57 protein-coding genes and 2 pseudogenes (2 of these 59 only partly in view) are annotated in these 57,671 nt (G+C 34.2%); 35 read left to right on the forward strand and 24 right to left on the reverse strand.

Features of this window, described 5'->3' with window-relative positions:
- Positions 1–15, forward strand: partial view of a VOC family protein gene (locus K5I29_RS03105; RefSeq protein ID WP_264434394.1) — the 3' portion only. The gene continues 408 nt to the left of window position 1, outside the view; 15 of the gene's 423 nt are visible here — the last part of the coding sequence; the start codon falls outside the window, past its left edge; its stop codon occupies positions 13–15.
- A gap of 14 nt (positions 16–29) precedes the next feature.
- Here the strand turns inward: K5I29_RS03105 and K5I29_RS03110 are convergent, their stop codons facing one another.
- The gene (locus K5I29_RS03110; protein WP_264434395.1) at positions 30–380 is read right to left on the reverse strand and encodes a winged helix-turn-helix transcriptional regulator; all 351 of its coding nucleotides are present in this window, start codon (positions 378–380) and stop codon (positions 30–32) included.
- A gap of 129 nt (positions 381–509) precedes the next feature.
- Here K5I29_RS03110 and K5I29_RS03115 point away from each other — a divergent pair, with 129 nt between their 5' ends.
- The 9 genes from K5I29_RS03115 (at position 510) to K5I29_RS03155 (ending at position 14,659) form a co-directional block, all read left to right on the forward strand.
- The gene (locus K5I29_RS03115; protein WP_264434396.1) at positions 510–1,157 is read left to right on the forward strand and encodes an NAD(P)-dependent oxidoreductase; all 648 of its coding nucleotides are present in this window, start codon (positions 510–512) and stop codon (positions 1,155–1,157) included.
- 101 nt (positions 1,158–1,258) lie between these two features.
- Positions 1,259–1,825 (forward strand): thioredoxin family protein, encoded by a 567-nt coding sequence (locus K5I29_RS03120; RefSeq protein WP_264434397.1) that lies wholly within the window; start codon positions 1,259–1,261, stop codon positions 1,823–1,825.
- A 41-nt stretch (positions 1,826–1,866) separates the two neighbouring features.
- Positions 1,867–2,616: an alpha/beta fold hydrolase gene (locus tag K5I29_RS03125; RefSeq protein WP_394358581.1), complete on the forward strand. Its 750-nt coding sequence runs from the start codon at positions 1,867–1,869 to the stop codon at positions 2,614–2,616.
- 322 nt (positions 2,617–2,938) lie between these two features.
- Positions 2,939–9,709 carry a CshA/CshB family fibrillar adhesin-related protein gene (locus K5I29_RS03130; RefSeq protein WP_264434399.1) on the forward strand — a complete coding sequence of 2,257 codons (6,771 nt, stop codon included), beginning with the start codon at positions 2,939–2,941 and terminating at the stop codon, positions 9,707–9,709.
- A gap of 11 nt (positions 9,710–9,720) precedes the next feature.
- Positions 9,721–10,632, forward strand: coding sequence for a PorP/SprF family type IX secretion system membrane protein (locus K5I29_RS03135; RefSeq protein ID WP_264434400.1), 912 nt, complete (start codon positions 9,721–9,723; stop codon positions 10,630–10,632).
- Positions 10,633–10,650: 18 nt separating this feature from the next.
- Complete coding sequence (locus tag K5I29_RS03140) at positions 10,651–12,594, forward strand: OmpA family protein (RefSeq protein ID WP_264434401.1); 1,944 nt, start codon at positions 10,651–10,653, stop codon at positions 12,592–12,594.
- Positions 12,595–12,737: 143 nt separating this feature from the next.
- Positions 12,738–13,160, forward strand: a complete 423-nt coding sequence (locus K5I29_RS03145) for a PEGA domain-containing protein (RefSeq protein ID WP_264434402.1) — start codon at positions 12,738–12,740, stop codon at positions 13,158–13,160.
- A gap of 70 nt (positions 13,161–13,230) precedes the next feature.
- Positions 13,231–13,893 carry a peptide deformylase gene (gene def / locus K5I29_RS03150; protein ID WP_264434403.1) on the forward strand — a complete coding sequence of 221 codons (663 nt, stop codon included), beginning with the start codon at positions 13,231–13,233 and terminating at the stop codon, positions 13,891–13,893.
- A 169-nt stretch (positions 13,894–14,062) separates the two neighbouring features.
- A complete protein-coding gene (locus tag K5I29_RS03155; protein WP_264434404.1) occupies positions 14,063–14,659 on the forward strand; it encodes a hypothetical protein in 597 nt (198 codons plus the stop codon).
- Positions 14,660–14,684: 25 nt separating this feature from the next.
- On the opposite strand, the gene K5I29_RS03160 is transcribed toward K5I29_RS03155, so the two are convergent.
- From K5I29_RS03160 to K5I29_RS03175, 4 genes are all read right to left on the reverse strand, one after another.
- Positions 14,685–16,076, reverse strand: a complete 1,392-nt coding sequence (locus K5I29_RS03160; RefSeq protein ID WP_264434405.1) for a hemolysin family protein — start codon at positions 16,074–16,076, stop codon at positions 14,685–14,687.
- 153 nt (positions 16,077–16,229) lie between these two features.
- Positions 16,230–19,667, reverse strand: a complete 3,438-nt coding sequence (locus K5I29_RS03165; RefSeq protein WP_264434406.1) for an SbcC/MukB-like Walker B domain-containing protein — start codon at positions 19,665–19,667, stop codon at positions 16,230–16,232.
- Between the two features lie 100 nt (positions 19,668–19,767).
- Positions 19,768–19,953 carry an AAA family ATPase gene (locus K5I29_RS03170; RefSeq protein ID WP_264434407.1) on the reverse strand — a complete coding sequence of 62 codons (186 nt, stop codon included), beginning with the start codon at positions 19,951–19,953 and terminating at the stop codon, positions 19,768–19,770.
- A complete protein-coding gene (locus tag K5I29_RS03175) occupies positions 19,953–21,197 on the reverse strand; it encodes an exonuclease SbcCD subunit D (protein ID WP_264434408.1) in 1,245 nt (414 codons plus the stop codon). Before K5I29_RS03175 ends, K5I29_RS03170 begins: the two co-directional genes overlap by 1 nt.
- A gap of 116 nt (positions 21,198–21,313) precedes the next feature.
- On the opposite strand from K5I29_RS03175, the gene K5I29_RS03180 reads away from it, so the two are divergent.
- The gene (locus tag K5I29_RS03180) at positions 21,314–21,733 is read left to right on the forward strand and encodes a hypothetical protein (RefSeq protein ID WP_264434409.1); all 420 of its coding nucleotides are present in this window, start codon (positions 21,314–21,316) and stop codon (positions 21,731–21,733) included.
- Between the two features lie 33 nt (positions 21,734–21,766).
- On the opposite strand, the pseudogene prfB reads toward K5I29_RS03180, so the two are convergent.
- A pseudogene (gene prfB, locus K5I29_RS03185) lies at positions 21,767–22,869 on the reverse strand (peptide chain release factor 2).
- 52 nt (positions 22,870–22,921) lie between these two features.
- Here prfB and K5I29_RS03190 point away from each other — a divergent pair.
- Positions 22,922–23,944: a threonine aldolase family protein gene (locus K5I29_RS03190; protein ID WP_264434410.1), complete on the forward strand. Its 1,023-nt coding sequence runs from the start codon at positions 22,922–22,924 to the stop codon at positions 23,942–23,944.
- 82 nt (positions 23,945–24,026) lie between these two features.
- Here the strand turns inward: K5I29_RS03190 and K5I29_RS03195 are convergent, their stop codons facing one another.
- The gene (locus tag K5I29_RS03195; RefSeq protein ID WP_264434411.1) at positions 24,027–26,492 is read right to left on the reverse strand and encodes a TonB-dependent receptor domain-containing protein; all 2,466 of its coding nucleotides are present in this window, start codon (positions 26,490–26,492) and stop codon (positions 24,027–24,029) included.
- A gap of 83 nt (positions 26,493–26,575) precedes the next feature.
- The gene (arsC, locus tag K5I29_RS03200; RefSeq protein ID WP_264434412.1) at positions 26,576–26,917 is read right to left on the reverse strand and encodes an arsenate reductase (glutaredoxin); all 342 of its coding nucleotides are present in this window, start codon (positions 26,915–26,917) and stop codon (positions 26,576–26,578) included.
- 73 nt (positions 26,918–26,990) lie between these two features.
- Between arsC and K5I29_RS03205 the strand changes: the two genes are divergently transcribed.
- Positions 26,991–27,884: a CPBP family intramembrane glutamic endopeptidase gene (locus K5I29_RS03205; RefSeq protein WP_264434413.1), complete on the forward strand. Its 894-nt coding sequence runs from the start codon at positions 26,991–26,993 to the stop codon at positions 27,882–27,884.
- A gap of 11 nt (positions 27,885–27,895) precedes the next feature.
- Positions 27,896–28,948, forward strand: coding sequence for an AMP-binding protein (locus K5I29_RS03210; RefSeq protein ID WP_264434414.1), 1,053 nt, complete (start codon positions 27,896–27,898; stop codon positions 28,946–28,948).
- Here the strand turns inward: K5I29_RS03210 and K5I29_RS03215 are convergent.
- On the reverse strand, positions 28,938–29,339 hold the full coding sequence (locus K5I29_RS03215) for a hypothetical protein (protein WP_264434415.1): 402 nt from the start codon (positions 29,337–29,339) through the stop codon (positions 28,938–28,940). The genes K5I29_RS03210 and K5I29_RS03215 overlap by 11 nt on opposite strands.
- Positions 29,340–29,607: 268 nt before the next feature.
- Between K5I29_RS03215 and K5I29_RS03220 the strand changes: the two genes are divergently transcribed.
- The 5 genes and pseudogenes from K5I29_RS03220 to K5I29_RS03240 all read left to right on the forward strand — a co-directional run bounded on the left by K5I29_RS03220 (position 29,608) and on the right by K5I29_RS03240 (position 34,067).
- Positions 29,608–30,477, forward strand: coding sequence for a mechanosensitive ion channel family protein (locus K5I29_RS03220; RefSeq protein ID WP_264434416.1), 870 nt, complete (start codon positions 29,608–29,610; stop codon positions 30,475–30,477).
- A gap of 18 nt (positions 30,478–30,495) precedes the next feature.
- A complete protein-coding gene (locus K5I29_RS03225; protein WP_264434417.1) occupies positions 30,496–30,858 on the forward strand; it encodes a DUF4260 domain-containing protein in 363 nt (120 codons plus the stop codon).
- A gap of 331 nt (positions 30,859–31,189) precedes the next feature.
- Complete coding sequence (locus K5I29_RS03230) at positions 31,190–31,945, forward strand: NYN domain-containing protein (RefSeq protein ID WP_264434418.1); 756 nt, start codon at positions 31,190–31,192, stop codon at positions 31,943–31,945.
- A 66-nt stretch (positions 31,946–32,011) separates the two neighbouring features.
- Positions 32,012–32,635: a hypothetical protein gene (locus tag K5I29_RS03235; RefSeq protein WP_264434419.1), complete on the forward strand. Its 624-nt coding sequence runs from the start codon at positions 32,012–32,014 to the stop codon at positions 32,633–32,635.
- Positions 32,636–32,709: 74 nt separating this feature from the next.
- Positions 32,710–34,067 (forward strand): annotated as a pseudogene (locus K5I29_RS03240) (IS3 family transposase).
- 392 nt (positions 34,068–34,459) lie between these two features.
- Here K5I29_RS03240 and K5I29_RS03245 read toward each other — a convergent pair.
- On the reverse strand, positions 34,460–34,954 hold the full coding sequence (locus K5I29_RS03245) for a GbsR/MarR family transcriptional regulator (protein ID WP_264434420.1): 495 nt from the start codon (positions 34,952–34,954) through the stop codon (positions 34,460–34,462).
- A gap of 75 nt (positions 34,955–35,029) precedes the next feature.
- Positions 35,030–35,386: a winged helix-turn-helix transcriptional regulator gene (locus K5I29_RS03250; RefSeq protein WP_264434421.1), complete on the reverse strand. Its 357-nt coding sequence runs from the start codon at positions 35,384–35,386 to the stop codon at positions 35,030–35,032.
- A 105-nt stretch (positions 35,387–35,491) separates the two neighbouring features.
- Here K5I29_RS03250 and K5I29_RS03255 point away from each other — a divergent pair, with 105 nt between their 5' ends.
- A complete protein-coding gene (locus K5I29_RS03255; protein WP_264434422.1) occupies positions 35,492–36,235 on the forward strand; it encodes an SDR family oxidoreductase in 744 nt (247 codons plus the stop codon).
- Positions 36,236–36,346: 111 nt separating this feature from the next.
- On the opposite strand, the gene K5I29_RS03260 is transcribed toward K5I29_RS03255, so the two are convergent.
- The gene (locus K5I29_RS03260; RefSeq protein ID WP_264434423.1) at positions 36,347–36,730 is read right to left on the reverse strand and encodes a winged helix-turn-helix transcriptional regulator; all 384 of its coding nucleotides are present in this window, start codon (positions 36,728–36,730) and stop codon (positions 36,347–36,349) included.
- A gap of 118 nt (positions 36,731–36,848) precedes the next feature.
- On the opposite strand from K5I29_RS03260, the gene K5I29_RS03265 reads away from it, so the two are divergent.
- Complete coding sequence (locus tag K5I29_RS03265) at positions 36,849–37,199, forward strand: nuclear transport factor 2 family protein (RefSeq protein WP_264434424.1); 351 nt, start codon at positions 36,849–36,851, stop codon at positions 37,197–37,199.
- Positions 37,200–37,225: 26 nt separating this feature from the next.
- Positions 37,226–37,921, forward strand: a complete 696-nt coding sequence (locus K5I29_RS03270; RefSeq protein ID WP_264434425.1) for an NAD(P)H-dependent oxidoreductase — start codon at positions 37,226–37,228, stop codon at positions 37,919–37,921.
- A gap of 184 nt (positions 37,922–38,105) precedes the next feature.
- Here the strand turns inward: K5I29_RS03270 and K5I29_RS03275 are convergent, their stop codons facing one another.
- Together K5I29_RS03275 and K5I29_RS03280 are read right to left on the reverse strand one after the other, a co-directional pair.
- Positions 38,106–38,495: a VOC family protein gene (locus K5I29_RS03275; RefSeq protein WP_264434426.1), complete on the reverse strand. Its 390-nt coding sequence runs from the start codon at positions 38,493–38,495 to the stop codon at positions 38,106–38,108.
- 38 nt (positions 38,496–38,533) lie between these two features.
- Positions 38,534–39,055 (reverse strand): hypothetical protein, encoded by a 522-nt coding sequence (locus K5I29_RS03280; protein WP_264434427.1) that lies wholly within the window; start codon positions 39,053–39,055, stop codon positions 38,534–38,536.
- A gap of 322 nt (positions 39,056–39,377) precedes the next feature.
- Between K5I29_RS03280 and K5I29_RS03285 the strand changes: the two genes are divergently transcribed.
- Together K5I29_RS03285 and K5I29_RS03290 are read left to right on the forward strand one after the other, a co-directional pair.
- Positions 39,378–39,935 (forward strand): Crp/Fnr family transcriptional regulator, encoded by a 558-nt coding sequence (locus K5I29_RS03285; protein WP_133712786.1) that lies wholly within the window; start codon positions 39,378–39,380, stop codon positions 39,933–39,935.
- A 76-nt stretch (positions 39,936–40,011) separates the two neighbouring features.
- Entirely contained in the window at positions 40,012–40,812 is an 801-nt protein-coding gene (locus K5I29_RS03290) for an SDR family oxidoreductase (protein WP_133712787.1), read from the forward strand.
- A 246-nt stretch (positions 40,813–41,058) separates the two neighbouring features.
- Here K5I29_RS03290 and K5I29_RS03295 read toward each other — a convergent pair whose 3' ends face one another.
- Entirely contained in the window at positions 41,059–41,406 is a 348-nt protein-coding gene (locus K5I29_RS03295; protein ID WP_264434428.1) for a winged helix-turn-helix transcriptional regulator, read from the reverse strand.
- Between the two features lie 99 nt (positions 41,407–41,505).
- Here K5I29_RS03295 and K5I29_RS03300 point away from each other — a divergent pair, with 99 nt between their 5' ends.
- Both K5I29_RS03300 and K5I29_RS03305 read left to right on the forward strand, forming a co-directional pair.
- Complete coding sequence (locus K5I29_RS03300) at positions 41,506–41,892, forward strand: DoxX family protein (protein WP_264434429.1); 387 nt, start codon at positions 41,506–41,508, stop codon at positions 41,890–41,892.
- Entirely contained in the window at positions 41,889–42,761 is an 873-nt protein-coding gene (locus K5I29_RS03305) for a pirin family protein (RefSeq protein ID WP_264434430.1), read from the forward strand. Before K5I29_RS03300 ends, K5I29_RS03305 begins: the two co-directional genes overlap by 4 nt.
- 185 nt (positions 42,762–42,946) lie before the next feature.
- On the opposite strand, the gene blaOXA is transcribed toward K5I29_RS03305, so the two are convergent.
- Both blaOXA and K5I29_RS03315 read right to left on the reverse strand, forming a co-directional pair.
- Positions 42,947–43,765 (reverse strand): class D beta-lactamase, encoded by an 819-nt coding sequence (gene blaOXA / locus K5I29_RS03310; RefSeq protein WP_264434431.1) that lies wholly within the window; start codon positions 43,763–43,765, stop codon positions 42,947–42,949.
- Positions 43,766–43,926: 161 nt separating this feature from the next.
- Entirely contained in the window at positions 43,927–44,835 is a 909-nt protein-coding gene (locus K5I29_RS03315; RefSeq protein WP_264434432.1) for an alpha/beta fold hydrolase, read from the reverse strand.
- 149 nt (positions 44,836–44,984) lie between these two features.
- Here K5I29_RS03315 and K5I29_RS03320 point away from each other — a divergent pair, with 149 nt between their 5' ends.
- The 6 genes from K5I29_RS03320 (at position 44,985) to K5I29_RS03345 (ending at position 48,678) form a co-directional block, all read left to right on the forward strand.
- The gene (locus K5I29_RS03320) at positions 44,985–45,446 is read left to right on the forward strand and encodes a LysR family transcriptional regulator (protein WP_264434433.1); all 462 of its coding nucleotides are present in this window, start codon (positions 44,985–44,987) and stop codon (positions 45,444–45,446) included.
- 26 nt (positions 45,447–45,472) lie between these two features.
- Entirely contained in the window at positions 45,473–45,841 is a 369-nt protein-coding gene (locus tag K5I29_RS03325) for a LysR substrate-binding domain-containing protein (RefSeq protein ID WP_264435157.1), read from the forward strand.
- 14 nt (positions 45,842–45,855) lie between these two features.
- Complete coding sequence (locus K5I29_RS03330) at positions 45,856–46,419, forward strand: Crp/Fnr family transcriptional regulator (RefSeq protein ID WP_264434434.1); 564 nt, start codon at positions 45,856–45,858, stop codon at positions 46,417–46,419.
- A 301-nt stretch (positions 46,420–46,720) separates the two neighbouring features.
- Positions 46,721–47,359 carry an NAD(P)H-dependent oxidoreductase gene (locus K5I29_RS03335; RefSeq protein WP_264434435.1) on the forward strand — a complete coding sequence of 213 codons (639 nt, stop codon included), beginning with the start codon at positions 46,721–46,723 and terminating at the stop codon, positions 47,357–47,359.
- Between the two features lie 142 nt (positions 47,360–47,501).
- The gene (locus K5I29_RS03340; protein ID WP_264434436.1) at positions 47,502–48,131 is read left to right on the forward strand and encodes an NAD(P)H-dependent oxidoreductase; all 630 of its coding nucleotides are present in this window, start codon (positions 47,502–47,504) and stop codon (positions 48,129–48,131) included.
- A gap of 157 nt (positions 48,132–48,288) precedes the next feature.
- The gene (locus tag K5I29_RS03345) at positions 48,289–48,678 is read left to right on the forward strand and encodes a RidA family protein (protein ID WP_264434437.1); all 390 of its coding nucleotides are present in this window, start codon (positions 48,289–48,291) and stop codon (positions 48,676–48,678) included.
- Positions 48,679–49,085: 407 nt separating this feature from the next.
- On the opposite strand, the gene K5I29_RS03350 is transcribed toward K5I29_RS03345, so the two are convergent.
- Positions 49,086–49,430 carry a winged helix-turn-helix transcriptional regulator gene (locus K5I29_RS03350; protein ID WP_264434438.1) on the reverse strand — a complete coding sequence of 115 codons (345 nt, stop codon included), beginning with the start codon at positions 49,428–49,430 and terminating at the stop codon, positions 49,086–49,088.
- 100 nt (positions 49,431–49,530) lie between these two features.
- Here K5I29_RS03350 and K5I29_RS03355 point away from each other — a divergent pair, with 100 nt between their 5' ends.
- Complete coding sequence (locus K5I29_RS03355; protein ID WP_264434439.1) at positions 49,531–50,472, forward strand: ketopantoate reductase family protein; 942 nt, start codon at positions 49,531–49,533, stop codon at positions 50,470–50,472.
- A gap of 228 nt (positions 50,473–50,700) precedes the next feature.
- On the opposite strand, the gene K5I29_RS03360 is transcribed toward K5I29_RS03355, so the two are convergent.
- The 6 genes from K5I29_RS03360 to K5I29_RS03385 form a co-directional block, all read right to left on the reverse strand.
- The gene (locus tag K5I29_RS03360) at positions 50,701–51,531 is read right to left on the reverse strand and encodes an RteC domain-containing protein (RefSeq protein WP_264434440.1); all 831 of its coding nucleotides are present in this window, start codon (positions 51,529–51,531) and stop codon (positions 50,701–50,703) included.
- Between the two features lie 133 nt (positions 51,532–51,664).
- Positions 51,665–53,554: an endonuclease MutS2 gene (locus K5I29_RS03365; protein WP_264434441.1), complete on the reverse strand. Its 1,890-nt coding sequence runs from the start codon at positions 53,552–53,554 to the stop codon at positions 51,665–51,667.
- 278 nt (positions 53,555–53,832) lie between these two features.
- Positions 53,833–54,324 (reverse strand): GNAT family N-acetyltransferase, encoded by a 492-nt coding sequence (locus K5I29_RS03370; protein ID WP_264434442.1) that lies wholly within the window; start codon positions 54,322–54,324, stop codon positions 53,833–53,835.
- Between the two features lie 50 nt (positions 54,325–54,374).
- Positions 54,375–54,716 (reverse strand): cupin domain-containing protein, encoded by a 342-nt coding sequence (locus K5I29_RS03375; protein WP_264434443.1) that lies wholly within the window; start codon positions 54,714–54,716, stop codon positions 54,375–54,377.
- Between the two features lie 39 nt (positions 54,717–54,755).
- Positions 54,756–55,205, reverse strand: coding sequence for a CPBP family intramembrane glutamic endopeptidase (locus tag K5I29_RS03380; protein ID WP_264434444.1), 450 nt, complete (start codon positions 55,203–55,205; stop codon positions 54,756–54,758).
- Positions 55,206–55,495: 290 nt separating this feature from the next.
- Complete coding sequence (locus K5I29_RS03385; RefSeq protein WP_264434446.1) at positions 55,496–56,110, reverse strand: porin family protein; 615 nt, start codon at positions 56,108–56,110, stop codon at positions 55,496–55,498.
- A gap of 219 nt (positions 56,111–56,329) precedes the next feature.
- Between K5I29_RS03385 and K5I29_RS03390 the strand changes: the two genes are divergently transcribed.
- Both K5I29_RS03390 and K5I29_RS03395 read left to right on the forward strand, forming a co-directional pair.
- Positions 56,330–57,349, forward strand: coding sequence for a sensor histidine kinase (locus K5I29_RS03390; RefSeq protein ID WP_264434447.1), 1,020 nt, complete (start codon positions 56,330–56,332; stop codon positions 57,347–57,349).
- Positions 57,350–57,371: 22 nt separating this feature from the next.
- Positions 57,372–57,671: the 5' portion of a LytR/AlgR family response regulator transcription factor gene (locus K5I29_RS03395; protein WP_264434448.1), read on the forward strand. 387 nt of this gene lie beyond the right edge of the window; the window shows 300 of its 687 coding nt (coding positions 1–300); it begins with the start codon at positions 57,372–57,374; its stop codon lies off the right edge, out of view.

Below are 57,671 nucleotides of genomic sequence, written 5' to 3' on the forward strand. Positions count from 1 at the left end.
AATTTTGATGAATAAAATAAAAGTCCGTTTTATAAAACGGACTTTCTGTATTTTATACCCCATTCGCCCATTGCTTCTATAATTTTATTTAAGCTTTTTCCGTGCGGAGTAAGTTCGTATTCAACCGTTACGGGCATGGTATCTAAAACCGTACGTTTAACCAGTTGATTCAATTCTAAATCCTTCAATTCTTTCGAAAGCATTTTAGGTGAAATGCCTTCTATATGTCGGCATAAATCCATAAATCTAAACTTATCATTGTTGTACAAAGCAGCAATAATAACCGTTTTCCATTTACCACAAAGCAAATCTTGCGTATCCTTAACGCCTTGCACTAAAATTCTACAAGAACCCGATAATTCAACTTTTTCTTTTTTCATATTACAAAACTACAAAATAAAATATAAGTAACTTGGTTACTTATAGGTAACTGGTTACCAAGAGGAAACAACTGCCGTTTACGTAACCTAATTTCGTAAATTTGTATTAGTAATTTAAATATAAAAATAATGAAAATAGCAATAATTGGCGCAACCGGATTTGTAGGCGCAAACTTAGTAAACGAATTTGTAGCACGTAATCATGAAGTTACTGCCATTTCTAGAAAAGAAAAAACATCAGAAAAACCGAACTTAAAATACGTAGCTGTTGATGTTTTAAATGTTGATGCATTAGCTAACGTTTTAAAAGGAAACGATGTTGTGGTTAGTGCGTACAATGCAGGTTGGCAAAACCCAAATATTTATAACGAATTTTTAGCAGGTTCTAAAGCCATTCAACAAGCGGTTAAACAAGCAGAAGTGCCACGTTATGTTGTAATTGGTGGAGCTGGAAGTTTGTTTGTAGCCGAAGGTATTCAGGCTGTTGATACACCCGATTTTCCGAAAGAAATTTACGCTGGGGCCAGTGCAGCACGCGATTATTTTAACGAACTAAAAAACGAAACCGAATTGGATTGGGTATTTTTTAGTCCAGCTTTTGAGATGCACCCTGGTATTACTGTTGGCCGCACCGGGAATTATCGTTTAGGATTAGATACACCGGTTTTTGATGCAGATAACCGCAGTGTTTTATCGGTTGAAGATGTAGCTGTTGTTATTGCTGATGAAGTTGAAAAACCGAAACATCACAAAATCCGTTTTACAGCAGCTTACTAAAAATAAAAAGTTCGGTTTTTTACCGAACTTTTTGTTTTGTGCTTTTTCCTGAAAAGGCTATATTTAGCTTTAATACCGAATCAATTTTAAAAAAAAGAAACATGACCGAAAACGAATATATAGCCTATTTTAAAACCATTGTTGATACACCGGATACCGATCAAAAAGCACCTTACGATAATCCGGAATATTTAAATTATACCAAGCTGAATAATAGCCGTATGAATAGATGGCTTAAAACAGCTGAGCTTTTACCTGAATTAAAAGCAACCGTTCAAAAAATTACGCAACCCCAACATTGGATTTTAATTACCGAACCTTGGTGCGGAGATGCAGCGCATAATGTGCCTTTTATTATATTGGCCGCGCGCGAAAATCCTTTAATTCAATTGTCTTTTGAAATGCGTGATGCAGCGCCGCATCGTATTGAGCAGTATTTAACAAATGGCGGCAAATCAATTCCAAAATTAATTATAAAAGATGCTGCTGGTACAGATTTAGCAGTTTGGGGGCCACGTCCTGCAGCTTGCCAAGCGGTTTACAGCGAATTAAAAGCCGCAAACGCATCGTTTGATGAAACGGTTACAGCAATTCAAAACTGGTACAATGCTGACAAAGGTTTAGCTACGCAAACCGAATTACTTGCTACATTAAAACAAACCTTATAAACCCAAAGCAAAGTTTTTACTTTGCTTTTTTATATTTTAAGATGGATTATTTGAATGATTTATATATTGAATATGCAAAACCTTACCCAAATAAACCTACCTTGGTTTTTTTGCACGATAGCTTAGGGTGCGTTGAACTTTGGCGTGATTTTCCTAATCAAATCGCTGAAGCATTACAATATAATGTTTTGGTTTACGATAGGTTGGGTTACGGCAAATCGAAACCTATTAAAAATCATATTCGTCCTAACAACTACATGGAATTAGAAGCCGAAATTTTAGGTGATTTACTACTTGCTTTAGAAGTTAATGAACCTATTTTATTTGGTCATAGCGATGGTGGAACCATTGCATTGCTGACTGCAAGCAAATTTCCAGAACGTATTAAAGCAGTTATTGCAGAAGCTGCTCATATTTTTGTTGAATCGCAAACTTTACAAGGCGTACAAGATGCGGTTGATGCGTATAAAACAACCAATTTACCCCAACGTTTAGCCAAATATCACGGTGCTAAAGAAGCTGCTATTTTTAAAGCTTGGACCGAAACTTGGTTGCGACCCGATTATAAAACTTGGAATATTGAATATTTGTTACCAGCTATTACTTGCCCGTTATTATTTATTCAGGGAGATTTAGATGAATATGGTACCTTACTTCAGGTAGAAAAAACAATAGCGCAAGTTTCTGGACCAGCTGAAACATATATAATACCTCAAACCAAACATACTCCGCATAAAGAAAATTCAGCTTTGGTTAGCCAAAAAGTAATTGCATATTTGAGCCAATTGTGATTACTAAAAGATAAATAAAAAACACGTGTAAAAACTTACAATTCTTACACGTGTTTTTTATTTATAATACGCATTGTCTTACAAATCATGAGTTTGACTTTATTTTTGGTTTTGTTAAATAGTTAGGTTTTCGCAAGTTTCTGTTCATATTTGTAATCAAACGTCAAAAAGATGAATTAATAACAACGTTTTATAATTTAATTAGTAAACTTTTAACAAAAATATTCATCGCCTTGGTTTGTAGTCCTTTTCTTGTTTAAATTTGCTGCATTTTATATACATCCTATAAAATAACGAAAATTAATAATTAAAAGGGGAAATTATGATGAAATTTAAATGGCACATGTTGCTGTTCTTTTTTCTGATTACATCGGGTTTATGGGCCCAAGATATGTGTTCTGGAGGAACTGCGGCTTATGCTACTGGTGGTAAATCAGTTTACAGAGACCAAGTTTTATGGCTTACCTGGGGGGGGGCACCTGGTAGTACAGGAGCAAATGGCGCTACTCTTAATTTAAACTCAAAATCAAGAGCATCTTTTGAACTAGCCGGACAAACTATGTGTTTTGAGTGTGAAATTGTAAAAAAATCTAGTGCGGGTTTAATTAGTTATGCTCCAGGAGATTGGGGTGGAGATTCACTTGATGATTTTTATAATATTGGTGGTACAGGTGGTTCTAACCGTTTGGTAAATGGAGTAATGGTTAAAAGCGCTGCTTCTCAATTTACATTAAGATGTACTGCAAAGTTAGATAACCAACCTTATAAAATTAAAGGTGTGGTTATGGCTGATGCCGAATCTATGAATAATAGCGGAGAATATTTAAAAGCTACTGCTCAAGGAAGTTGGAAAATCGTTGATATGGAGGTTAAAGGCAGCGGCCCTTATAACATATCCAAACATAATTTAACAGATAATAAACAACAAATTGCTTTTACACGTGGTAACGATAACGGAGCTGCAGCAATTACTTTTTTATCTTTTAATCCTGAAATAGCGTATTTAAAAGATCCAGTAAATTATAGTGTTGATATTGATTTTGATATTAATGGTGGTGGGAACACTGCTATTGCCATAGGTTTATTGGTACCTAATGCCGATGCAGGAGATGCACCAAAAAGCTACGGTGATGTATTTCACTTAATTAATGAAATGAAAATTACTGATGATGGTATTACAAAATTTGATGAAGTTGTAGATGCTAATAAGGCAAGCTTTAAAAAAGGAGCTATTGTTCCTCCTTCTGATTTGTTTTTGGGTAGTGTTGGTCCTATGGCTGAAAGAGCAATGAAATATTCAGCAGATGCATCAGGCGATAATCCTTCTAACAATTTAAACGAAGAAGATGCAATTCCTGTAAATACGATTAAACATAAAGTTACGGCAGGGGAAACGCTTTCTTTAGATATTCCTTACGTTAGTACTGATGCAAATACTATTATTGCGGGTTGGATAGATTTTAACCAAAATGGAACATTTGAACTAGGTGAACGTACAGAAAAAACGTTTAGTGGATCTGGAAAAGGCACGGTAACTTTAACTTGGAACGTACCTTCAGATTTTATTAAAGGAGAAACTTTTGTGCGTTTACGTATTGGTACAAAAGCTGAAGAATTAACTTTACCTACTGGTGTTGCTAGTGATGGAGAAATTGAAGATCATAAAATATTTTTAGATGATCCTAAATTTCAAATCTCTAAAACGAGTAATGCAACTAATGGTATTTGGGAGTCAACTAACAACGACAAAAAATATATTTTAACAGTAACTAATATTGCTACTGTTCCATCTTACGGTACAATAAAAGTTTTAGATGTATTACCTGCTGGTATTACACCAAGTTGGACTGGTTCACATATTTCTAACGGATGGACTTTAACTTTTGTTGGACAAACTATAACGGCAACTTCAACAAATATTATAGCGCCAAAAGGTGGAACATCTAACATTGAAATTCCTGTAAAAGTAGATTTAACTCTACCAAGTGCTGTTTATACTAATAAAGCTAGTGTTGGAGGAGGAGGAGATAATGATTATGAAGCTCCGGTAGATCCAACAACTTGTAATGGTTTAGAAGGGCATTGTGCCGTTTATGACGTTAAAGTAGTACATCCATTAGTAGCTAATGCAGATGATTTTGGTACAATTAACCCATATACGTTTACAAGCACATTGCCAATTACAGCAAACGATTTATTTAAAGGGGTAACAATTTCTGACTTAAGTAATTTTACAATTACTTTAGATGCAGCAGCACAAGAAGTACTTACTTTAAATGAAAATGGTACCGTTTCTGCAAAAACAGGGGTTGAGGCAAAAGCTTATACCGTAAGTTATACTATTTGTGAAAATGGAGCAGATCCTGCAAATTGTAAAACGGCACAGTTAACTTTTACGGTTGATGATATTAAGGCGCCAATAACGGCTGACGAAGAACTCTTAGATGTTCAACCAAACGCAACAATTCAAAATAAAGTCACTATCACACCTGGTACTGGTACAATTACAGAAGTAAATGTAGTAAACAAACCAGATGATGTTGAAGTTACTATTAACACTGACGGAACCTATACTATTGAGCCGGGTACCAACTACGAAGGTGGTGACAGCTTTGAAATTGAATACGAAGTTGTAGATAGCAATGGCTTAAAATCTACAGCTAAAATTACTGTTGTATTTGAATCTAAGCCAGCCATTAATTTAGTTTTAACATCGACCATTTCAGATTCTAACGGAAACGAGCAAATTGGTGTTGGCGATGTTATTGTTTATTCATACACCATTACCAACACAGGTAATACAACATTAACTAATATTACCTTACCAACCGTTGAAAAAGATTTGGTACAAGCTGCTGATTTGCCTGAATCACTTGCGCCTGCTGGTAAAGATGGAAGCAATGTAACAATCATAAAAGAATATATTGTAACACAAGCTGATGTAGATGCAGGTTTAGTAACCAATTCTGCAGTTGTAAACGGATACAAAGGCGATGTAAAAGTTGAAGATATTTCTGGAACTGCGGATGATAATAATACAGCATCTACAATAGAATTGCCAGAAAATCCTGCAATTACTTTACAGCTTACTTCTTCATTTATTGATACAGATGCTAATGGATATGCAGAAGTGAACGAAACAATTAAATACGTTTATACCATTACCAATACAGGTAATGTAACGTTATCTGATATCACAATTCCTACTAATACTGATTTAAATATCGATTTTGCAGGTAAAATTCCAGCTGATTTAAAATTAGCTCCAGGGGCAACACATTCTTTTGAAATCGATTTACCGCTTACGCAAAATCATATTGATGCAGCTAAAGTTGAAAATACAGCGGTTGTTTCGGCATTAAGTCCAAAAAACACATCGGTTTCAGATGTTTCAGGAACTACAAATACAAGTGATGATGTAACGGTTGAAGAATTAAAATCTATTTCAGACATTGCTTTAGTTTTAACTTCTACATATAATAATGAAAATGGTAGCGAATTTGCCCAAGCGGGTGAAACCATTACCTACACGTACAAAGTTATTAATACAGGTAAAACAACCTTAACTGAGTTTTCTTTCCCAGAAGATTTATTAAAAATAGGTATTACTCCTGCCGATTTAAATGTTACAAGCCTTGCGCCAAATGCTGAGGCAACTTTTACAAAAACATACAACTTAACACAAGCGGATATCGATCTTGGTAAAGTTGTAAACAGCGCAAAAGTTCAAGCTTTTGGACCAAATAAAGCAACAGATTTAGTTGATGATATTTCTGGTGTTGATAATGTTTCTGATGCTATAAATGAAATTTCATTTACTGAAAATCCATCAATTACTTTGGTACTTGAATCTGATTTTAATGATATAAATTCAAACGGATTTGCAGAAGTAAACGAAACCATTGCCTACAACTACATTATTACAAACAACGGTAATGTTACGTTAACAGATATTCAATTATCTGAAGAATTATTAAAAGTAATTCCAGCAGGTACTGTAATCCCAGATTTAGCTCCGGGAGCATCTCATTCAATTTCCGTATTATATAACTTAACTCAAGCAGATATTGATGCAGGGCAGGTTACAAATGCTGCAAAAGTTACCGGAACAAGTCCTAAAGGAACAGAAACATCTGACGTTTCAGGAACTAATGACACAAATAATACAGCAACAACAACGCCATTAAACACCAAGTCATCGATTAATTTAGTCTTAACAGGCGAATTTGTTGATTCAAACTCAAATGGTTTTGCAGAGGTAAACGAAGTAATTACTTATACATATCTAATTACTAATACAGGTAACACAACATTAAATAATATTGAATTACCTGAAGATGTATTAAAGATTATTGATGCATCAGCATTACCAAAAACTTTAGCACCAGGAGAATCAGTACCAGTAACTTTTGATTACAAATTGCAGCAAGCAGATATTGATGCTGGTAAAGTAATTAATAAAGATACGGTTAAAGGAACTCCAAATGTGGGAGCTACTGTCGAAGATCAATCAGGAGTTGATGTAGCAGGAGATTTAGCAACAGAAACGCTTTTAAACACAAAATCATCTATCAACTTAGTCTTAACAGGCGAATTTGTTGATTCAAACTCAAATGGTTTTGCAGAGGTAAACGAAGTAATTACTTATACATATCTAATTACCAATACAGGTAATACTACATTAAATAATATTGAATTACCTGAAGATGTATTAAACATTATTGATGCTTCATTATTACCAAAAACATTAGCACCAGGAGAATCAGTGCCAGTAACTTTTGATTACAAATTACAGCAAGCGGATATTGATGCTGGTAAAGTAATTAATAAAGACACAGTTAAAGGAACTCCAAATGTAGGAGCTACTGTCGAAGATCAATCAGGAGTTGATGTAGCAGGAGATTTAGCAACCGAAACTCTTTTAAACACCAAGTCATCGATTAATTTAGTCTTAACAGGTGAATTTGTTGATGGAAATACAAACGGTTTTGCAGAAGTAGATGAAGTAATTACTTATACGTATGTAATTAAAAATACAGGTAATACAACATTAAATAATATTGAATTACCGGAAGATGTATTAAACATTATTGATGCATCAGCATTACCAAAAACATTAGTACCTGGGGAATCAGTTTCATTAACTTTTGATTACAAATTACAGCAAGCAGATATTGATGCTGGTAAAGTAATTAATAAAGATACAGTTAAAGGAACTCCAAATGTTGGTGAAGTTGTAGAAGATCAATCAGGAGTTGATACAACAAGCAACGAGGAAACGATAGTAAATATTCCTACGAATTCAACTATCAACTTAGTATTAACATCTGAGTTTGTTGATGAAAATACAAACGGTTTTGCTGAATTAAACGAAATAGTTAAGTACAAATATGTTATTACCAATACCGGAAATACAACTTTAACTAACATTCGTTTATCTGAAGATGTTTTAAATATTATTGATGCAGATCAATTATCAGGAGTGGTATTAAATCCTGGTGAGTCTAAAACATTATATTTTGATTATGCTTTAACGCAAGATGATTTAGATAATTCATTTGTTAAAAACACAGATACCGTGCTTGGTTTAGCACCAAATGGTTCTGATGTAAACGATCAATCAGGAACAACAGATGATACTGATGAACCAACTATTCAACCTTTACTTACAAAAGCAAGTTTAGCTTTGGTTAAGTTAGGTCAGGTAATGAATGTTCAAAATGCAAGAGCGCAACAAAAAGGAGAATACATTGAATATACGTTTGAGGTTACCAATACGGGTGATGTAACGTTAGAAAATGTTGCAGTTTTAGATAAGTTAATTGCAGAAGATCCTATTCCGGTAACGCCATCAACGTTAACACCAAAACAAGTAGGACGTGCAATTGTAAACTTAAAATTAGAATTAGCACATTATAACGAAGGTTCTGTAATTAACTCAGCAACTGGAGTTGGAACAACAAAAACAGGTACAGAAGTTACAGATATTTCAGGTTCAACAACTGAGAATGACGAAGCAACCGTAACAACTTTAGTTCAAGCACCAGCTATTGCTTTAGTTAAAACTTCAGTTTTTAACGATGAAAATGCAAACGGAGTGGCCGAGTTAAACGAAACAATTACTTATACGTTTGAAGCTACAAACGTGGGTAACGTAACTTTAACAGACGTAAAATTGTCAGACAGCTTCTTAAACATTGCACAACAAGCTTACGAACCTGCATCTATTAATCCAGGTGAAACAGCAACTATTACAGTTAGCTATACCATTAACCAATTAGATATTGATTTAGGATTGGTAGTAAACACAGCTGAAGTAGAATCGTTAGATCCAAACGGAGATTTAGTTTTTGATATTTCAGGTACTGATTTCGACAATGATGAAACAACACAAACTGTTTTACATGCCGAGCCAGGAATTGCAATTATTAAAACAGCTGAGTTTTTAGACGATAATAAAGACGGAACTGCACAAGTGGGCGAAACAATTGTATATAAATTCAGCATTAAAAATACCGGAGCAACTACATTGTACAATGTAACCGTTACCGATGATTTAACTGGAATTGCATTAAAAGGAAGCCCAATTGCCGAATTAAAACCAGGCGAAGTAAACGAAACAGCTTACACAGCAACGTACCAACTGTTGTTAAAAGATTTAACTAACGGTCAGGTTAACAACCAAGCTTTAGTTACTGCTCAAACCCACCAAGGCGAAAACGTAACCGATTTATCAGACAGCGATAACTATTCGGGCGATGCAACTACAATAACTTATGTTAGAGGTTGTGTGATAGAAGTTTTCAATGCAGTAAGTCCAAATGGTGACGGTCGTAACGACATGTTATACATTCAAGGTTTAGAATGTTATCCAAACAATACGGTTGAAATTTACAACAGATGGGGTGTTTTAGTTTACAAAACAGATGGCTATAACAACCAAGATAAAGCGTTTAAAGGTTACTCAGAAGGTAGAGCAACAATTAATAAAGGCGATTTATTACCAGTAGGAACCTATTTTTATATTTTAAGATTTACTGATTTAAACCAGAAATCTCACGATGTACAAGGTTATTTATACTTAAATAGATAATAAGATTACGAATGAAAAAAATTATAGTTACAATTAGTTTACTGACTTCTTTGTTTGCAACCGCACAGCAAGATGCGCAGTATACTCAATATATGTACAATACCATCAACGTGAATCCTGCTTATGCAGGGTCGCGTGGTGCGTTAAGCGTTTTCGGATTACACCGCTCGCAATGGGTAGGTATGGACGGCGCACCTACAACAAATACCATATCTTTAAACACGCCATTAGGTGAAAGCAGATTAGGATTAGGTGTTTCTTTAGTAAGCGATAAAATCGGACCAACAAAAGAAAACAATACATCGGTAGATTTATCTTATTACATTCCCTTAAACGAAAGATATAAACTTTCGTTTGGGGTAAAAGGATCTTTAAACTTTTTAGATGTTGATTATTCGAAATTGAATATTTACGATCCAAGCGATCCAAATTTTCAAAACAATATCGAAAACAAATTGTCACCAAACTTCGGAGCTGGTATTTATGTGCATTCAGACAAAAGCTACATTGGGCTATCGGTTCCGCACATGTTACAAACCAAACATTATGATGACAATACCTATTCGGTAGCAAACGAAAGAATGCATATGTATTTAATGGCTGGTCACGTTTTTGATTTAAATTACGATTTACAGTTTAAACCAGCAGCTTTAGTTAAATACGTAAACGGATCGCCGTTGCAAGTAGATGTTTCTGCAAACTTTTGGTTGTACGAAAAATTAACTTTAGGAGTAGCATATCGCTGGGATGCATCGGTTAGTGGTTTAGCAGGTTTTCAAATTTCAGACCAATTATTTATTGGTTATGCGTACGATGCCGAAACCACTCGTTTAGCAAATTACAATTCAGGATCGCACGAAATTTTTCTGCGTTTCGAATTCTTAAACTATGCTAAAAAAGTTATCACCCCACGTTTCTTTTAATTCAAAATCTAGTATTTAATGAAAAAAATAGTTTTATGCATTGCCCTTGCATTAAATATATATAATCCGGCCTTTGCACAAAGCGGCATCAAAGCAGGAGCTAAAAACTACAATGATTTAGCTTTTGTTGATGTAATTGCTGTTTACGAAAAGGTTGCTGCAGACGGATATGAATCTGCTGATTTGTTTCAGAAGCTTGCCGACTCGTATTATTTTAACGGAGATTATGCCAATGCAGCCAAATATTACCAAAAGTTATTGGTTTTAGATGCAAACCAAGCGCCCGAATATTTTTACCGCAATGCGATTACTTTAAAATCGTTAGGTGAATACGAAAAATCGGATGCTATGATGCAAACGTTTGCTCAAAAAACAGCTCAAGATTCTAGAGCAAAGTTGTACATAAACAACGAAGATTATTTAGAAGAAATTAAAAACAATTCTGGTCGTTTTACAATTGAAAATGCCAACATCAATTCTAAATATTCAGATTACGGTACTGCTTTTTATCAAGATCAAATTGTATTTACAACTGCTCGTGATACCGGATCGTTAGTTAAACGCGTACATACCTGGACAGGCGAACCTTTTACAGTTTTACACCAAGCAACTTTGGCAGAAGACGGATCGGTTTCAAATCCAAAAAAATTCGCAAAACAAGTAAATTCAATTTTTCACGAATCTACTCCTGTTTTTACGAAAGATGGTAAAACCATGTATTTTACACGTAACAATTACATAAACGGTAAAACCAGAAAAAACCAAGATAAAGTTGTCATGTTAAAAGTTTACAAAGCAACATTGGTTGATAACAAATGGAAAAACATTACCGAATTGCCATTTAATAGTAACGAATATAATGTAGCGCATCCGGCGTTAAGCCTTGACGAGAAAACGTTATATTTTGCGTCAGATATGCCAGGAACTTTAGGATCGTCAGATTTATTTAAAGTTGCTATTCATGAAGACGGAACTTTTGGGGAACCCGAAAATTTAGGTCCAGCAATTAATACCGAAGCGCGCGAAACGTTTCCGTTTGTTTCACAAAACAACGAACTGTATTTTGCTTCAGACGGGCATCCAGGTTTAGGTGGTTTAGATATTTTTGTTGCTTTTCCAGATGCAAAAGGAAACTTTAAATATGTACAAAATATTGGAGCTCCTGCAAACTCTGAAATGGACGATTTTAGTTATGCCATTTTATCTGACCGTAAAATAGGATTTTTAAGTTCTAATCGTGAAGGTGGTTTTGGTAACGACGATATTTATAAGTTTACAGAAAACACGCCGTTAAAAAACAAAAACGTAGTAGCGGTTCATGGTAAATTAATCGACTCGTTTACCCAAAAACCAATCGCAAATGCAACGGTAACGGTTTACGACGAAAATTTCGAAAATCCAATTGCAGTAACAACAGATGCAAACGGTATGTATTTTATTCCGCTTTTAGAAACCAATACCAAATATTTCTTTAAAGACGAAAAAGAAGCATACCAAACCAATGAAACTGCTATGGTATTTTTACCAACCGAACAAGATGTTGTTACACAAAATGTGTATTTAGATCCGGTTAAAAAACCTATTAAACAAGGTGATGATTTAGCTAAAGTTTTTGAAATTGAAATTATTTATTTTGATTTAGATAAAGCTAACATTCGTCCAGACGCAGCGGTTGATTTAGCTAAGGTGGTTGAAGTAATGAAAGAATATCCAACCATGAAGGTAGATATTCGTTCGCATACAGACAGCCGTGCAACTAAAACTTACAACCAGAAATTATCTGATCGCAGAGCCAAAGCAACACGAGCTTGGATGATTGAGCAAGGTATTGAGCCAGCAAGATTAACTGCAAAAGGATATGGTGAAAGCCAATTAGTAAATAAATGTGCCGATGGTGTTTCGTGTTCAGAAGCTGAACATCAAAAAAATCGCCGAAGCGAATTTATCATAACTTCCCTTTAATTATTACAAAAAAGCCTGATTTTAAATCAGGCTTTTTTTATGCATTAATATTTTATTATGATGATAAAAAAAACAACAATTTCTTTATGATATGTTAAAACTAAATCTATTTTTGTAAGAAAAATAAACTAAACAAAAAGTTAATGAAAAAATCACTACTTGCTGTGTTTCTTGCAGCTCCAATCTTGTTTACAAGTTGTGCTACTATTGTTTCCGGATCCAAAAAAAAGGTAACTATTTCTAGTACACCTTCAGAAGCATCTGTTTATATTAATGATGTAGAAGTCGGTAAAACGCCGTTAGAAACTAAGTTAAAACGCAAACAAAGTTATAATGTTTTAATCAAATTAGATAACTACGAAGATTACTCAGTTAAAATTAATAAAAAATTTAATGCGTGGTATTTAGGTAATATTATGCTTGGCGGCGCTGTTGGTTTTATTATAGATCCAATAACGGGAGCTATGTTTAAATTAGATCCAACAATTATTTATGTTGATTTTGATAAAGTAAAAGCAAGTAAGGAATTAAACGAACCAATTCCGGTTGCTGCATCTTCAAACTAAAATAAAGCTACAATCCATTTAAATCCCAAAATATATGTCGTATTTTGGGGTTTTAAATTTTAGATTGAAAATGAAGATTAATAATTTCCTTTTACTTGTATTTTCCCCATTACTTATGCACGCACAACCAACTCAAAAATCAGATTTTACTGCACAAGAAATTGAATTGATTCAATCCGGAACAGCCGAAGATCCGATGCGTGTTTTGTTAACTACAAATGAAGACGATTTAGCCTTTTTAACCCAACAAGCGCAACCTATAAACCCGAATAGTGAAAACTTACAACTTTTAGCCGACCGAATGTTAACCACAGTTAACGATCCTAAAACGCGTGGGGTAGGTATTGCAGCGCCGCAAGTTGGAATTTCGCGCCAAGCCTTTTTGGTAAAACGTTTAGATAAAATAAATGCTCCGTTTGAATTGTTTATCAACCCTAAAATAACTTGGTATTCTGATGTAAAAAGATACGGACAAGAAGGATGTTTATCTATTCCTGATCAAACCGGAAAAGTTTATCGCAGTTTAGTTATTCAAATTGAATATTGTGATTTAGAAGGCAACGAACATAAAGAAGTAATTGAAGGTTATACCGCAGTAATTTGTCAGCATGAATACGACCATTTAAATGGTGTTTTATTTTTAGACCAAATAGAACGATCAGAAGGTTTTAATTATGCAAAATCTGAAACTAAAAATGCGTTGTATTACGAACTTTTACCTCCAACGCCGTAATTTATTTTCCGTTTTTTTTTATTCTTATATAAAAAAAGATAATTTGTATTTCGAGTTCTAGATTCTGAAGTGCCAGAATGAAATTTGTAATGTTTAACAATTCGCATATTATTCAAAATATATTTACAATATCAAATACCGGTTCACGTTATCTGTTGTAAATATAAATATGAAAAAACTTACTTTTTTAGCAGCTTTATTGGCTTTGGCTTCTTGTCGAGAATCGGTTTCTTTTACCGAGCCGCAACCCGCAAACGCATCTGATTTAAGCGGATTTCCTAAAAAATATCAAGGATATTACGACAATCCTATTACGGGCGAAAATATTATTGTTTCTGAACATTATGTAACGCGTGGATTAATGATTTACGATACATTAGCTATGCACGAATTAGAAACTATTGCTCCTGAAGTTAAGCAGCATTACAAACCCGTTTCTGACAGCTTGTTTGTTAACCGAACGTATCATAACGATACGGTTTTTGCTTTGCCTAAAGGCGATATATTACGTAAAACAAAAGGTTATTTGTTTTTAAATATTCAGGAAAAAAATGGAGATTGGAATGTTTCTCAGTTTGGCTTTAAGAATAATGTTTTAAGCATAGCCCAAATTAGTACCAAGCAAGAAATTGAGTTGTTAAATGAAATTACGGATCAGGATCCGAACGAAGCAGCCAATCAGGTTTATGCCTTATCTAAAAAAGAATTTAAAGAATTTGTTGATAAAAACGGTTTTAAAGTAACCGAAACCTTTTTAAAACAATAAATCTAAGACATAAAAAAAGAGGAGCTTAATTAAGCTCCTCTTTTTCGTTTTTATCTTTAACTTTAAGTTCTATTAATTCAACCGAATTGCGGTACATTTTTAAAATACGTCCGGTATAATATTCTAAATCTACAATATCACCTTCTTTCAATTCGTATTCATCAGTACATATTTCGGCTATTAAACCAGCTAAGGTTTCGTAATGTTCACTTTCTTCAAAAGAATATGGTAAAAAACGATTGATATCGGTAATGGTATTGTGAGAATCTACAATAAAAACACCAACTTCTTTTTCAGAAACAATAGGTTCTTCATTATCGTATTCATCCTGAATTTCACCAACCAATTCTTCTAAAATATCTTCTAAAGTAACCAGTCCAATAAAATCACCAATTTCGTCGGTAACAATGGCAACCTGAATGTGTTTTTGCTGAAAGGTTTTTAATAAGTTTTTAATTAAAGATGTTTCAGAAACAAATAATGGTTCGCGTAAAATACTTTTTATTTCAAAACCTTCGCCTTTTTGTGCATAAGCTCTAAATAAATCTTTGGTATGTAAAACACCAATTATATTTTCGGTATTATCTTCGTAAACCGGATATCTAGAATAACCTTCGCTAAGCGTATAACGAATAACTTCTTTTACCGGCGTTAAAACATCAATAATAGATACGTTTTTCTTAATTGTAAAAACATTGGTAACACGACGATCATCAAAATCAAAAACGTTCTGAATTAAATCACGCTCGGTTTCTTCAATAGCACCTCCAGCTTGGCTTTCGGTAATAATCATTCGTAATTCTTCTTCCGAGTGAATGTCCGAACCATGAATTGGTTTTACACCAATGATGCGTAATAAAATATTTGCAAATCCATTCATCACATAAATTACTGGTTTAAAAACCGCATAAAATATACGTAATGGCCATGCAACTGCAAATGTTGTTTTGGTTGGGAATTGAATAGCTAATGATTTTGGAGCTAATTCACCAAACACAATGTGTAAAATAGTAATAATAACAAAGGCAATTGGGAAAGAAATGTTACGCGCTAGCGTATCCCAGTAGGCACCTGTTAATCCAAAAAGATCAAAACTTTTTAAAATGACCGGAGTTAATGAACTTTCACCCACCCAACCTAATCCTAATGAAGCTAATGTAATCCCTAATTGGGTAGCTGCTAAGTAAGAATCCAGGTTATTTACAATTTTCATGGCAGCTTTGGTGTTAGACGAGCTAATGTTTTGCTGCACTTGGATTTGCGAAGTTCGTACTTTAACAATAGCAAATTCTGCTGCTACGAAAAATCCATTTAAAAAAACTAAAAATAAGGTAAGTAAAAGTTTGGCGACCGATATGTCGTCCGATAAAGCTTCGGAGGTAGCATTAGCTACCAAGCTCAGGGGTATTGCGTCCATATAGAATGATTAAAATAAACTCGATTGTTAGGTTTGAGTTTCTAAGATACAAAAATATTAAATCAAATGGAATAATAAATTTTATTTACATAAATAATTTTATATCCTCAAGTTCCTTTATTTTTAACTAACTTGAGGATATAAGCTTGTTGATTATGCAGTTACCTGAATTTTACTTTTTCCGTTGCCTTGTGGCGTAACCTGAATTTTAACTGCCAAACGATCTATCACAGCATCTAAATGCGAAATAATGCCAATCATGCGCCCTTGATTTTGTAAGTTTTCTAAGGCTAAAAATGCAGTTTCTAACGAATTCGGATCTAAACTTCCAAAACCTTCATCAATAAACAACGATTCAACCTGCAATTGCGTTGACGAAATGGTTGAAAGCGCCAAAGATAAAGCCAACGAAACTAAAAAGGTTTCTCCGCCCGAAAGTGAATTGGTTGCACGTTTTGCATTAGCCATATATTGGTCAATTACTAGAATTGAAAGGCTGTCGTCAATGCGTTCTAAAATATAACGGTTATTAATTTGCTGTAATTGCGCATTGGCAGCTTGTAACAACAAATCTAATGTAAATTGCTGTGCTAATTTTTTTAAACGATCGCCCGATGCACTACCTAACAAGTTGTTTAATTCTTGCCATTCTAAATAATCAGGTTCTAATGTATTGCGTTTTTCGATTAAGTTTTTCTGAGCATCAATGTTATTGTTGTGATTTAACAACTTGGTTTTATCGGCTAATAAAATCTCATTATGTTCTTCTTTTGCTAAAAGCAATTCTTGCTTTTTAAGTGCAATATTTGCTACATCCAATTCGGGCTTGTTTGTGGTTTGGTGTTTTTCAATTTGCGAAATAACAGTTTTTTGTGCACCCAATATATTTGCTTTTTCTTGCAAGGTTGCATCAATGTTTTTACGCGTATTAACAAGCCATTCGTTGTTGTAAGCGCACAGGTTAAACAACTTATCTGCATCTAAATGCAACTCATTTTGTGTATTCCAATTTGTAATAAAACGCTCAATTTCTGCTTTGTTTTTCGCAATGTTCTGTTGTGTTTTTGTTAGTTGCTCATTTTTCTCTAAAACGCTAGTTTGGCATTTTACTAAATTGTTTTCTACAATTTTTTCGTCAGCAAGTAATTTTTCTACTGTGTCTAATTGTTTGGTTGTTTGTTGTTTTAGAGCTTGTTCAACAATATCAATTGCTTGGCCATCAAAAAACAAAATACGTTCTGCTTTATGTTGGTTTAAAAATTGCGTTTCGTTAGCTATTTTTTGTTGTAAATCGGTATACGTTTTTTCTTTTTCTTTTAAAATTGAATCGATTTTTTCGGTTTCATTTACAAGGTTTTGCCATTCTGTTTTTAAACCTTCTTCTTTAGCAATGTTCTCATTCCAAGCTGAAATTTGAGTAGAAATATTTTCTATAAATACCAAAGCATTTTGTTTAAAAGAAGCTAACCAATTGGGCTGGTTTAAAATGGCATCAATTTGTTGGCAACTTGCTGTTTCGGTTTTACGCAGCTTATCTCCGTTGTTTTTAATTTCTTCTAGCTTGTTTTTATGCGTTTCTTGCGCAATTTGCAATTGATTGATTTCTTTACCAATAATTTCAAGTTGATTTTGAAGCTGTTGTTTAGAATTTTCTAAAGCAACAATTTCTTTTTGTAATTCGGTAGCTGCTGCTATTTGTTGGGCAAGCGCTTTATTACTTGTGTTAATTTGAATAAGTTCTTGTTCTAAATCAGCTTTATTTGTAGCGTTTTGTATTGAAAATGGGGCAGAAGTAGGTACTTTTTTAGTCCACTTATCAATACACAAATTGTGTTCTAATTGCTGTTCGTTATAACTAACTTTTAAGTTAGCAATAACTTCTGCAGTGTATTTTAAACAGGTTTCTAATCGCGTTTGTAAAGCTAATGTTTCATTTTTCTGAACATCAAGCACGTTTAAATCAGCAATTGCTTTTTCTACTAAACTTGTTACAACTTCAACCTGATTAATTTCATGCTGTGAGCTTCCGCAAACCGGACAAGCACAACCAGGTTGTAATTGGCTACGTAAATGCAAAACGTTTGCAGAATTTTCTAGCTTTAATTTATCAACATAAATGGTTTGATGAGCATGTTGCTGTTTAATTTGTTCAATTTGTTTATTTGCCTCAGTTAATTGGTTGTTAGCTTCACTAAAATCTTGTTCAGCCGTTTTAATATCTTGTTCTGTTTTTTGTTTTTGCAGCGTTAAACGGTCGTATTCAACCGCAATTTGATATAAATCTTTTAAAACATCCGTTTGCGTTTGCCAATCTTTTTGCTTGGTAATAAGCTCCGTAAAATCTTGTTTTTCAAGGTTTTCTTTTTTCGGGTTTATTGCTGCATTAATAACATCTAGTTTGTTTGTTATTTCAGTTTTTTTAGCTTCTAAATCAAGTAATTGTGCGTTGGTTTTTTGAGCATTAGCTATATGAAGCTGATGTTCTTCAAGCAAAGCTTTTATTTGGTTTTGAGTTTGTTGTACTTGCTGTAATTGGTTTTGCAATAAGCTGGCATTTGCCGCCCAATTTTTTACCTTTTGGTTGGTTGTAAACCACGCTTGAATTGCATCTAAAGCTGTTTTTTTTGCAGATGTTTCTGCTTTTTTATTTTTTAGCTGAAGCTGAAAATTAGCAATTTCATCAGCATTATTTTTTGCGTTTGTTTGTAATTCTGCAACAACTTCTGATGCTTTTTTTAATAAAACATCAATTTCTCGTGCTTTTTTGTACAACGGTTCGTTTGCAGTTGCCTGATTTAGCAAGTTTTTGTGTTGGTCTTTTTCTTTTTCTAATGTTTGTACTATTTCATCTTTTTGTTTAGCTAAAGTTTTGCTTTGTTGGATTAATCCATTAATCTCATTTTCTGTTTCAGTTAAACGTTTTTGAGCTTGTATATTTTCGGTAACTAAAGGTTTGATATCTTGAATATTTTCAACCTGTTTTAACAGCTCAATTTCAGGTTTTAGTTGCTGCAACTTGGTTTCAACAAGTTCTATTTGCTGGTTTATTCTTGTTAATTGCGTTTGTAAATCGGATTCGGTTTTATACCACGTTTCATAAGTTTGCAGTTGATTGGCATCAGTATCTAATTTTTTTAATGCTTTTTCGGTATTTTCAATCTGTTTTTTTAACGCATCTAAATCTTCATCATTTAATAAATGTAAAGCATTGATTTGCTGTTCAATCTGAATAAAATCGTTTTTAATTTGCTGATTTTTTTCGTAAATGCCTTTAGATATTTCCGAGTAAACTTCTGTTCCGGTTAACTTTTCTAAAATTTGTGCACGATCGGTATCGCTTGCATTTAAAAATGCCTGAAAATCGCCTTGAGCTAAGATTACCGATTTGGTAAATTGTTTAAAATCTAGACCAACTAAAGTTTTTATTTTTTCAAGAATTTTTGTGATTTTATTATCCGGAAAAACTTCGTTTAAAGTTTCGTTGTGTAAAATCATGCTCACGCCTTGTAGCTTGCCATTAGCTAAATCTCGTGCACGACGTAGCAGCCAAGTACTTTTCCAAACATGGCCGTCAATAGCAGTGAAACGCACGTGCACGCTGCCAGAACCTGCGCCGCGGCGTAATAAGTTCTGCGGGTTGTTGGTTGGTAACGTTTCATTTTCGTACTGAATGCTGGTGCTATTGGTTTGCCTATCTAAACGGGGTTGTGTTGTAAAGCCCTAAACAAATGGCATCAATAATTGATGATTTACCGGCTCCAACCGGACCGGTAATACCAAACAAGCCAATGTTTGCAAACTTTTCGTCTTCAAAATTAATTAAATATGGCCCTTCTATTGAGGTGATATTGGTAATTTCAACGCTTAGTATTTTCATTATTCGGCTTGTTGTTTTGTAATTTCGGTTAGTACTAAATTTATTTTTTCGAGTTGGCTGGCGTTTAACGGTTGTTGTGCTTTGTTGCTGTAAATTTTTTTAACAAAATCTAGCGGATTAATTTGATCTAAATATTCAAATTCCCGAAAGCTTTGCGTTGCATCTTGTTTTTTATCTAAGGGTTTTGCTGCTGTAATTTTTACTAATTTGGCATTTATGGTATTAAACTTTTGTTTAATTTCTTCTATGTAATTGGCGCTCATTTGCGAAATATCAACACGAACTTCTACATAAGGTTGTACCGTAGCATGAGCTAATTCTTGTTGTAAAAGATCCAAATGAAAAAGTACTTGCTCAAAACTTGCTGGCTTTTCTGGAATGGTTAGCAAAGGAACGGTTACAGGAACTTCAATACTTTCAATAGCATTTAGTTGCGTATCAATATCTAATAAAAGTACTTGGTGTTTGTAGTTTTTTTCGGCAAAAGATAGCGGAATTGGGCTGCCACAATAACGGATGTGATTTTGACCACCAACTTGTTGGGCTTTGTGAATATGCCCCAAAGCAACATAAGTTAATTCTTTAGGAAAATCGGTAGCAGAAATCATTTCGATTCCGCCAATAATATCACGTTCTGACGTATCCCTATCGTTTATTTTAATTCCTAACGCGTGTAAATGCCCCATTGCAATAATAGCTTCGTTATTCGTTGCCATTTGTTTGGCAACTTCATACGCTTGTTGGTAGTATTTTTTTAAACCTTCCTGATATTCGTAGGTGCCATTTTCGCTTGCAGGATAATCGCCTAATCGTAAAAATGGAACTGCAATGCAAAGTACATCCGGGCCTTGGTTGTTATCTTTCAATCTGAAAATTAAATCTTCATATCGAATGGTTTTATCAGCATTGGTTTTAGAACTTCCAACAATTTTTATTTGAGTATGTTCTAATAATGGATTGGGTTGTTCTAATCGTAAAGGCGAATCGTGATTACCGCCTGTGAACAATAGTTGTACGTGCGGTAATTGATTAGAAACCTTTTGCATAAATTGATACAACATGCTAATGGCTTTGTTAGATGGGTTTGAATTATCGTACACATCGCCACTAATTAAAACAGCATCAACATTTTTAGTAACAATTGTTGTAAATAACCAGTTTAAAAAGGCTTCATGTTCTAAAGTTCTGTCGTTATCAAAAAAAGTTTGTCCTAAATGCCAATCGGCTGTATGTAATATTTTCATGTTATTATGCGCTTAAAATGTAAAAATAGGTAACTAAAAAGACAAAACAGGACTTGTACATTAAATAAATTTATTTATACTTGTAGTTAAAATAAACTCAACAAAAACAAAAAGAAATGAAAAAGATATTACAAATTTTATTACTTACTTTTTCAGTATTTATTGCTGCATGTACTTCAACAGATGATTTTGATGGCATTACTGGAAACGGAACTACAGTTACAATAAAATTAATTGACAGCAAAGGATTGCCTATACGAGCAATACCTGTTTATGCATTTTCTATAGAAACATGGGTGAAAAATGGTGGTGAAGCTGCCGATATGACGTTTGCTGATTTTACTGTAAAAACAAATAATAATGGTATTGCTGAATTTGGAGGCTTTGATACAGAAGTTTTTTTTAACACTGGGAACAATTTTACAAATATTTTTACTTTTGTGGTTGAATATGAAGTTGATGGAATAACATTACGTAAAATTGAACGAGCTACTTTGGTTCAAAATAGTTATAATGAATTAGTATTTACTTTATAAAAAAAGCTCCGAATTATTTCGGAGCTTTTTTATTTAATTATCATCGTGTTTTTGGCCCATCATCATCAAATAAGCTTTTAAAAAAGCATCTATTTCACCATTCATAACGGCTTCAACATCACTAGTTTCTTGTCCTGAGCGAACATCTTTTACTAATTTGTACGGATGCATTACGTAATTTCGAATTTGAGAGCCCCATTCAATTTTCATTTTATTAGCTTCAATTTCATCACGTTTGGCTTGCCTTTTCTTCAGCTCAATTTCATAAAGCTGTGATTTTAAAAGTTGCATAGCTTTGGTTTTATTATCTAACTGCGAACGCGTTTCGGAGTTTTCAATAATAATTCCGGTAGGGTGGTGACGTAAACGCACGGCAGTTTCTACCTTATTTACGTTTTGTCCGCCTGCGCCAGATGAACGCATGGTTTCCCATGAAATATCAGATGGCGAAATATCAATTTCTATAGAATCATCGGCTAACGGATAAACGTAAACGGATGCAAACGAGGTGTGACGCTTCCCGTTGCTATCAAACGGAGAAATACGTACCAAACGATGTACACCGTTTTCTCCTTTTAAATAACCAAAGGCATAATCGCCTTCAAATTCTAAGGTTACGGTTTTTACCCCAGCAACTTCTCCTTCTTGAAAGTTAAGTTCTTTAATTTTAAAACCTTGGCTTTCGCCCCACATAATATACATACGCATCAGCATAGAAGCCCAATCGCAAGATTCGGTTCCGCCCGCCTCCGGCAGTAATTTGTAAAACGGCACTCAGTGCATCCCCTTCGTCAGAAAGCATGTTTTTAAACTCCAGGTTTTCTATATGTGCTATAGTTTCTTGATATTGTGTTGTAACATCTTCTTCAGTTGCATCCCCATCTTTAAAAAACTCCATCAAAACTTGAAGTTCTTCATTCATGGCAACTGCTTTTTCGTAATCTTCTACCCATTTTTTCTTAGAGCGAATGTTTTTTACGATAAGTTCGGCTTGTTTGGGATTATTCCAAAAATCGGGAGCAAAGGTTTGCTCTTCTTCATTCGTTATCTCAATTATTTTGCGATCCACGTCAAAGATACCTCCTTAACGCACCAAGACGCTCAATAATGTTTTTCAGTTGTTCTGAATTTACCATATATTAGTTGTAATTTTACTTCTAACAAAAATAGTCAATACTTTTTAATATTATGGAAATAAATTTAACAAGTGATACGGTTACCAAACCTTCTCAAGAAATGTTGGCTGCTATGATGCGTGCCGAAGTTGGGGATGATGTTTTTAGCCAAGATCCAACAGTAATTACCTTACAAAATACTGTTGCTAATTTATTTGGAAAAGAAGCAGCTTTGTTTTTTCCTTCAGGAACAATGGCTAATCAAGCCGCAATAAAATTACATACTCAACCTGGTGAGCAGCTTATTTGTGATCATTTGTCACATGTTTATTTGTTTGAGTCGGGGGGAGCAGCGTTTCATAGCGGGGTAACTTGCGGAACGGTTGTTGGAAATCGCGGTATGATTACCGCAGAACAAGTTTTGGGTAGAATTAATGATCCGAAAGCTTTTTACGAACCTAAATCGGCATTGGTTTGTATTGAAAACACAACAAATAAGGGCGGTGGTGCATGTTATGATGTAGATGAACTTTTAAAAATTAAACAAGTTTGCATCAACAACAATTTAAAATTGCATTTAGATGGTGCCCGATTATGGAATGCCTTGGTAGCTAAAAAACAACATCCTAAAACATTTGGTGATATTTTTGATACTATTTCAGTTTGTTTTTCTAAAGGTTTAGGTGCTCCGGTTGGATCTATGTTAATAGGTGATGCAGAAACTATTCAACGTGCCATTCGCGTTAGAAAATTGATGGGCGGTGGAATGCGACAGGTTGGGTATTTAGCAGCCGGTGCTTTGTATGCTATTCAGCACAATGTTTCAAGATTGGCTCACGATCATGAAAGAGCGAAAGAACTTGGCGCTTGTTTAGCTGCTTTAGATTGGGTTGAGAAAGTGGAAGAAATTGAGACGAATATCGTTATTTTTTCTACCAAACCGCAAGTAGATTATTTGCATGTTATTGAAGCTTTAAAACAGCAAGGCATTTACATTAGTGCTTTAGGAGCTAATACGCTACGCATGGTTACCCATTTAGATTATACGGCAGAAATGCATCAGATTGTATTGCTTAAATTACAGCAGCTTTTTTAAAATAAGAAAAACGGATTGTCAATTTTTTTGACAATCCGTTTTAAGGAATTTATAGTAAGTAGTTTTCGTGAGTTCAGTTGTATTACATGCCCATCATTTCTTCTCCGCCACCCATTTCTTCATTGTTTCTAAAACGTTCTCTTTCGTTTTTAGGGCGGTTAAAACGGTAAGTAAATGTTAGGTTTACTTGTCTTTCTCTCCATTGCATTTCTGAGTTAGAAATAACAGTATCTAAATTGGTTTCAAATCTGCGTTTTCTTGAGTTAAATAAATCTTGTACGTTTAAAGCAATTGTTGCTTTGTCTTTCAATACATCTTTACTAAAGCCAATATTTACACCTGTTTCAGATTTTACTTTTCCTTGTGCACGATCTTGTGGTGCGCGGTACGAAATGTTAGTTTGCCAATCTATTTTACCTGGTAAAGTTACTTTAGATGTTAAACGTGCACTTGCACCAAATGTATTGTTATCAAAATTTTGAGTAATAGATTCGCCTAAAAAGTTAACATAGGTATAATCACCTTTAGATTCGCTTCTGTAAACGTTAATGTTTGCGTTTAAACGCCACCATCTAAATGGGTTGTACATAGCATTAACTTCAGCTCCGTAACGATATTCGGTTGCTAGGTTAATCGGTGAACTTAAAATAACCGGAACACCATCTACAAAAGCACCCGATTCACGCGATACAAATTGATACGCGTTTTCTGTATGGTTTAAATAAGCTGATGCGTTAAAGTTTACTTTTCCAAACTTGGTCATATAACCTAAATCAAAAGAATTGGTTTTAGAAGGATCTAAATCTGGATTACCTTGAAATAAATTAATGTTTGATGAATAGTTAGAAAACGGATTTAGCATGCGCCCTCTAGGACGATTAATTCGGCGGCTGTAGCTTACCGAAACGTTAGATTTTTCGTTTAATTCATAAGCTAAAAATGCACTTGGGAAAAAATCGTTGTAACGTTTGGTGTTGTAGTTCTGAGAAATTAATTCGTTTACGTTAATTTTAGAATCTTCCCAACGTAAACCTACCAAATAAGAAAACTTGTTGATTTTAGAACCAAATTGCGAATACAACGCATTTACAGTTTCTATGTACTGAAACGTGTTTGTATATCGGGTATTTGTTACCCAATTTCCGGCACTTAAAGAATCAACCTGAAAATCGGTTGTCATGTTCGAATAACTTCCACGATATCCTGCTTCAAACTGAGAATTTTCGCCAATTGGTAAAACATAATCTACCGTTCCAATCATGCGTCGTTGTTTTTCGTCACTTAAGGTACGTTCGTTTAAAATTTTATTTAACGCTGTACCATTGGTAACGTCTAAAATTGTTGCCATATCGTTTTCAAAGCTTGAAGATGCAGCACCATCAATAATTAATTTATGGCCGTCTTTAGCAAAGCGAGTTTCTAAACGCGTGTTGTATTCAACACCTTTACGGGTAGTTTCAGTATTAGAATCACGGTTACGTAAATAATTTAGAACTCCGTTTGTATCATAATTGTTATAATCAACACGATTAGAACGGTTACCGTTTTGGTTTCTAAACATTACGCTGTTTGTCCAAGTAATATTATCGGTTAAAAATAAATCTAAACCAAAGTTTACATTATTGCCTTCGTTACGGCGTTTTGTTTTGCTTTTTTCGTCCATAAAATAAGCAATATCACCGTTACCGTCTAAATAAGCTGAATTGGTGCTTGAGTTACCTGGCGAATTGCTTTTGTTGTACCCACCACCAGCAAAAAAGTTGTATTTTTCACCTTTTACGTTAATGTTCCCGTTAAAACGTGTGTTTTCTGGCGTTCCTGCAGTTACAGAAACTGATCCGTTAACGCCTTGTCCTTTTCCTTTTTTAAGTACAATGTTTACAATTCCGGCTCCACCTTCAGCCTCATATCTTGCTGATGGGTTGGTAATTACTTCAACTTTAGAAATTGCATCCGCAGGTAAAGTTCTTAAAACATCAGCAACGTTTCCGGTCATTCCAGATGGGCGTCCGTCAATTAAAACAGTAACGTTATCGTTACCACGTAACGAAACATTTCCGTCTTGATCTACAGCTAATGAAGGAACGTTGTCTAAAACTTCGCTCGCTGTACCACCTTTTACGGTTGCATCATCGGCTACGTTATATACTTTTTTATCTAGTTTAATTTCAACCATTGGTCTTTCAACGCTAATAACCACTTCTTCTAACAATTGGTTATCTTCAGCAACATAAATGGTTCCTAGGTTAATATCTTTAACCACCGCACGATTGTTAATTTCGGTTGTTTCAAAACCTAAAAATTCAATTTTAATGTTGTAATTACCAGGAAATACGTTTAAGGTAAATTCTCCTTTTTCATTGGTAATAATACCGTCGCTGATGCTTGGGTTTTGAATACTTTGTGCAATAGCACTGGCATATTCTAAGGGTTGATTGGTAGATTTTTCTACTACTTTTCCAGTGATTTTTACTTTTTGTGCCTGAGAAACAGCAGGAATACTAATCAGGAATAAAAAAGTAAAAAATAACTTCAATAAATTCTTCATTATAAATTAGGGTGTTTGGTATTTATAGTTTAGACAACATTTTTTAACAAAGGTTTAATCTTGTTTTGTTAAATAAATGTTAACTATAAAATTTCTTTAATTTTTTTGGTAGGTCGGGCTATTATTGCTTTGTTTTGGTTTATTACAATTGGTCGTTCTATTAATTTGGGGTTCTCAGCTAAGGCTGTAATAATTTCAGCATCTGTTAAATTTTGATTTTTATAATTTTCAATCCAAATTTTTTCTTTAATACGCACCAATTCAATAGGTTTAATATTAAGTTTTTTTATTATTTCTTTTAACTCCTTTTCATCTAAAGGTTCGTCTAAATATTTAACTACTTCGTACGGCACTTGCAATTCGTCTAAAAAACAAATACCATCTCTTGATTTTGAACAGCGTGGGTTGTGATAAATTTTTAACATGATTTTTTTTATTTCAAAAATAGGAATATTGCTTATATTTATTGACTTTAAACTTAATCAACCCTAAAATAGTATGTACATAGAACAATTAAAAAAGCAAAAGGTAAATCAGGTTGCTTATCTTCTAGCCATTATTTCTTTGGTTTTATTTTTTGGAATGAGCGTAATTTCTTCTTTTACGTCTGATTCTGATATCAACGCACAAATTCAACAACTTATAGAACAAGTTGGTAAAACTGGTACTTTTGTGTTTTTGGTTTTGCCTTTAAGTTTGTTGTGTGCATTTTTATTGTTGTGGGTAAAGTTTGTTAATCGACAAAGCATTACCAGCTTAACGACAGCCAGAAAAAAAGTTGATTGGGGACGTATATTTTTTATGTTCGGGCTTTGGGGGGTGTTTTTGGTGGTTTCAACCTTAATAACGTATTGGATTTATCCAGAAGATATTATTTTACAATTCAATTGGAGCGCTTTTATTCCATTTGCCATTGTTGCTTTGGTTTTAATCCCGTTTCAAATTGCATTTGAAGAATATTTTTTTAGAGGATATATGATGCAGTATATTGGCTATAAAACCAACAGTCGTTTTATTCCGTTGTTTATTACCTCGGTTTTTTTCGGATTGGTACATTTAAGTAACCCCGAAATAGGGGAGTTGGGATACTGGTTTGTACTTTTTTATATTGCAACCGGATTTGTTTTAGGCATTATGACCTTAATGGACGATGGTTTAGAATTGGCCCTTGGTTTTCATGCCGCGAATAATTTAGTTGGTGCTTTGCTTATTACTTCCGACTTTTCTGTTTTTCAAACCGATGCCATTTTTAAAGATGTTTCTACATCCCAAAGTTTTCTAACTTTGTTGTTACAATTGGCGGTAATTTATCCTATTTTACTATTTATATGTGCTAAAAAGTACAAATGGAGCCATTGGAAACAAAATTTATTTGGTAAATTAGCCTCATAATTACAAATACAATGCATCAAAAATATATAAATTATGTACATCCAACTTTTAGCTTAAACGGTGAAAAGTTGGATGTTTTTGCTTTACACCATAAAGCCGAACAACTTTTACAAAGTAAAGAAGAAGCTTTTGTAAAGCTTGGTCAGCTTATTGTAGAATGGTTTAATTCTAATGATTATACAGAAATTACAACTTCAGGCACAACCGGTACGCCTAAATTGATACAAATTCCTAAAAAAGCCATGGTCGAATCTGCGCTGGCTACCGGAGCATATTTTAATGTTCCCGCCAAATCTAAAGCTTTACATTGCTTACCGGTGCAATATATTGCAGGTAAAATGATGTTTATTCGTGCCATTTTATTAGGTTGGGAGCTAACTTATGTTACGCCAAGTTCTAATCCGATGCAAGGTCAAACCGAGGTTTTTGATTTTGTTGCTATGGTTCCGTTACAAGTAGAAAATGCTTTGCAACAAATGCATCAAATTAAAAAAATAATTATTGGTGGAGCTAAAGTAAATACCGATTTAAAAAAGCATTTGCAACATATTACAACAGCGGTTTACGAAACTTACGGGATGACCGAAACTGTAACGCATATTGCAGCCAAGTTAGTTAGCGAAACCAATTACCAAGCTTTACCCAATGTTTATTTTAGTACCGATGCGCGCGGTTGTTTGGTAATTGATGCACAACGCGTAGCTAACGAGCCGGTTGTTACTAACGATGTGGTAACTTTGCTTTCTGAAACTGAGTTTGAATGGTTAGGCCGAGCTGATAATGTTATTAATTCGGGCGGAATTAAAATTTTTCCGGAAAAGGTTGAAGAAAAATTGGAACCTTTTATTTCTTCTCGTTTTTTTGTGGCAGGAATTCCTGATACTAAACTAGGATTTAAATTAATTTTGGTGGTTGAAGGCGATTTTTATGCCCTTAACTTAGATGCAATTACTACGTTAAATAAATACGAAGTGCCAAAACAAGTTTATTTTGTACCTCAGTTTTTAGAAACCGAAACATCTAAAATAAAGCGTGCCGCAATTATACAACAACTTAATCTGTAAATAATTTATCTACTGTAGCATTACCACTACCGCCAAAAAAAAGGTATAAAAGTAAAATAAAGATTAAGCTGCATAATAGCATATCATTACTTAAAAAATTATGATTTAAAAAGGCGAGTATAAAAGTAATAACTAGTAAAAAAATGCTAAAAGCCAATTGTTTTTTAGTTTTAATTCCAAAAAGGAGTAAAACCCCTAAAATTAAATACACAATAGAAAACAAATAAATTACAGAAAACGAAAAAAACAAACTACTTTCTGTTACGTTTTTAGGAACTAGAAAAGAGCCATCAATTATAAATAGCATAGCACGTGTTATTAATAAAATACCACATAAAATTCGAATAAAATCTTTAAAGCAAAACGCGGCAAATATTGTTTTAAAATTCATGCTGTTTTATTTTAGATACTTAAAAATACATGATATTTACAGAATAAAATAATTGCATCGATAAACAACCTTTATTTACGATTAATAAACAGTAAATGTGTGAAAGTTGCGTAATATTGTTATCTTTTTGGCAACTAAGGGGTTAAATTAATTGCGAATCGCAGCTTAGTTTTGACAAATGTTAATGTTGCTAAAAATCTTACAAAAAGTAAGTTTAAGTAAAATATAAAAGTAGTTTTAAAGTTATAGATAGAAATTAATACATGTTATGATTGAGTCATTAATTAAAATTTTAGAAAGCTGGGAAATTGATATAAAAAGCATTCTTGCTAAAATTATTATTGGATCCGTAGTTTTTCTGATCTTTTATATTTTAGGCCGAATTTTTAAGCATTTATCGTATCGCTTAAATTCGAAGCTTTTAAGTAAACACCCCGATTTACAGACTATATTTTCTGCGGTTATTTACTACTTTTTTCTGTTAGTAGGAATATATTTATTTTTACAAATAGTTGGTTTAGAGCAGTATTTTACAAAAATACTTGCAGGTGCAGGAATTGTAGGTATTATTGCTGGTTTTGCACTTAAAGATATTGCATCAAATGCTTTTTCGGGCATGTTATTGTTTATAGAAAAACCATTTAAAAAAGACGATTGGGTGCAATTAGATGGCCAATTTGGTAAAGTAACACATATTGGTTTACTAACTACCATAATGGCAAACAGATCTGGGCAAGAAGTTTTTATTTCTAACCAATTAATTTATAGCGGATCGTTCATTAATTATTCGGTATATAAAAGGCGTAGCATTAAAATTCAGGCAAATGTTTTGCAATATCCTGACATAGCTGGTTTCAAATCTTTGTTGCTAGCAGAAATTAAAAATGTTACACAATATATTCCTGGAACTGATATTCAGCTTTACGTTTTATCTTTAGGGATTAACAATAGCTTTACTTTTGAAGTTTATTATTGGGTTTATTTTGAAGAAGAATTGCAATTTATGAACGCAGTAAGCGATACCATTTTAATAATGGATAAAATTTGTAAAGAAAATAAAATTAACATCATCAATACCAAATGGATTTCGGATGAAGATAATACCACATCTTCTGGTGATTATGGTTCAGGCGGATAATAAACATTACTGATTACGATGCAAAAATTATTAAAATTAGAACAAGTTGGACAGCTTATGCTTGCTATTTTTTTATACCAACAATTACATACAAGTTGGTGGTTGTTTTTAGGCTTGTTTTTTTTACCCGATTTATCAATGCTAGGTTACGGCATCAATCCTAAAATTGGCGCTTATGTGTACAACTTTTTTCATAGTAAATTTGTAGCAATTTTTTGCTTGCTTATTGGTTTTTATGCCGAATGGCAACCCTTATACATTACCGGAATAATTTTATTTGGTCATGCAAGTTTTGATCGTATTTTAGGATATGGCTTAAAATATGCCGACGCATTTGCACACACGCATTTAGGTTTTATTGGTAAAAATCATAAAAAATAAAAGTTACGTAATGCGTAACTTTTTTTATTTGCATTTACTGCTGTTTTTTTACTAATAAGATACGATATCATGCATTTTTGTTTGCGTATTTTTTTTGTAAATTATTAAAAATTTTATATTTTAATAAAAATCCGATTTTAAAATATTTTGCGTAATAATATACACAACAACGCGTTTTAAATTATGTAAACTACTTGTTAAATTTTTTTTAAGTTTTTACATAAATTAATTTTTTTTGTTTGATATGTTGTTTATTATTAAGTGAAAAGCTAAAAGGATTTTTTCTTTTTAGCTTTTTTGCGTTTTAAAATCAACTAAAAATATACATTTTATGAGTGATAAAAAATTTAACATAGCCATTTTAATAGATGGCGATAATGCACAAGCCAAACTTTTAAAAGAAACCATTGAAGAGGTTTCTAAATACGGAAAAGCAACTGTGCGCAGAATTTATGGCGATTGGACATCGAACGTAATGAATTCTTGGAAAGATTTAATTAATCAACATTCTATCAATCCTATTCAAAAATTTTCGTACACCACCGGAAAAAATTCTACCGACGGTGCTTTAATAATTGATGCAATGGATATTTTACATAGCAAAACGGTTGAAGGTTTTTGTATTGTATCGAGCGATAGCGATTATACCGGTTTAGCCAAGCGCATTCGCGAAGAAGGTTTGTTTGTTATGGGAATTGGCGAGAAAAAAACGCCTGAAGCTTTTGTAAAATCATGCGATATTTTTACTTATACCGAAAACTTTACGCCTAAAAAACGTGAAAAAGACGAACAAAACAAAGCAACAACCGTTGCGGTAACAGAGAAGAAGGTAGAAAAAAAGAAATCGAATATTTTGAATGATAAAGATTATGAAACCATTTCTAAAGCTTTTGATATTTCTACAAACGATAATGATATTGCATACATTGCTCAGGTTGGTACCAATATCCGAAAAATAGATCCGAGTTTTGATGCGCGTGCTTATGGCTACAATTCGCTTTCTAAATTGTTTGAAAATTTGGATGATTTTGTTGTGATTAAAAATGAAGTTGGTGAGCTAAACCATCCGTTGGTTAAAAGAAAATAGATTTTATCATATTCGAATAACTAATAACATTATTTAATGATATCGAATCCTTTTAAAGATAAGTTTATGAAACTTTTTAATAGTTTATTGTCTTTGCTTTTATTAGTTATGAGCTCTTGTTCTGACAAAGGAAACATAGAAATAGCTGTTGAGAATAAAGAACCCTTAAGTTTTAATGATGTGCTTAATGTTGTTTTCTATAACACTTCAGTCAACGATTTAAAATTCAAAATTAAGAATGACAGCATTATAAATACCCATTCTGATGAAAACTTTATTTACTACAAAATTTTTGACGAATCTTATAATGAAATCCTGAAAGAAAATATTCATTTTACAGGAGGTGATTACATTTATTATGAATACATAAATTATCCTGACTCACTAAATATTTATCTAGAAAAGGCTAAAAGAGCAAAAATAGAACGTTTAAAAAGGATAAAAAATCATCAAATAAATTATACTATAAAACCTAATGAAAAAATTAGCCTTTCTTTAAAATTGGAAAGACTTGAAGAAGATTTTACAGAATATGATTCTGATCATTACTTCTATCATATACATTTTGATGAGAGTAAAATACATTATATTGCTTTTTATTATAGAGGCGAAATAATAACCTTAAATAATACTAATAAAGAACAGATAATTGAAGTCCAAACTTTAATCTCTCCGTACTATCCACTGTAAATCGTCAGCAAAAAGTGGACACATAAAATAGAAAAGTTAAGATAGTGTTTAAACGAAAAACATTACTTTTAATTATGGCTACATCTAAAAAGAAAACTCCAGAAAAGTTTGTAAAAGATATTCGCAACAACACGCGTCGAATCTTTACAGCAGAACAAAAGATTTTAATCGTTATGGAAGCCTTGCGAGCCGAAATCTCTGTATCAGAGTTATGTCGAAAGTATAGCATCTCTCAATCTCAATTCTATAAATGGAATAAAGAGTTTTTAGAAGCAGGTAAAAAAAGGTTATCTGGCGATATTACACGTGAAGCAACTAGTGATGAAGTTTCTGATTTGCGTAAAGAAAACCTGCGTTTAAAAGAAATTATAGCTGACTTAGTGGTTCGTTATGATATTGTAAAAAAAACCTCGGATTCGTTGGATTAAAAAATAAATTCGGGAGATACATGCGATTAACAGCTAGTGAAAAATATGAAATAATCCAAATAGTTACTCGCTCAGAAATTGGCGTAAAGCGGACCCTACAAGAGTTTGGTATTGCCAGAAGTACCTTTTACAAATGGTATGCGAGTTACCTGGAAAATGGATTTAAAGGACTTGAACCCAAGCATCAGACCGTATATCGAAAATGGAACAGTATTCCTGAATCACAAAAAGATGTACTAGTTGAGCTAGCCTTGGATTATCCAGAGTTATCCGCTAGAGAATTAGCTTTTAAAATGACCGATGAGTTGGGCGTCTACATTTCAGAATCGAGTGTTTATCGCATTTTAAGACAAAGAGATTTGTTACCAGCCCCTAGTCATATTTTAATTGAAGCCGCGAATGAGTTTAAAGATAAAACTAATTTTGTTCATCAAATGTGGCAGACTGACTTTACTTATTTTAAGATAATTGGTTGGGGATGGTATTATTTAAGTACAATTTTAGACGATTACAGCCGCTATATCATTCATTGGGAGTTATGCAGCTCAATGAAGGCTGAAGATGTAAAAAGAACCGTCAAAACGGCTATTGAAAAGGCAAAGTTAAAAACCAAACAAAAGCCTAAGTTGCTTTCTGACAATGGACCGTGCTACGTATCAAATGAACTGAGTGATTACTTAAAAAACACGCAGAAAATGAAACATATTCGAGGTAAACCACTACACCCACAAACGCAGGGAAAGATTGAAAGATACCACAGAACAATGAAAAACGTTATGAAATTAGATCATTATTACCATCCTGAAGAATTAATACAAGCATTAGAAAAGTTCGTAGAAAATTATAACAACAGTAGGTATCATGAGGCTATAAATAATTTAACACCTGCAGATGTGTACTTTGGTAGATCAGACCAAATTTTAAAACAAAGAGAAATAATTAAAAATCAAACTTTTGCAAAAAGAAAACAACTGTATTTTAAAGAAAAAATAATACATTTATAAAACAAAAACGCTCTCTTAATTTTTTTAAACAAAGTGTCTCAATTCTTTTGACAACATACATTTTTGATTTTCATATCGAAAATTATTTTATAATTTAAAATGGTAACATATTCAAAAGAGTTGTTCACATTCAAATCCGAACGATTTGAAAAATGAGACAATTAAATTTGCTTCTTTCACACAGTTTTCAACTCTGAAGATGTTATCACAATCTTCAAGATCAAAGTTCCACTTGCTATTAGTAAGTAACATATTTAGGTGTGGCCTTAGATATTCAACCTCTTTAAGATTTTGAACGCTTGTTTTAAATACAAAAATCATGTTTTATAATTTTATAAGTTCAGTATGTGTTAATTAGTTCAGTTTAAAATGAACCTTTGATGCAAAAAAAATTATGTTCTATTCTCCCACTTGTGTATTGCTAGCATGATTTCCTTGTAGACAAAGTCTAAAAATTCAGTAACTTCCTTCAGGTCTTTATTAAATTGGGGAGTTTTAGAGGTTCGGGCTTTAAGGATCTCTTTTAGGATGATATTCAAATCGTCAAATTTTTCAAAATTCTCTTTAGTCATCTGCGTCCAGTTGTTCATTTTACAACGGAAATAACGTTTCTTATCGCCCAACTTGGTGATATATTCAATATGGTGGGTCATCATAAGTCTGTTCAATGCATTACTTGTACCGCCTTTACTTAAGTTCAGCGTTTCCATAATTTCATCAAATGTCAATTCCACCTTGTCTGCGACCAGGAAAAGTCCCCATACCCGACACTCTGCCGGAGGTAAGCCATACTTCTCGTTTAATACGCCGAATTCCTCTATGAGTTCCTTTTGCTTTTCTGTCAGGACCATCTTCAAATTAATTCTATCTTCAAATTTCTGCTGCAAGTATACGAAGGTTTTTTTAGTTCAGCAAATAATGAACTTATTGTTTTTAAAAACAGTTCCCATTTCTTTAATAAATTATTCTTCTATAATCTTTTTCCGGTGTGCAATTCCCCATTCTGTGAGATTATTAATAATTGTCTGTAGGGTCAAACCATGGTCGGTTAATTCATATTGTACGATTACAGGTTGCGTATCCAATACTGTCCGTTTAATCAATTTATTAATTTCAAGTTCTTTTAATTCTTTACTTAGCATTCGATTTGATATTCCATCAATATCATTTAAAAAATCTGAAAATCTTCTTTTGTTATAATAGCATATAGATGTTAAAATTGGGATTTTCCATTTTCCGCTTAATACGTACATGGAATCTTGCACTGCTCTCATTTCTTTCTCATGCTCTTTACTGAAATTTTCTACTTGACACTTCATAATGTTACTTTGTTACATGGATGATACTGTTATTTATCAGAACAAAGTTACTAATAATAACCATAGTTGAATACCTTTGTAGAAATAAATTTTAAAAAATATAATATGAATTTTAAAAACAAAAATGTTATCGTAACGGGTGGCAGCAGAGGAATTGGTCTAGCTACTGCCAAAGCGTTTGTAGAAGCGGAAGCAAATGTATGGATAACTGGGCGAAATGCTGAAAGCTTGAAAAATGCTGAAGCAGTAATTAATAGTCCGAATTTAAAGACCATCATATCTGATACTTCAGATTTGAAAAGTATTGCCGAATTGGCACAGAAAGTTTCCGACGGCGGAAAGAAAATTGATGTATTATTTTTAAATGCAGGAATTGCATCATTTGCTCCCATTGAGCATGCAACAGAAGCTGAATTTGATGCGCAGTTTAATACCAATGTGAAAGGAGTTTATTTTACCTTACAACATTTAATACCGCATATAGCAAATGGTGGTTCTGTGGTATTTACGTCGTCAACTAATGCTACAGCTTCAGCTTTGGGTTCTAGTATATATGCCGCAACCAAAGCAGCTTTAAATAAAATTGCTCAGGTTGCTGCTAATGAATTGGCAGACAGGAATATTCGTGTGAATATCATCAGCCCCGGACCCACTCAAACACCGGGATTGGAAAATGCAGTGCCAGCAGAAGCTAAAGAATACTTGGCATCCTTAACTGCTGTGCAAAGACTTGGGAAACCAGAAGAAATTGCAAATGCAATACTTTTTGTAGCATCGGAACAAGCAAGCTTTATTACTGGAACAGAAATTATTGTTGACGGTGGTGTTACGAACTTTATGCTGAAATAAAGAAGTATAGGTTAGTCTTAAATAAGTAAATCAGAATTATTTAGGACTAACCTTCTCAAATATCAGAGATGCAATTTGCTGAGCCAGGCTTAAACTAGTGGAACTTATCCTTCAGTTTTTACGCAAGAAATTATTCTCTTTATTAGCTGTTTGACCAAATAGTTGTTTTCTGTGCTCTTTGCCCCATTTTGATAAATTTTCTATCATTTCATGTAATTTTTGGCCGTGAGATGTCAAAGAGTACGCTACTGCTATTGGCTGAATATCTAAGACTGTTCTTTTCACAATCATATTTGTTTCCAAGTCTTTCAATTCCTTACTCAGCATCTTATTGGAAATTCCATTAACGTCACGCAATATTTCTGAAAATCGCCGGGAAGGGTGATAACACAAGCTAGCAATAATTGAAATTTTCCATCTTCCGCTCAATAAATCCATAGCATCGTGAACAGCTACTATCTCTTTCTTACACTCTTCTCTAAAATTATTTTCCATGATTATTCACTTAGTTACCCAAAAGTAACAATTACTTTTTGGAATTAAGTAACTAAAGTAAACAATTGTTTTCTAATTTTGGAAACTCTTATGTTGAATTAAATCAAACGTTATAAAAATGGTCACAAACAAAGTCTTATTAAAAACAGCCAATGAAGCACTTGAAAAAGGGGATATAGAGGGGTTCTTATCTTTTTGCACAGATGACACGGAATGGGTGTTCATCGGAGAAAAAACTTTAAAAGGGAAAGATGCTGTTAAACAGTATTTGGAAGAAGCTTATACAGAAACAACACAGTTCACAATTGAACGAATGATAGAGGAAGGTGACTTTGTTGTGCAGGTGGGTGAAATTAGTTTTGAGAATAAGAATGGTGAAGTTGAATCTTATCTCGCTTCCGATATATGGAGGTTTGAAAACGGAAAAATGGCTGAGCTAAAAGCTTTTGTCTTAAAGAATGAGAAATAAAATATAAAATTTAAAACAACAAAAATATGACACTTTTAGATAATTTAAAATGGCGTTATGCCACAAAGAAAATGAACGGGCAGTCTATCCCAGAGGATAAGTTAGTTTATATATTAGAAGCTGCTCGGCTTGCTCCATCTTCGTCAGGATTACAGCAATATAAAGTGATTGTAATCTCTGATCGTGCCTTGCTGGAAAAGATTAAACCGATAGCCTATGGCCAAGAGCAAATAACCGATTGTTCTCATTTACTAATATGGATAGCTTGGGATGGATATAGTGATGAGCGTATTTCTAATGTATTTAATGAGATGATGGACTTACGTAACTTGCCGCATGATACAATGGATGCATACCGTCAAAAACTTTTAGAGCTTTTCGAACATGAAGGCAAAGAATGGCAGGCACACCATGCTGCAAAACAAAGTTATATTTCATTTGGGATGGCAATAGCCGCCGCCGCTGAGCAGAAGGTAGACGCGACACCTATGGAAGGTTTTGATTCCGAAAAGCTGGACGAACTTCTGAAACTTAGAGAGATTGGTTACAAAAGCACGGTAATACTTCCTTTGGGTTATCGAGATGCCGATAACGATTGGCTGATAAACATGAAGAAATATCGTAAATCTAAAGAGCAGTTTGTGCTTGAAATGAGTGTCGAGGATGCTGCGGATATTGTTGTAAGCGAAAAATTTAACCTAAATGACTTAGCAACTAAATGATGCACTGTTCGATTACAGGTTTTTTCACATCTTCATAGATAAAGCAATACATTGACGTTACCTGTATATTAAACTATCCCATCTCGCTATCGATTGATACTAACTATTGTTAGAAGTAGTTTTCAAACTTGTAGGTAGAGATGGGTAGTATTTTGTTCTAAGCACTCTTTGCAACAAAGAATAATTACTGTAATTCCGTCACAATAATTTCATTTCCATCCAAATCGAAACAATGAAAAAAGCAATATTCTGGAGTTTTAATAACATCAGTTTTTAACCTTACGTTGTTATTTTTAAGTCGCTCATAGAGAGTTTCTAATTCTTGTGTATAAATCACCATTGTAGGTTGTTCGGCTGTTTGATTCCCCACACGTTCTCTTTGCTTTTTTGTATCAGCTTTTAAGAACCAAATACCTAAAGAATCAGATGGTTCGCTTCCAATATGAAGGAATCGTTGTCCTACATCTGTAGTTACATCAAAAAATCGCGTAAAGCCAAAGTTTTTTTCATAGAAATTGGCTGATTTCTCATAATCCTCTACCAGGAGAACTATTCTACCTAAATAATTTCTCATAAAAATAAAAATTAAAAAATTAATAAGATTTCGAAAACCTACAGTAAGGAATACTGTAAGATTGCTTTATCATAAAGCCTTTGATAGGCATATTCATTTTTGGGTTCAATCCAGTTGTACTCAATAAGACGCCATTCTTCAGTGTATGAATCTAATTTCAGTAGTCGAATATATTCAATTCCACATATGACATAATCCTCCCAAAACTGAAGCAAATAACCTCCATTTTCAAGATGATATTTACTCGCTTCGTTATAGTTTTTAAACCATTTGTGGATTAAGCCAATCCCATTACTCCTAAAAAGCATATCTTTTTTTACGATATGAAGTTTTAAATCTTCCCAGCGGCTATAACCGTATTCTGAGGCAATAAGATGATAGATATCTTTTAGACGAATCTCTTTTATAGAGTTTTTAATTTCCGAAGAAGTTAAATCTTGGAAGATTGGCTGATTGGAATATTCTTTTACCGAACTTTCACTGCTCGATTTAAAGTTTTTCAGTAGTAACTTGGCTTCAACTTTTAGTTGCTTGAGCCTTATTGGGCGTAATTCTTTCATAATATCCTTTTAGTTGCCATTACTCACATTTGGCGGATTTATGAAACATTTGCATACCGAAAAAAAAGGTGACGTTGTCTTTTGTGAGTATAGGCATCCTTTTATTACCTAAGGTAAACTTAGAAATAAAATTTTAATATTTAAACAATTAACACCTATCTTTTTTGAGGTTTGATTTTTCTATGAAGAAAGGGCTTTGTATTTAACAATACAAACTTCAGGGATTCATTCTTATTAGCTTTTATTTTTTGACCTTCATTTAATGCAATTTCTGAAAATCTGAAAGGGATTAACTTGAAAAATTATTGCTAAATTAGCAACGATGAAAGATTTTATAAAATACATTCAACAATTTGCCCCTCTTAATGCGCAACAAATTGAAATAATTGAAAGCAAGGGCACAGAAATAGAACTCAAAAAAGGGGGCTATTTTATAGAAGAGGGGAAAGTATTGAAACAGGTAGGATTTGTGTTGGAGGGTATATTCCGTATTTATTATTTCAACCAGAAAGGTGAAGAAATAACTAAGATATTCATTGAGGAAAACCACTTGCTTTATAATCTAAAAAATATTCCATCTAAAGAATACATACAAGCGATTACCAACTGTAAACTACTGGTGTTCTCCAACCGAGATTGGGAAGAAATTTCTGACATAATAGTCGAATGGAAAACAATAATTCAAACAATAACCAATCGGTCACTAATCCAAAAATTGGAAAAGGTAAGTCCTTTGGTTTCACAAGATGCCACTACACGTTATTTGGAATTTATTCAAAAATATCCTACTCTTGTTAATCGCATTCCATTGTCCTACATTGCTTCATATTTGGGAATTACTCAACAATCTCTTAGCAGAATAAGAAAAAATCTTTATTAATTTACTTTTTACCATATGGTAAATAAGTTCATCTTTGGTCATTTTATATTTGCTGTAACAATAAAAAAGCAAGAGAATGAACAAAACAATTTTAATCACAGGTGCTTCCTCAGGGCTAGGAAAAGCTACAGCTAAATTATTTTCCTCTAAAGGGTGGACAGTAATCGCAACGATGCGCCATCCTGAGAACGAGACAGAACTAACACAGTATCCAAATATCCAACTTTTGAAACTCGATATCAGTAATAGTGAGCATATTGAGGAAGTAGTCGCTCAAGCAGAAAAAATCAGTCCAATAGATGTATTGTTTAACAATGCGGCCTATGGACTGATGGGACCCTTTGAAGGGGCATCCAACGAACAGTTAGGAAAACAAATTAACACCAATTTTTTAGGGACAATCTTGGTTACCAAAGCATTTCTCCCTCATTTTAGGAAAAGAGGAAGTGGAACAATTATTACCGTTACTTCCTCTACCGCAAACATACCTTATCCGTTTGTAGCTGTATATGCTGCTACAAAATCAGCCTTAGAAACTTGGACTGAAGGATTGAGTTATGAATTGAACCGATTTGGTGTGAATATTAAAACAATTGTGCCTGCCTATATGCAAACCAATTTTGGTGGTAATGCGGAAATGGTTTCTCATTCAGCATATGAAGATACCTTCAACCAATATTTCAGAGCTATGCGGGAGGACGCTAGTTTAAAACGGGATACGCCGGAACTAATTGCAAATGTTGTTTACGAAGCAGCTACGGACAATAAGAATCAATTACACTATCTTGCAGGTGACCTTGCTACCGAAGAGTATAATTGGCTAAAAAAAGAAGGAATTGAAAAGACAATGAACGAAATGAATAAGCGTTTTTTCTAAACTAAGAATAAGTTTTTTCTTTTTAAACTATATTAATTTCCTTATGCACTTTTCCATTATTCACAGGATAATGGAAAAGTGTTATTATTTCTAGCGTTGTAAAGCCTATCATTTTTGTCAAAATCTTTAAACGAACCGCCCATACAGTTAGGTATTGTTTTTTATTCCTATGTGATCATGAGAATTAGCTTTAGAATTCTAATTTTTGATTGAGGAATATTGGCTATTATACAAATGGATTTCCAATTACTCAATCCCTTGAACAATTCTTTTTCTATGTTGATATCCCCATTTCTCCATAGCTACCAAAACATCATTTAAACTGTAACTATATTCGGTCAATTCATATTGTACCGTTATAGGTTTGGTATCGCAGACTTTTCTGCTGACCAATCCGTTCATTTCCAATTCTTGCAATTCTTTCGACAAAATACGAGGGGAAATTCCCGCTTCTCTCGACAATTCATTAAACCCTTTTTTACCGCTTCGTAACACCGAAATCAGGATTAACTTCCATTTACCGCCTACTATATCAAGTGTATCACGTATTGCCAAATTAGCTTTTGCACAACTTTCTATCGTATGTTCTTTCATATACTATTCTTTTTGTAAGTACTATCCTTTTTGTAACAGATAGCAAATGTATAGTATTTATCCGGAACTTTGCTGAAGAATAATAAAATATTAAAAATTATGTCACAAAAAGCAATCAAAATTACGGGATGGGGAATGACCATCGTTTTAGCACTTGTGTTTACAATGAGTGCTTTTATGAAACTCACGCAAAACGAAACGGCCTTGGAACAAGCTTCTTCTATTGGCCTTGATGCTTCCACGTATCAGTTTATTGGGGTTATTGAAATCATCTCGCTGATACTCTTCATTATTCCAAGAACTGGAGTTTTGGGAGCAATGCTGTTAGTAGCTTATTTGGGCGGTGCTATCGCCACACATTTGCAACATCAACAACCGATAGCAATGGCGGTTATTTTTCAGACGCTGCTTTGGATTACGGCGTTTATTCGTTTCCCCGAACTGAAGCAAAGGATTTTTCAAACTAATAAAGCACAACAATCATGATACGCAGAAATATTTCAAAAATAACCCAAAACCATTGGCATAATGGTTTTTTGGGAACAGGACATCGTGCAATGGCGGTATTGGACGGTGTACCTTACAAAGACAGCGACCCTTTTATTTTGTTTATGGACGACAGCCTTAACCTTCCTGGTGGAGAACCCGTAGGAGGAGCACATCCACACGCTGGGTTTGAAACCTTAAGCTTGGTTTTGGAAGGCAATGAAAAAGATTGGAAAACGGGAAGTTTTGAACTAATGACCGCCGGAAAAGGCATTATCCACACCGAAGAAATCACTTCCAAACAAAAACTTCGTATGCTGCAAGTGTGGTTGGTACTACCGCCCGAAAAGCGATACGCTCAACCTTTCTTACAAAGAATGCTATTGGAAGAGGTACCCAAAATTAAAACCGATACATACGAAATTCGTGTGTATAGCGGAAGCAGTAACGGATTGATTTCGCCATTAAAAAACCATACGCCATTTACTTTGGTGGACTTTAGGTTAGAAGAAAAAGCTGTGGTAACACAAGAAATTCCATCGCACTACAATGGTTTGGTATATGTATTAAAAGGCAGTGTTAAAGCAGGCGACAAAATTATCAATGCCGAACAGGCAGGTTGGCTTGAAAAAATCACAGAAAATGGTGAGAGCGAATTACAATTTGAAGCATTGGTAAACGATACACATTTTGTGTTGTATGCAGGACAACCGCATAATGTTCCTGTGGTTCATCACGGACCTTTTGTAGCAGACACAATGGAAGACATCGCACAGATGTATCGAGATTTTCGTCAGGGAAAATTTCCGCATTTGAACGATTTGCCAAGCATTCAGAAAATATCCTATACTTCACAAATAAGTAATTGAAAACAATGTTTAGCGTTTTAAAGTTACTTTGTCGCGCTGGAGTTAGCAATTTACTAAAAGAACGGGAAAGGGAGTGAATTGCGCAAAACCGCCTGATATGTAAAGGTTGCTATAGCTATTGTATACTTCAGGCGGTGCATCCTGCGCAAGGATGTGAAGAAATGAGCGAAACTGATTTATCACATTCATTCATTTATAAGGTTCAGTTCTCTCAATATGAGGTCAACAATCTCCGTTCTGGCGTTTATAAAATGCTCATAGTCTATGGTTTTGGATTGAATACAATTTGCAAAATAATAGACATTGGTTTTTGTTTCTATGTAACCTACATACCAACCAATATTTTGATTGTCTTGCTGCCCCAAACCTGTTTTTGACCTTACAACAAAATCTGCACTTTCATTTGATACCATTATCTTTTTCAGAATATCAATGGATCGCTTTGAAAAAGGTAGCTGGTAATTATGAATTCTCCTTAAAAAATCAACTTGCTGTTTAGGAGTAATACGAAGTCCTCCACTCAACCAAAAACGATCAATACCGCCTGAGGTATTTGCATTGCCATATTGTGCTTTATTCAGCCAGTCTTCCATCTGTGAAGCGCCAATAGTTTTAGCAAGTTCTTGATAATACCAAACGGTAGAATTTTTAAATGCATTTTTTAGATCATGGTCTTTATTCCAAATAGGTAGTTGCCTTTCTACACTGTCCCAATTAATGATATGGTTTTCATCCTCTATATTACCCGTTTCGAGACCAATCAGTGAGTGACAAATTTTAAAGGTAGATGCGGGGGTAACTGCCTGATCAGAAAGAGCCGGATTGTACACTAGATATTTGTCTGCTTCCTGGTCGTATAAAACGAAGGTGCCCTCTACGTTAAATTGATCATAGTATTTTTTTAAATGACTTTGAACCTCGATGTGCTGAGCTTTTACAGTCAGATAAGGACTTAACAAGAAAGAAGTTAGGATAATTAGGATATTTCTGCTGTTAATCATCATTATTGCTTACATTAAATTATTATTGCATTTGTTTTTTCGCATTTTGCGTGATCAGCAGAAAGCGAAACCAAATTTATACATAATATGTCTAGTGAGTACCTAAATTTAAGTATAGAAACGCTACTTTTATTCTCATCAATGAATCTTAAGCCACCAATTCTCTAGTCGGGTAATGTTAGCATAAAATCAAGAATATCTTGCGCAATTTCCTTTACATGAGTTTCTAACGCAAAATGTCCTGTATCGTAAAGCTTGACAATTGCATCTGGTATATCTCTTTTGTAAGCTTTGGCACCTTCTGGAAGAAAATAAGGGTCTTTATCTCCCCAAGCTATCAAAGCCTTGGGCTGGTATTCTCTGAAGTATTTTTGAAATTCTGGATAAAGATCCACGTTATGTTTGTAATCATATAATAAGTCAAGTTGTTTTTCGTCAGATCCTGGCCGATCAAGAAAGTATTGGTCCAGTGTATATGCTTCAGGTGCAATTAATTCAGGATTTTCGACCCCGGTAAAATATTGAAACCTGAGCTCTTGCTCTTTTACAAATCCTCTTAGCGCATCCCTATCCTTTTCTGAGTTGCTAATCCAATATCTTTTTACTGCATCCCATGCAGTACCCAATCCTTCTTCATAAGCGTTGCCATTCTGCGATATAAATCCTGTTATTTTTTCTGGGTTTGCCATCATTAAGCGATAGCCCGTAGGTGCACCGTAATCAAATACATATACTGCAAACCTTTTGAGTTCCAAAGTGTCGATAAATGCCTGCATCACGTTAGTAAGGTTATCAAACGTGTAATCGAAATTTTCCCTTTTAGGAGAGTCTGAATAGCCAAATCCGGGAAGATCAGGAGCTATAACATGATACTTTTTATTCAAAATCGGAATAAGACTTCGAAACATATGTGATGATGTGGGATAGCCATGGAGAAGTAGTATTACTGGAGCGTCCTGTGGTCCAGACTCCCGATAGAAAATATTATGTCCGGCTGCATTTATTGTGCGATAGTAAATGTTACGCTCTGTGTTTTCTGTTTGTTTTTTTAGAGTCACTTTAGATTGTGCCATAATATATGGATTTAGTATTAAGGTTGATATGACAAGTATGCTTGTCACAGAAAATTTATTTGTTTTATTTCTCATACTACAAATTTATAGGCTATATTTGATTGTTAAAAATGATTTATTACGATATCAAATATCACAATTTATGATTTATGAACATTAATGATCTGAAATTATTTATGGCGGTTGCTTTTCATGGTAATTTTACCAAAGCTGCAGAAGCGTCTTATACTGTACAATCGAATGTAACAGCAAGGATAAAAAGTCTGGAAGAAGAGTTTGATACGAAATTGTTTTTGAGAACTTCTAGAAAGGTTGAACTTACCTCAGAAGGGGAGACACTACTACATTATTCCAAGCAAATTATTAACTTAATTGAAGAGGCAAAAATATCCATCGGAAAAAACGACATAGTTAATGGTCAAATTAAAATAGGCTTTCTAGAAACTACAATGGCTCATAAAGGACCTAGCATTGTCCACGAAATGGCTGACAAATTTCCTCTGATTGATCTTCATTTAACTTCAAGTATGCGTGATACGCTAATTGATAGCGTGTTAAACTACAAATTAGACGCAGCATTTATACCGCGCCGGTATACAACGAAGAGCTGAAACAGATTCATGTTAATGACGAGCGTATTGTCGCCGTAACGCCAATCTTTGTTAAAAATCTCGAAGATTTGCTAGAACAACCTCTTATGAAAGCAATTGTGTTTGATCAAGGTTGCTTTTTCAGAGCTCGATTGGAAGCTTGGCTGATAAGCCATAACATTATGAATTATCATAAAACGGTCATTAACTCCATAGAAGGAGTTGTCAATTTCATAGAATCTGGAATTGGTTTTAGCTTTCTGCCTGAAGAAATTGTATCAACCTTTTATAGTGGAAGGAAAATTAAAACACATGCTTTACCTAAAGAAATTGGGGCTGTCAAAAACGCCCTAATCTATCGTAAAGAGAGTGTATCCTCTCCTGTGCTCAAAGCGTTTATTAGTCTGTTTACATAATGAAATCTTGTAAAATGTATGATATACTGAAGAACCATATCGAAAAAATTATTTCCCTTACAGATTCCGAATTTGAATTTGTAGCTTCTTTGTTCACTCCAAAAGTCTATAAAAAAGGACAGTTCATCTTCCACGAAGGAGAGTATCTTACTAAGAATTTCTTTGTATGTAAAGGCTTATTAAAGCTTGTATATAATGATTCCGATGCGCGCGAACATATTGTTTCTTTTGCTATGGAGGATTGGTGGGAAACTGATTTTGAAGCATTTTATACACAGAAAAAAACAACCATGTCACTCATATGTCTAGAAGATACGGATGTATTATTTATTACCTATGATGACTACAAACATCTCTGCAATGCCTTGCCCAAAATAGAACATTTCTTTTTGGAAAAAGCGTACTTTGGATTTATCGCCGCACAAAAACGAATTCTTTCCGCCCTTACCTTGAACACTGCGGAGCGTTATCGTCAGCTGATCGAACGATATCCTAACTTAATCCAACGGGTACCCAAATCTCAATTGGCGGCTTATCTGGGTGTTTCTCGAGAAACATTAAGCAGGATATCGATCTAAAATCCAATCCATTAGCTTTTCTCGACAGCTCACAACTCATTCCCTCTATATAGCCTACTGTTTTTCTTTATTGCATATTTAAACTTCAACGTGTGACATACATCACTCCATAATTGTGATTTAGATCAACAGGGAGTGTCAAAATTGGAAACTAACTTTGCACTAAGCAATTAAAAACGAAAAAAGGATTCCTCTGTAAGGTAAAATGAAGAAAATAAGAAAACTTATTTAAATAGCAGTTTCTACAAATTGAATAGGAAAAGTACGGAGTAAAACGATATCTGATTTTAAAAGCATTACTATGTTAAACATATTTATTATTAACGGTGGCCAAATTTTTGGAACTTCAAGTGGACAATTAAACAAAAAACTGGCCGAAATTACAGCTAATTTCATGAGTAGCAATGGTTTCAATGTTCGTACTTCTGACATCAACTACGAATATGATGAACTTGTAGAACTCGAAAATTTCCTTTGGGCTGATATTACCATTTGGCATGTACCTATTTGGTGGTTTCAACTACCACATAGATTAAAAGAATATATGGATGTGGTTTTTAAAAACGGAGAAGGGAGGCTTTATGAAAGCGATGGCCGCACAAGAAATGATCCTCAATTAAATTACGGTAGAGGTGGGTTGCTTCATTCTAAAAAATATTTGATAACAACTAGTTGGAATGCACCGAAAGGAGCATTTACAATTAAAGGTGAAATCATGGACCAAACCTCGGTAGATGATGGTGTTTTATTTGGTTTTCATAGGGCAATGGAATTCTTGGGATTATCGAGGCTTAACGGATTTCATTTTTATGACGTTCTTAAAAATATGGATAAAGAACGCTTCGAAGAGTATAAGAATCAATATATAGAGCACCTTAATCGAACACTAAAAAAAGAGATTTTATTGGTTAGTAACCCTATTGATGGTAAAAACACTTAGCCAACGCACTCACCATATTGAGAGTCCCACTTTACTTCTTTTTGACTTTACAGCTCGAACAATGCACTGTATAGGGTGTAAAAAAGCTCTTACTATTTGGTTTAGCACAACAATTAAAAAAACAACTTAAAATTTACATACAATGAGATTATTAGATGATTTAAAATGGCGGTATGCCACCAAAAAATTTAGTAGCAAAAAAGTTTCAAATGAAGATATAGAAACTATAGTTGAAGCCATCAACCTTTCTGCTTCATCATTGGGAATGCAAACCTACAGAGTTTTTGTGATCGAAGATCAAGCGTTAAAGAAGAGACTCGGTGAGGGGTCTTTTAATACGCAAATAGGTGAATCTTCTCATCTATTGGTGTTTGCCGCTTTCGGATCCATTAGTCAAGAGATGATTGATGATTATATTACATTTTTCGCTTATGAAAGAGAACAGCCTGTCGAGGAATTAGCAGAGTTTAAACACGCCATTTGTAATTTTCTTTTGCCTCGTAGCGATGAAGAAAATTTCACATGGTCAAGTAAGCAAGCTTATATTGGCCTTGGAACTGCTCTAATTGCTGCCGCAAACCTAAAGATAGACGCTACGCCTATGGAAGGCTTTGATGCCGATAAGTTTGATAACTTATTAGAATTAAGGGATAAAAACTTGAAGAGTGTAGTATTGCTTGCCTTGGGTTATCGTGATCAAGAAAGAGATTTCTTAGCGAACCTTAAAAAGGTAAGAGTCCCAAATGAAGAGTTTGCTATTACTATTAAATAATCCGTTTCCCTTCTAAAACCAATCTTTCAATAGTTGTTTATCGAGATGTAATGGACATCTATTCAACCCCACACCACTACACAACAACTCACACAATATATGAGGTGCAAAAAAAGAAATCGCTTTTGCATACAGTAAACATAAAAAATAATTAAAAATGGAAAAAAGAGAATTTAGTCCTTGGACATGGCAGAATGAACGCAGTTATGTACAAGCAGTTGAAGTCAAAAATCCAGAAGGTATATTATATTGTTCCGGGCAGGCCGCTATAGAGCCCAATGGTATATCTAGCAATGAAGACATGAAGTCACAGCTTCAAAAAGCAATTTCTAATCTAGAAGAGGTGATATCCTTAGCAGGATATAAGTGTGAAGGCATGGTTCGATTAAAGGTGTACACGACCTCTATGCAAGATCTTTGGCCACATTTTCATATCCTTCAGGAATGGATAACCCAACATAATATCAGAACAGCTTTGACTGCCATGGAGGTCAATGTATTGTTTGAAACATTAAAAGTTGAGCTGGAAGCTACAGTTGTCAAATAAAAAAGAGAAAACAGTAAACAAAAAAGAAATAAAAGCAAATGTTTCTGAGCGGCATACAGCGTGAGGGATAGAAGCGACATCCTTTTGCGGTTCTGCAAGATCCGCAAAGATACAGCGGATAGCCCGACCCGCCTGCATTTTTTTGATAGCCTGGGCATGGGTGTTAAAATGCAGGCGGTGGCACGCCCAAATCCTATTTTTCGTCCCCAGTACTTATAGTATTTGTCAGTCTTTATACCTAATTATTCCATTAAATATTTAAGATACGACTATGTAATATGCTTACCTTAAGTAGAGTATTTCTTTCGGAGGAAGTGTGTTTTGCGTTTATAGAATAAAAATGAAAGACAGGAAGTTGTAATTGACTGTGAGACTCCTAATCACAAAGACCTAAATAACTAATAATATCACCTCTCAATAATCTTTTTTCGATGCTTGATTCCCCATTCGGAAAGGTTGTGGATAATAGGAATTAACATGTCACAATATTCAGTGATTTCGTATTGAATCGTGACAGGGTGTGTGTTCAAGACTGTACGTTTGATTAGCAAATTCATCTCCATATCTTTCAGTTCACGGCTTAAAACTTTCCCCGAAATCCCATCTACGTCTCTTAGTATTTCAGAAAATCTCTTTACGCCGAAACAGAGAGAAGCGAGGATTGATATTTTCCATTTTCCACTCAACACGTACATTGTATCGTGTACAGCCTGTATCCTTCTGCGAACGTCTGAACTATCTATTGTATCCATAAACTATCTCTGTTACCTAAATGTCACTGTTACTTTTTGTCATTAAGTGACAAAAGTATAAAATTATTTTGGAGATTTGCTACTGATAAGAGTAAATAAAATGAAAGTATTAATGTTTGGCAGGGGCGTTATTTCGACTCAATATGCTTGGGCACTTGAAAAAGCAGGTCATATCGTAGAGTTTTACGTACGGGAGGGTAGTAAAGCTAAATATGGAGAAAGTGTTTCTTTAAATATCTATGATGCAAGAAAATCACTAAGAGGCGTTCTGATAAATGAAAATTGGAGTATCAAAATAAAAGAAGACTTGAGTACCGAGCACGATTACGATTTAATAATTTTAAGTGTTCAACACTATCAGTTCGAAAGTGCAGTTAGTTTTTTAGCTAATAAAATCGGCAACGCAACATTACTTATTTTCAATAACTTTTGGGAAGAACCCCAAACATTGGTTTCCAATCTACCCATTAGCAAAATAGTCTGGGGCTTTCCAGTTGCAGGTGGTGGATTTGATGAAAAAGGTGTTTTAAAAGGGGGATTGATGAAAACAGTAGTCATTGGAACTTTTGGAACAGAACAAACACAGCGAGGTAGAGAAGTAATAAATCTTTTCAAATTATCGGGTTTTAAGGTAAAGGAAACTAAAGATTTTCGCTCGTGGCTGTTTTCACATTTTATATTTAATGCTTCATTGCACCTCGAGAACCTAAAACACAAGCAAATGTCCCTACTTGAATTAGTAACAACTACAAAATATTGGCGAAATGTAAAATTAAACGGTAAAGAACTACTGCTGCTACTCAAAGCAAGAAATGTGGATTTAAATGTAAACAAGGAATTAAATATATTTATTTTCCCTCCTTTCTTACTTGTCCTGATAAAAAAGTCAGCTATTTGGTTTTTACCTTACATAAAACAAGTATTGATAGGACATTCAAATTCTTACGAATTAAAATCATATTGTAAAGATGTTCTTTTGACAGCTGAAGAGCTAAAACTAAATCTTCCCAGATACGAACAAAACAAGCATCTATGGAATTAATAGTTTTGAATTTCAGGCTTTTGTGTCCTATATGCTTATTAGCTTTTCTTCGGAATATCTTAATGAAGGCTCGCTGAAAAAAAATTATTATCAATAAATTATTTATAGGATAAGTCTACTTAGATCCTCGCAGATCCCCAAAAGATATAGCGGATAGCCCGACCCGTCTGCATTTTTTTGATAGCCTGGGCATGGGTGTTAAAATGCAGGCGGTGGCACGCCCAAATCCTACTTTTCGTCCTGCCCGTCCATTTTCCGCAAAAGTTCCTCCCGAAGTGCATCAAGGAATTTTGTCCGGTTCATTTTTCTGTTTCTCAACTCTAAATAGGTCTGATAAAAATTACCCAAATCGATGCCAAATGCACTTTCAAAATACCGGGCTATTTCTCTTATATCGTTGTTCCCATTGTCAAACACCCTTTGATAGTGCAAGGCGTAAATCAATTCAATCAAAGAAGCTTTACTACCTGTCCAATTCAATCTCGGAAGGTCTTTATCTAATTTTTCGTGTTCTGTGTTTCTATACAGTTGGTCTTCGATATACACCTGTATCAGGTCGTTTGCGATTATTTTGGCAACCTTATAATCATGAGAAGTAGAAAAAGTCATATCAGACTGAAAATGTCCTGTATCAACGCATAGCTGAATGTCCAGCTGACCCCGTAAAAAATATTTATCGTCGAGAAAAGAGTTGTTACTCCGGTAATACTTATAGAAGTCGAGGTTGTTGTCAAAAAACCTCTTTAGCTTTTTCAGTTCTTTGTTTAGATACTTCCTTATGGGCTTTGTTCCATAAGGCTTTTTTGTTTCAATTTTGTAAATCGTATTGTAGTAAATGAGCTTGGCTACGATAACTGGTTTCTGATATTTGAAAAAACGGATTTCTTCATTAGTATTTTTAAACCCTCTTTTCAGAACATATTCTTTTAATTCGGATAGGCATTTGAGAACGAGATGTATTACAGTCTCTAACCGCGCTAAGGAACAATCGGTCTCTATCTCTACTTCGTCGATGGCTATCTCCAGTTCAGATATTTTTTCATTGTAAAACTGTTTCATTTCACTCCAATTAAGATTGATCCTGTTTTTGAAATGGCTTTTCCATTGGATTTAAATGTTAACGATCCATTAGAATCCGATAAACTTGAAAAAGTAACTGTGTCGTGATTTTGACACAGTTACTTGTGCTTGGTTAGTTGTTTTCAAAAACCAAACGTTCCAGTTTTACCTTACTTTTGATTGTACCAAAGAAAACGATAGCCTCATCTCCTTTTATCTCGGATATGGTTCCGACCGCTGATTGTCCCGTTAAACGAACAGTATCGCCAATTTTTATATTTTTTATCTCCTTGACAATATCATCAGTTAAAACTTGAACTGGCTGGGTAACAGGTTTTGATTTACCTAAGCCGTTCTCTATTTCCTTTCGCTTATTTTCCCAGTACAGTTTGTCTTTCGCAATGGATTGGAGAAATTTATCCATATTAATAAATTCTTCACCTATTCTACCGGAAGCATCAGCGATAATACTCTCGTCTAAACCTATTCTTCGGGCTACTTCAATTGCAAAAGAACTTCCCGGATTTCCTATCGAAAGTTTGTACATTGGGCAGTTATTTTCGGAATCGTACAGCATCGCACCATTGATTACTCCCTCTGTTTTATAGGCGAAATGCTTTAGATTTTGGAAATGCGTCGTAATCAATCCAAAGCTTTTTTTGTTATTGAAACGCTCCAAAAGTGTTTCTGCAATTGCGCCTCCGATTTGAGGCTCTGTTCCACCTCCAAACTCATCAATCAAAAGAAGCGTTTTGTCATCATTATGATCTACAAAAAACTTCATGTTCGTTAAATGCGAAGTATAGGTACTCAAACTATTCTCCATACTTTGCCCGTCGCCTATATCCATGAATATATTTTGGAAGACACCTGCTTTTGAACCCTCATCTACCGGAATTAACAATCCGCACTGTAGCATATATTGTAATAAAGCTACCGTTTTCAAGCAAAGTGACTTTCCTCCGGCATTAACTCCCGATACGATTAAAATCCTATCTTTTTCAGTCAGAAAAATATCCAGTGGATGTGCGTGTTGTTTTTGTTGTCGCAGTGCAATGTCCAATAATGGATGTACAGCATTAGTCCATTCAATATTCTGTCTGTTCTCCAATACGGGCTTTATAGCTTTGATACGTATCGAAAAAGATGCTTTTGCCTGAATAAAATCAATAGTTCCGAGGAAGTCGTATGATTTTAGAATTTCATCCACTTCGGGTCTGATTAAATTCGTAAACTCTGTCAATATCCGGGCAATCTCTTTTCGTTCATCATTTTGCAATTCCCTCAAGCGATTAGATGCCTCGACTACCGCCTCGGGTTCTATAAAGAATGTTTTTCCACTGCCAGAGCTGTCACGAACGACCCCTTTGATTTTTCTTTTGTTGGTAGCCGTCACCGGGATTAGATAATGCCCACCTCTCATATCGGCTTGGACATCTCTGCCTACGATACCCTGTGCTTGTGCCGTACGAAGTGCGGCAGCCATAGCTTTGGTAATATCTTTTTCCGCATCGATTTTATTTTTTCTGATGGTGTTCAGCAACTTGGAGGCATTGTCTTTTATTTGTCCAGACTTATCCAAGATTGAATTTGCCTTTTCGATGATTGATGGAAATGTCTTTATTTCATCTGCCAGTTTTTTGAGTTCAGGGTATTTTATCTTACCGGGCTGGTTTCTCGATTCGTCATTCAAAAATTCAACAATCCGAACAATAGTTTCCAGCGAATCGGATAATTGAGGGATTTCCTTTTCAGATAACCAAAAAGAATTGTCCGCTTCAACCTGTTTAAGGGCATCACGGATATCAATAAAGTGTTCCGAAGGGAAACTTTCTTTGTTGTTTATGATTTGAGAAAACTCATGGGTTTGTGTTAACCAACGTTCGATTGTTTCGAAATCAGTTGAAAAACGCATAGCGTTTACCTTGTCGATGCCTAAGGGGCTTAGACACTTCTCTTTAATATACTCACGTACAGCGTTGAAATCTATTTTATGTTCAAAATTTTCCGGATAAATATTCATCTCAAAATATGTTTAATAGCAAGCAATCAGACTATTGGGGTCTGAATACCAACTGTTTTTAAAAAATGTAAAAGGATTAATTTGAGATTGCCCATACCGCATCCTGATACTGTCAACTTAGAGATACGGAATTGAAATAATCTTGTATCTACAACAGCATCTAGGTTTCTCTAAGAATGGAGAAACGAAATGGCGATATGGTATTTATGCGGAAAGAAAAAACATATTCTATCTGTCCTTAATTGGACAAAGGTAATAAAAATTACATTAATACGTGTTTATGAGTATTCAGATTCCAGAATGGACATGAGCAGTAAGGATCTATACCCGTTACCCGTCTTTATCTCGTCACGTAGAATTCCGTCTAAACGGAATCCTTCTGACCTGTACAGATTTGAGGCTCGTTCATTATCTTGAAATACATCAAGCCATAGTTTATGAAATCTGAGTGAGATAAAGCAATATTCTTTGATAAGACAGATACACTGTCTACCAATTCCTTTCCCTTTTTCGCTAATGACTATTCGTCGAAACTCAAGAGATTTATTCGGATTTTTAATGCCACATAAAATAATAAACCCGATTATTCTTCCGGATGGTTTATCCCATACGGTGAGATGTTCCATATTTTCATCATCTATGGTAGCCTTATGTTGCTCGCTGGTATATGGGAAAATAAAAGACTTATTTCCGTCTTCATTTTCAAGTCCGACTATTTCGGATATATCTTCCAAACGAGTTTTCATTAAACGAATAGAATTAGTTTCCATTATTGATAAGTATTAATTTAACAGCGTTAAGATATAACATTTTTTTTCACTCATTCTACATTCACTCTATCATTAGAATAACCAGGTAAAGAAATTACTAAAAAATGTAATTCTTCTGAACCTTTATTTGAGATTTTATGCGAGGCTTTAGAATGAACCTTTATTCCCTCATTCTTTGACACCAAATATTCTTTCTCTTCTATCAAAAATGAGGCTTTCCCATTCATAATATAAAAGAACTGTTCGACTTCGTCATGAAAATGTAAACGCTCTTCAGTATTTGGTGGCATCTTTTCTTCTTTGATAATAATATTATCAGATTGCATCAACGTCCACGCATCGCAATTGTCGCCCCATGTATAATGGTTCTTATCTGTCTTACTGAAAATCATGATTTCGATTGTTTATTATTAAATACAAAACTATAAATATTAAGCCTGTTTTATTATAGTATTAAACTGATGCACTCTATATCCCAATACTCCTGCATTGAAGTCAATTGAAATATGCAGAGCTACAACAATCCAGATGTTTTGTGTGAAGTAGTAAATTAAGCTAACCACCAAACCCAGAATAAATGCTCCTACTAAGTTTTTCATTCCCGTATCAATATGAGTTATAGCGAAAATGACGTTAGTAAATAAGAAACTACCGATTACACCAATATGTTGTATTGCAAACTCGTACACAAACATCCTAAACAGAACTTCCTCACAAAACCCGGCACTGATGGCTACCATGATAAACCATGATAGTTCCTGTCTCGATGTTGGCAGATAGTTTACAACTTTTTGTGATTTACTGGCGAAATCAGTAAGGTTTCTTTCGTTAATCCGTGAGCTCCTGTACTGAACGTAACCAAGTAATACTATCAAAGACATAAAGACTGTGTTCAGTAAAGACAATTCAAATTGAAAACTTAATGATGGGATAGGCTCTAAGTAATCATTCAAAACGACCGAAATAGTCAAAAACCAAAAGACTAAAATGGTCTTTTGGTAGTCTTTGATTTTATCTTGCGAGGAATCTGATGTCTTTCGCTTTTTTATTCTATAATGGTCAACGATAAGGAATATCGGGTATAAAACGGTTATCAGCACAAAAAGAAACTGTCTCTCCATTTGAAAAGTCTTAATAAAGTGGGGTAAGCCATAGACTTACCCCCAAATTATTATAGAGGAATATTTCCTACGATTGATATTACAGCACCTAATCCATTCAACTTATCGGTAGAAAGCCCCCATTTGTCTTTTTTACCGATGTGATAGCGATAGTTCAGCCCGGCTTCTATGTCAATGTATTTGTGAACTTTTACACCAAGTTTAAGGTCAGGAGTGGCAAACACACCGCCCAGCTTTTCTCTGGTCATTGTTTCATCAGAATCAACACCATTATTGTATCGGTATTCCATGTGCATTGCTCCATATCCGGCACGAAGCCCCGTGTAAAGATAAAGCGGAGATGCCAATTCAAACTTATAGCCCACCTGTAAGCTATATTCATACGCCCGGATTTTATCAGGGTTATATGGATTTTTTTTCCAGATGTCAGAAGGAGACAGACTACTGTATTGTGCAAGACCCAGATATAGTTTGTCGTTGAAATACAGACCAACTTCTCCGCCTAACGAGTAAAAGCTGTTCAAAGGATTTTTACTGAAATGGTACAGATTGTTAGCTTTCACCACGAAACATACCGTAGGTTTGGTGTCGTCAGGAATTTGTGCCTGCAAACCAAACGGTAGGGCACATAAAAGTAGCATACGAAACAATAGGTTCTTTTTCATCTTTTTAAATTTGTTTTTTCTGTGATGAAGCTATCAGATTTATTCATCCCCCTGTGTAGTCTGAAAAATCATGATGGTTTCATTTTATTTATATAACGTTTAAAATTAACGTTGCAAAGAAAGCCATATTCATCACCCGTTTTTAAAAGGATTGACGAGTGGTTGCGTATTCTTGACGAGCTGTATGGCGACCTCGTTTTAATACGGTAAGTTTGTTTTATGAATAAAGTGCGATATATAAATAACAACCTGATGATTGTGCTATTTTGGGCATTTATAGCAACCATCCTTATATTCCAGTTATTGGCGGTAGACGAATATGACCTCCATAAAGCCATTATATACAGCTCGATGATTACAAGTACTTTCGCCATTTATGTACATTTGGTGCTAAGGAAAGTCATAAAGAGATACATCCAGACCAAACGCATATCTTCCCTGATTCTGTGGGTTTTTATCACTGCTTTCATAGCTTCCATCATACTTACTCTTGAAGATTATACAATCGATAGTTTTTTTAGCCAAGATTGGAATAGGCACAAGGAAACTATGTTGCCACAGTTTTTTGGAATGCTGATGGCAACTATTCTCATATCCGGCATTGCGTATTCATTTGAATTATACCGACATCATATAGAAACTTTAAAAGCTACACAGGTGCTTAAAGACAGTTTAAACGACTTAAAGGTGAAGAGTATCCGTCAGCAGTTAAGCCCTCATTTTACATTTAATATTCTGAACAACCTGCAATTCCTTATTCAAAAGGATAAAAATGAAGCATTAAAACTGCTTTCCCAATACAGTAAAATATTGAGGTATTATGTGTACGAGTCGCAGAATAAGGCTATTTTGCTCAATGACGAAATTGCATTTTTAAAGACGTACTTAGAACTTGAAAAAGACCGATTAAAAGATGAAGCTCAGGTCGATGTGAATATTTCCATTGAACCGAATGATTTAAAAATTGCTCCCTTTATACTATCTACATTTGTTGAAAATGCATTCAAGCACCTCTCTACAAAACACAAGTGGGTATCTGTATCCATCCAATATAAGGGGAATAAACTATATATGAATGTAAAGAACAATCATGATGACAAAATAAACGAACAGCCAAAGGGAATGGGCTTAGAGCAGGTCAAAAAAAGACTTCAATTGATATATCCCGATAAATACATTTTGGAATTTGACAAAACCAATAATGTGTTTTCTGTACAGTTGAATATTAAATTTGAGTAGGATGAAACTAAAATGCATAATCGTGGAGGATGAGCGTGTAGCGAGAGAAGGCCTTCAAAGCTATATCGAACAATATGATTTTCTTGACTTAGCAGGTAGCTTCTCCAATGCTAGAGATGCACTACAGTTTTTGAAGGAACAGGAAGTGTCACTTATGTTCTTAGATATTGAGATGCCCGGAATAAAGGGGATTGAGATGGCAAAACTTTTGGACGGTTTTTTACCGCTGATAATTTTTACAACTGCTTATGCCCAATACGCATTAGAAGGCTATCGTGTAAATGCTATAGATTATTTGGTAAAGCCCATTTTTCCTGACGAT

It is taken from the genome of Flavobacterium agricola, from assembly GCF_025919725.1.
GTDB lineage: Bacteria > Bacteroidota > Bacteroidia > Flavobacteriales > Flavobacteriaceae > Flavobacterium > Flavobacterium agricola.

What these genes read in the sequence shown, in the direction of transcription:
- K5I29_RS03390 (WP_264434447.1), top strand. Translation starts at nt 56,330, where the DNA reads ATGAATAAAGTGCGATATATAAATAACAACCTGATGATTGTGCTATTT.
- K5I29_RS03130 (WP_264434399.1), top strand. Translation starts at nt 2,939, where the DNA reads ATGATGAAATTTAAATGGCACATGTTGCTGTTCTTTTTTCTGATTACA.
- K5I29_RS03120 (WP_264434397.1), top strand. Translation starts at nt 1,259, where the DNA reads ATGACCGAAAACGAATATATAGCCTATTTTAAAACCATTGTTGATACA.
- K5I29_RS03380 (WP_264434444.1), bottom strand. Translation starts at nt 55,205, where the DNA reads ATGTCTTTGATAGTATTACTTGGTTACGTTCAGTACAGGAGCTCACGG.
- K5I29_RS03250 (WP_264434421.1), bottom strand. Translation starts at nt 35,386, where the DNA reads ATGAAGTGTCAAGTAGAAAATTTCAGTAAAGAGCATGAGAAAGAAATG.
- K5I29_RS03110 (WP_264434395.1), bottom strand. Translation starts at nt 380, where the DNA reads ATGAAAAAAGAAAAAGTTGAATTATCGGGTTCTTGTAGAATTTTAGTG.
- K5I29_RS03275 (WP_264434426.1), bottom strand. Translation starts at nt 38,495, where the DNA reads ATGAGAAATTATTTAGGTAGAATAGTTCTCCTGGTAGAGGATTATGAG.
- K5I29_RS03295 (WP_264434428.1), bottom strand. Translation starts at nt 41,406, where the DNA reads ATGAAAGAACATACGATAGAAAGTTGTGCAAAAGCTAATTTGGCAATA.
- blaOXA (WP_264434431.1), bottom strand. Translation starts at nt 43,765, where the DNA reads ATGATGATTAACAGCAGAAATATCCTAATTATCCTAACTTCTTTCTTG.
- K5I29_RS03140 (WP_264434401.1), top strand. Translation starts at nt 10,651, where the DNA reads ATGAAAAAAATAGTTTTATGCATTGCCCTTGCATTAAATATATATAAT.
- K5I29_RS03370 (WP_264434442.1), bottom strand. Translation starts at nt 54,324, where the DNA reads ATGGAAACTAATTCTATTCGTTTAATGAAAACTCGTTTGGAAGATATA.
- K5I29_RS03305 (WP_264434430.1), top strand. Translation starts at nt 41,889, where the DNA reads ATGATACGCAGAAATATTTCAAAAATAACCCAAAACCATTGGCATAAT.
- arsC (WP_264434412.1), bottom strand. Translation starts at nt 26,917, where the DNA reads ATGTTAAAAATTTATCACAACCCACGCTGTTCAAAATCAAGAGATGGT.
- K5I29_RS03270 (WP_264434425.1), top strand. Translation starts at nt 37,226, where the DNA reads ATGACACTTTTAGATAATTTAAAATGGCGTTATGCCACAAAGAAAATG.
- K5I29_RS03160 (WP_264434405.1), bottom strand. Translation starts at nt 16,076, where the DNA reads ATGGACGCAATACCCCTGAGCTTGGTAGCTAATGCTACCTCCGAAGCT.
- K5I29_RS03375 (WP_264434443.1), bottom strand. Translation starts at nt 54,716, where the DNA reads ATGATTTTCAGTAAGACAGATAAGAACCATTATACATGGGGCGACAAT.
- K5I29_RS03210 (WP_264434414.1), top strand. Translation starts at nt 27,896, where the DNA reads ATGCATCAAAAATATATAAATTATGTACATCCAACTTTTAGCTTAAAC.
- K5I29_RS03345 (WP_264434437.1), top strand. Translation starts at nt 48,289, where the DNA reads ATGGAAAAAAGAGAATTTAGTCCTTGGACATGGCAGAATGAACGCAGT.
- K5I29_RS03290 (WP_133712787.1), top strand. Translation starts at nt 40,012, where the DNA reads ATGAACAAAACAATTTTAATCACAGGTGCTTCCTCAGGGCTAGGAAAA.
- def (WP_264434403.1), top strand. Translation starts at nt 13,231, where the DNA reads ATGAAGATTAATAATTTCCTTTTACTTGTATTTTCCCCATTACTTATG.
- K5I29_RS03145 (WP_264434402.1), top strand. Translation starts at nt 12,738, where the DNA reads ATGAAAAAATCACTACTTGCTGTGTTTCTTGCAGCTCCAATCTTGTTT.
- K5I29_RS03315 (WP_264434432.1), bottom strand. Translation starts at nt 44,835, where the DNA reads ATGGCACAATCTAAAGTGACTCTAAAAAAACAAACAGAAAACACAGAG.
- K5I29_RS03320 (WP_264434433.1), top strand. Translation starts at nt 44,985, where the DNA reads ATGAACATTAATGATCTGAAATTATTTATGGCGGTTGCTTTTCATGGT.
- K5I29_RS03265 (WP_264434424.1), top strand. Translation starts at nt 36,849, where the DNA reads ATGGTCACAAACAAAGTCTTATTAAAAACAGCCAATGAAGCACTTGAA.
- K5I29_RS03335 (WP_264434435.1), top strand. Translation starts at nt 46,721, where the DNA reads ATGTTAAACATATTTATTATTAACGGTGGCCAAATTTTTGGAACTTCA.
- K5I29_RS03260 (WP_264434423.1), bottom strand. Translation starts at nt 36,730, where the DNA reads ATGGAAAATAATTTTAGAGAAGAGTGTAAGAAAGAGATAGTAGCTGTT.
- K5I29_RS03360 (WP_264434440.1), bottom strand. Translation starts at nt 51,531, where the DNA reads ATGAAACAGTTTTACAATGAAAAAATATCTGAACTGGAGATAGCCATC.
- K5I29_RS03180 (WP_264434409.1), top strand. Translation starts at nt 21,314, where the DNA reads ATGAAAAAGATATTACAAATTTTATTACTTACTTTTTCAGTATTTATT.
- K5I29_RS03230 (WP_264434418.1), top strand. Translation starts at nt 31,190, where the DNA reads ATGAGTGATAAAAAATTTAACATAGCCATTTTAATAGATGGCGATAAT.
- K5I29_RS03365 (WP_264434441.1), bottom strand. Translation starts at nt 53,554, where the DNA reads ATGAATATTTATCCGGAAAATTTTGAACATAAAATAGATTTCAACGCT.
- K5I29_RS03115 (WP_264434396.1), top strand. Translation starts at nt 510, where the DNA reads ATGAAAATAGCAATAATTGGCGCAACCGGATTTGTAGGCGCAAACTTA.
- K5I29_RS03225 (WP_264434417.1), top strand. Translation starts at nt 30,496, where the DNA reads ATGCAAAAATTATTAAAATTAGAACAAGTTGGACAGCTTATGCTTGCT.
- K5I29_RS03135 (WP_264434400.1), top strand. Translation starts at nt 9,721, where the DNA reads ATGAAAAAAATTATAGTTACAATTAGTTTACTGACTTCTTTGTTTGCA.
- K5I29_RS03300 (WP_264434429.1), top strand. Translation starts at nt 41,506, where the DNA reads ATGTCACAAAAAGCAATCAAAATTACGGGATGGGGAATGACCATCGTT.
- K5I29_RS03330 (WP_264434434.1), top strand. Translation starts at nt 45,856, where the DNA reads ATGTATGATATACTGAAGAACCATATCGAAAAAATTATTTCCCTTACA.
- K5I29_RS03190 (WP_264434410.1), top strand. Translation starts at nt 22,922, where the DNA reads ATGGAAATAAATTTAACAAGTGATACGGTTACCAAACCTTCTCAAGAA.
- K5I29_RS03195 (WP_264434411.1), bottom strand. Translation starts at nt 26,492, where the DNA reads ATGAAGAATTTATTGAAGTTATTTTTTACTTTTTTATTCCTGATTAGT.
- K5I29_RS03235 (WP_264434419.1), top strand. Translation starts at nt 32,012, where the DNA reads ATGAAACTTTTTAATAGTTTATTGTCTTTGCTTTTATTAGTTATGAGC.
- K5I29_RS03155 (WP_264434404.1), top strand. Translation starts at nt 14,063, where the DNA reads ATGAAAAAACTTACTTTTTTAGCAGCTTTATTGGCTTTGGCTTCTTGT.
- K5I29_RS03215 (WP_264434415.1), bottom strand. Translation starts at nt 29,339, where the DNA reads ATGAATTTTAAAACAATATTTGCCGCGTTTTGCTTTAAAGATTTTATT.
- K5I29_RS03355 (WP_264434439.1), top strand. Translation starts at nt 49,531, where the DNA reads ATGAAAGTATTAATGTTTGGCAGGGGCGTTATTTCGACTCAATATGCT.
- K5I29_RS03285 (WP_133712786.1), top strand. Translation starts at nt 39,378, where the DNA reads ATGAAAGATTTTATAAAATACATTCAACAATTTGCCCCTCTTAATGCG.
- K5I29_RS03205 (WP_264434413.1), top strand. Translation starts at nt 26,991, where the DNA reads ATGTACATAGAACAATTAAAAAAGCAAAAGGTAAATCAGGTTGCTTAT.
- K5I29_RS03125 (WP_394358581.1), top strand. Translation starts at nt 1,867, where the DNA reads ATGGATTATTTGAATGATTTATATATTGAATATGCAAAACCTTACCCA.
- K5I29_RS03220 (WP_264434416.1), top strand. Translation starts at nt 29,608, where the DNA reads ATGATTGAGTCATTAATTAAAATTTTAGAAAGCTGGGAAATTGATATA.
- K5I29_RS03175 (WP_264434408.1), bottom strand. Translation starts at nt 21,197, where the DNA reads ATGAAAATATTACATACAGCCGATTGGCATTTAGGACAAACTTTTTTT.
- K5I29_RS03255 (WP_264434422.1), top strand. Translation starts at nt 35,492, where the DNA reads ATGAATTTTAAAAACAAAAATGTTATCGTAACGGGTGGCAGCAGAGGA.
- K5I29_RS03170 (WP_264434407.1), bottom strand. Translation starts at nt 19,953, where the DNA reads ATGAAAATACTAAGCGTTGAAATTACCAATATCACCTCAATAGAAGGG.
- K5I29_RS03350 (WP_264434438.1), bottom strand. Translation starts at nt 49,430, where the DNA reads ATGGATACAATAGATAGTTCAGACGTTCGCAGAAGGATACAGGCTGTA.
- K5I29_RS03385 (WP_264434446.1), bottom strand. Translation starts at nt 56,110, where the DNA reads ATGAAAAAGAACCTATTGTTTCGTATGCTACTTTTATGTGCCCTACCG.
- K5I29_RS03340 (WP_264434436.1), top strand. Translation starts at nt 47,502, where the DNA reads ATGAGATTATTAGATGATTTAAAATGGCGGTATGCCACCAAAAAATTT.
- K5I29_RS03280 (WP_264434427.1), bottom strand. Translation starts at nt 39,055, where the DNA reads ATGAAAGAATTACGCCCAATAAGGCTCAAGCAACTAAAAGTTGAAGCC.